Source organism: Nostoc sp. UHCC 0252 (assembly GCF_034931145.1).
Lineage (GTDB): Bacteria > Cyanobacteriota > Cyanobacteriia > Cyanobacteriales > Nostocaceae > Nostoc.
On record NZ_JAYGHE010000016.1, the window covers coordinates 58,475 to 116,145 of the forward strand.

The window sequence follows — 57,671 nt, forward strand, 5'->3', positions numbered from 1 at the left end:
CGATGAGCCGAGTTCCGAAGTCGATGAACCGAGTTCCGAAGTCGATGAATCCAGTTCTAACTCTCCCCTGCTCCCCTGCTCCCCTGCCTCCTCTGCTCCCCCACTCCCCACTCCCCATTCATACAATCCCACTCGCGGAACTGAACGGGGTAACGGCGGATTGTATGCAGTTAATAAACAACTATCGGAGATAAATTGCAGAGCATTAACAAAATTTTCTACGCCGCCTTCGCTAAAATACTGCCATATTTGGTTAACAATACCCAAAGGCACGGTAGACTGAGAAATCAAGTCGGGATCAAAAGCGTCGTCCCCTGGCATTACAATGAGGTTTTTACCATTACGTTGCACTATTTCTTGCACTACTTCTAAGCCATAACTCCAGTAAGAACGTCCTCCTAACAAGCGCAAAATAATTACCTGGGCAAGTTCTAAAACTTGCTCTCCATAAGTATCTATGCTTAACTGTTGCTGCAATTGCAACAGATTGGCGACTCTTAAAGCAGGAAAGTGTGCAGGTAATTTCGTAACCGCAGCTGCCAAAGTTTGAATGTCGGTATCAGCAGCCGTAATCAACACGAAAGGCGCTGGAGTTTGTTCTAGAAAAATTAAACCCTCTGACTGATTCCATCCACCCGATGTGCTACTTATACGATGCATAATGCTGTGTTACCGTTTTAAACTATTGGTTATTACACGATCAAAACAAACTTTTTCCCTGCATTTAGCTCCCTCTTACCAGTAATGATTAAAAATGCTTAGTTCTCCTGATTTGAGCTTTTCTCGAACCTTGCCTATTGTTGTATTTAATCAGCTTGGGGAATTGTTAGGACAGATGGCTCAAACAGTGGGAAATGCCACTCTGGTACTGACAGAAGCTGTCTTGGCGCGGATTTGCACACCTGTGGAGTGGCAAAGACAAAGGTTTACGTTGGTGGTTTCTGAGCAGTTTAGTGTGCTGTTGCTAGGAAATTTTGAAGAAGAGGAGCAGGGGAGCAGGGGAACAGGGGAGCAAGAAATTGATTCAGCGTTGAATGTGAGATTGACATTTAATTTAGAGGCGATCGCTTCCTTTATTCACGAATTGAGAGATTTGTTTGAGTGCGATTCTTCCACTCACCAAAATCTCGAACGCTATTGCCAAATTATTGGCCCTAATGATGCCACACTCCAAAGTCAATTCTCGCTGTTGTTATTAGAATATCTTTTAACTCAGCCAAACCAAGAAATAATAGCACCTCCAAGCCCAATTGCGCCGACGGTTTATATTTGCCAGCCGGTGGAAGATGCCTTAAAAAAACAGATTTCTCAAGAACGGCTGTTGAATCAGGTAACAACGCAGATCCGTAAAAGCCTAGATTTGCCAGTGATTATGGCAACGGCAATTACACAAGTGCGTGAGTTTCTAGAATTAGACCGATTAGTAATTTATAAATTTGAAGGTTCCAAAGTCAAGACTCAACAATACCAGTCTTCTACAGATGAGGATAACGGCAAACGTTCAACTTCTATCTCAGTAGATAATCAACTACTAGAAGATTACCAACACTATGGCGGTTATATTATCTACGAAGCCCGTGCTACAGATGTCATTACCTGCGTGTTGAATTACACAGAAAAAAATTGTTTTAGGCAAACCTCCCAATGTTGGGAAAAATATCGTCAAGGTTTTACCTTGGCTGTGGATGATGTCGAAAAAACTTATGCTTTGGAAGAGTGTTTGTTGAATTTTTTAAGGGAAAGCCAGGTTAGGGCTAAGTTGGCAGCACCAATTATACTTGAGGATAAACTGTGGGGTTTGCTGATTGCTCATCAGTGCAGTGAACCTCGACAGTGGATTGATAGCGAAAAAAACTTGTTGACTTCCATCGCGGAACAATTAGCGATCGCAATTCACCAAGCTGAGTTAATGCAAACCCTCACCCAAGAAAAACAAACTCTCGAACAACGAGTAATTGAACGCACAATCGGACTACGTGATGCCCTCCTCGCCGCCGAAGCTGCTAGCCGCCTCAGAAGTGAATTTCTTGCTACCATCAGTCACGAATTACTCACACCTTTAACCTATGTAATTGGGATGTCGTCTACCTTGTTACGCTGGCCTTTGGGGGAATTGAGTCAACGACAACGCGATTATCTGCAAAAAATCCACGATAGTGGAGAACATTTATTAGGAATGATTAATGACATCCTCGATTTATCGCAAATCGAAGCTGGGAAAACGGCTTTAAATATTTCAGAATTTTCTTTGGTGAATGTTGCCGAAAATGCTATAAAGTCATTGCAAGAAAAGGCAATCAGCGAACAAATTAATCTCAACCTTGATTTGCAAATCGATCCCAGGCGCGATCGCTTCATCGCTGATGCAGAACGAGTAGAACAAATTCTCTGGAATCTGTTAACTAATGCGATTAAATTTACCCCTGAAAGTGGTAGTGTTACCTTGCGCCTTTGGGTGGAAGATGATACAGCTATTTTTCAAGTGGAAGACACCGGGATTGGTATCCGCGAAGAACAGTTACCATTATTATTTGAAAAATTTCAACAACTCGATACACCCTATCGCCGCCGCTACGAAGGTACTGGACTTGGATTAGCTTTAACTAAACAACTTGTAGAACTCCATCGAGGTCGAATTGAAGTAGAATCAACCATCAGTATTGGCTCTATTTTTACCGTGTGGATACCAACTCAGGCAATAAAAGCGCTCAGTGAAAAGTCTGCTGGGTAAGGGTGGCAATATTTACCAAAGAATTGGGTCTAAAGCCCCGTGCTTCACGCAATGCTTTAAAGTAATGAGTAATGAATAATGAGTAATGAGTAATGAGTAATGAGTAATGAGTTATGGATATTTACTTCTTGCTTCTTGCTCATTACTTTTTACTTCTTACTCATTACTTATTAATGAGTGGATGAAAAATGGCATTTATTTCTTACTTATTACTTCTTACTCATTACTTCAGAATCACCGCGCCTTTAGGTCGGTGAGGATGTCAAATTTCTGGCTGTACCCTTAAAAAATGCCCTAGCCTTGGAATAGAATTGCAAGGCTATACAGCACACAAAGCGGGGATTGTCAGATATAAATAATCACAAAACTGGGTTTCTGACAATTTCTATTCTCCCTACTATTTCTATATTCTTTCGCTGGCAATTTTCTGAAGGTATTCGATGCGTTGCTGAATATTTTTGATATATGCTTCCTTACCCATCAGTATTTCTGATTGGGCAAGTTGTTTAACTAAAGTTGCCCCAGATTGCCCCAGTTTACCTTTATCAGTTGTTTTCAATGCTTCTTCGAGCGCTTCATACCACAGTTCATTTTTGGCATAATGATTTACGCTTGCTGGAATGCTAGTAAATTGTTTGTTAGCAAGTGATTCATTATTAATGACGGTAAATTCTGCACGTCTAACAATTAAGTCGTTTTCGCAGTCAATTGCGATTTGCCATAGATATGTTTTACCCGTTGTGAGTTTGGGGTAATCGAGGGGAAGTTCTAACTTGTTAATCCCGACTATTGTCGGTATTTCTTTAACTTTGCCAATTTGTTTAAGGTTGTTAGCTGAATCCAATTCAGCCAATCGGAATCGCACATTTTGGGAATCTGACATATACCAAGCGAACATCGGCCGAGTGGAACTGGTTTTACCAATATATGTCTGAGGTGCAAGCTGTGTAATTGGGATACCGCCATTACTTGGGCATCCACGGGAACCACCCGCACGGGAATTTTCGCTAGCTGGTTTGCGATCGCGTGGTTTAAACTCAGCAAATGCTGGGACTGCTGTCATGAGAAAAACCACACCCACAAGAAAGCTTGTAAGTCTGCGGTTTTTTTGCCAAAATCTGAGATGTTGATGACTCATCATAAATATTGTTGATTGTAGGATTATCTAAAATTTGGTTTTACTGTTTCTTCTATGGTAAAGCAACTAACCTGATTATACCACAGAGTTTACTACATTGTGTAACATTAGCATTGGTGGTAAATCTTACTTAGTTCTAGAGAATCATGCTTTTGTATAGTTTTTTGTACTACTAAAGCAATGCAAAATGTGGGAGCGAAGAACGAAAGCCTTTCCCTGTAGGCTTTAAAAGTTGTTAAGTGACAAGCTTTAGATACAGGGTTCCGGTTTTATTCTTGAAATTACTTGGCTTAGTAGGCAAGAGACAAAAGGATTATATAATATTCAGGTGTACCGAGTTTTTTTTAAATCAAATACAGTGTATTTAAAGTCAATTAAGGTATAAAACCTAAATCTTAAAGCCTGGCGTAAAGCCCGTTTACCTTCTGTTAGCGTAGCGAGGCGTAGCCCATTCAGAATTCTGAGTTCTGAATTCTGAATTCTGAATTCTGAATTCTGAATTATGTTTTAGGAAAGAGCCGATAGAGCCGTTCTTTGTGAAGTTTCCAACTAAGTTCGCAGATAGTCCCACGAGGGAAAAGTGATTCACGTCGAAAGTCTCCTTTTAATTGTTGAGCAAGTATTTTAGAATCCTTTGTACCTTTATTTTCTAGTTTTGATGTAATTCCTGAACCATTATCTTTCACTGATAATTTATATTTATTTAAACTATAAACGCCTGATGCTTCTACACGCTTGACTCCTTGGGCATGTTTGCCAACATTACACAACGCTTCTTCTAAAAAGAGACAAATCCCGCGTTTGTCTTTCATGCTTAAATACTTATCATCAATCGGGTCAAAATTACGCACTTTGACTTTTAATGTTTTAAAGTTTTCAAAGTCTTTACGTTCTAGTGTACTGGAATAAACTTCATATAACAAATCGTGAAGCGGTCGATTCAATTCAATAATTAATCCGCTACCTAAACGCAAAGACTCTTCTGTGGTTAATGCTTCGAGTTTGAGAAACTCGCCAATTTCTCGAATTTCCCGATCGAGCTTTTCAAATTGTCCCAGTAATTGTTCATAAGGGATATCTCTAGCCCGCATGTGCTTTAATGCATAAGCAAGAGTTTGCAGAGGGCCATTATGAATTACAGTAAAAGTGTGTTGAATGGTGTTTTGCCGTTCGTCAATTTGCGATCGCAAAAATTTATCATGGTGGTAAAATGCAAAAGCACTCAAACCTACTCCATTCACAGCTAATATAAGCAAACTCGGTGTTATAGGAATCCATAGACCCCACACCCACAGCATTATATACCCGCAGCTAAATAGACAAAATCCTGCTACACTCACACTCAGTATATTTTTCCAAACAGATTGGGTTAGCCGTCCGATAATAATCGGCAGAACCCCCCAAACCAATATCCAAATGTACTCTTCTATATCTCCCCAACTGTAGATCATTGGGCGATTATCGATTACAGCACTAAGGATGTGACTAATGGCATGAGCATGATAATCTATGCCATAAATTTGACCGTTTAATTTTAAACCGGGGATAGCCGATGTATAAATAATATCACCCGTACTCATGTTGCGGTTGCCAACTAAGACAATGCGATCGCGCAGTAATTTTGCATCCACTTTCTGATTGAGAATATCGCGCAACGACACAACATTAAAAGGTTGATTACGGTTGCGAAAGTTGATTAAAATTGATAGTCCCCCATCATCAACACGAACGTATCCGCCAAAATTCCGAGTAATCCGAGATAATTCAACATCACGAAATCTTATTGTATTCGGGTCTTTTTTTCCAGTTTCTAAGTTAATTCCTTGTACCTTCAAATATTTAGCAACTAACCGTAATGCTAAAGAATATTTATCTTCGTCGATATTATTAGGATTTGGTGTGTATAACAAATAGCGTCGATTTCTGCTATCCTCATCATTAAGTAAATCGACAAATCCAACTCTTGCAGGTGGCATTTTAGGTGGTAAAGTTTCCCCAGGCGGTAAGATTTTTTCAATGCCAATAATATTAGAATTTGCTCGTAATATCTGCGCTAGTTCTTCGCCACCAGGTTGTACAGGAACATTTTTGAAGATATCCAGCCCAATAGCTAGCGGTTTATAAGTTTCCAGCTTGGTGAGTAACTCTGCAATCTTTGTATCTGGGATTGGATATTGTTTAACCCATTCAATATCTTTTTCATCGATACCCACAATCACGACACGTTCATCAGCTTTTTCTAGCGGACGCAGACGTAACATCTGATCGAGAAGCATCCATTCCCAAGATTGCATTCCTCCAGTTATTCTGATCAACATCACCACAACCAGCACTATTATGCCTGGAGGTGCAGCCAGTGACCATAACCCCAATTCTTTCCAAATGCGATTCCAGATTTTTCTTTTCATCTAGCACTCTTCTATCACTCTGGTTAAAGAAAAATCTTAATTAACTTTTAGACAAGAGGCTTAAACTGCTTTAGGAGATTTATTTTCTCACATTATGGCTACAATTATCTCTCTTGCTTGAAAAGTGTTGTTTAGCAAAAAGTACTGCTTTTTCTCTGGAGAGAGTAATGAAAGAGCGATAACTTCCAGATTAATTTTCCGCATATTAGAGACTTCCAAATGAAAAATATCCCATCCCTACGGGACGCTACGCAAACGCTTTAAGGGCAGGGGGAGGGTAAGTTATAATTTATTTTTTGGAGTTCCCTTAATCAATTAAACCTTCTTCACGGGAACGAATTTCGGTAAGGATTCGCATATTCTTGCCGCTTTGCTTGCAGTCTTCAGGATACACCCCCAAAACATCCTGAATCTTTGTCCAGTAAGTGCGAACTACTCGCTCTGATTTATACATGCGATCGGCGATCGCTCTATCTGTCAAACTTTCTTCAAAAGCCAATCGCAACACATCCAACCATTCTGGTTTGAGTTCGATTCCCGTTTTGATATCTTTGGTATGAGTTGCACCCTGAAGGGCTAAATTAACCCGCATTAACATTTCATTTTCGGGTAATCCTTTGTCTGCGATCGCAAACCCTCCTTGATGATTATCAATCTCATGTTTGATGCGAATTAGCGCCTTCACATAACTAGTTTGCACTATGAAATTATAATTAGGATATTCTTGGAGCAAAGTTTGTAACAGCTTAATTCCGGTATCAATTTCTGCTGTCTCTCCTTGCTGATCGGGAATTGATAAATCCATCACAATCAGGTCAAACTGGTGAGATTGAAGTTGAGAAAGCGCCTCTTTTCGACTCTGAGATTTAATAATAGACGCTTCAGGATACTGACGACTCAAGACATCGAGAGTACCGGTCAATATTAATTGATGGTCATCGACAACAAGAATAACTAGTTTTTTTTCCACGGATAAATCTCCTTAAACGTAATGTTTTGTCAAACTTATCTCTACCATATTTTCATCTAAATTCAGTAGAACGATTGGGAAAAACTGAACTATGTTAATAAAATTAAAGTAGGCTCAAATCCTTTTCCCTCCTGCTTTCTGCCCTATTTTGATGATCAATATTCACACCGACTTACTTATAACTTTCTGAAAGAAGCAGGAGGCAGAAGGAACGCGCTTTTTCTGATTACCCCTTTTTAAGAGGGTCGCCGCAGGCGGGGGGATCTTATCCGAACCATATTGAAAGCCTTGCGTAGGCGTAGCCCGTCGTAGACATCGCTTCGTATACAAAAGCTCTAAAATTCAGAAATAGCAAAAGTTTTCCGAGAGTGACACAAGCTGTTTAGTAGCGATCGCCCCTTATGGATGTAAAGAAAGCTTGCGATTTCTTAGGAGAGGGATAAGAGTACTCCAAGTAAAAAAATGCTCAATTGTCATTGCGAGCGAAGCGAAGCAATCGCAAGGGCTGGGATTGCTTCGCTTCGCTCGCAATGACGGGTTTTGGATCATTTATTTTTTGGAACACTCTAACAATCGCACTGATAGTTAGGATGGGGTAAAACTCAAGCTAAAACCTTAGTAAATCAGGTTTCAGGTAAGGTTTTGAGAATTTATGCAATAAATATATTGAATTCGGGTGGTCGTTTCTTGAATTCGGGTAGTCGTTTATTGAATTCGGGTAGTCGTTTCTTGAATTCGGGCGGTCGTTTATTGAATTCGGGTGGTCGTTTATTGAATTCGGGTGGTCGTTTATTGAATTCGGGTGGTCGTTTATTAAATTCAAGCAGTGGTTAAGGTGGGGTAAAACCCAGATTCTTGAACAACTTCAGACTTGTGTGTACACCGTAGCCAATACATACGGGGAGGGTTAGGGTGGGGTGAGGCGGATCGTGATGGGAAGCCAAAGAACTGAATATCACGTCTTGACAAGGGTTTCACGTTAAGTTGACACCAATACATAGCTATGTGCCCCTACAAATTTCTGTACCTCATTATGATTGGGAACCGCTATAACACCAATGCACCCCTGTGATCCCCTACTTATATATGAATATGCTTTTCCGCTCTCATCTATGCAATTAGATAGTTGAAAATAAAACTGTCTGAATGTTTTAATATTACTAATTAGGATACTTTAAGTTTGTTTTGGAAAGTTTCTAATTTTAGCTAACTGGCAATTGAAAGTTATGGAAAATACAGAAAATACATTAGTCGATAAAATCTTCCGTGACAGCGAAGGCAACATTGTTATAGCTGAACCGCCAAATCTACCTCTTATTATTTGGATAGTAACCAGTCTACTTGCTCTAATTTTGACGACTGGCAAAATCAATACACTGTTAGATATACTTGCAAACGGCTCCTTATTTACTTGGGCATGGCTAGAATTATTTCAAGGTGTTAATTATTTCCGTAGAGCGCTCGGTCTATTAGCGTTAATTGGTCTTATTGCATTCAAAGTTATTAATGATAGTGGATTTAGTAGTTAAGCAAAATTATATAGAACTACTGTCTGATTTTTGAATAAGAATTCAGGAGTCAGAATCAAGACGCTTGCGGTTTTAAACGCTGTACTAATCGAAGAAGTAGTACAGTTTTTTGGTGTTTAGGGACAAATACAAAAAGGGGGAAATGTCAGAATTTGCCTGTAAAATAAGTATAAATAGCAGTATACTCAAAATTCGTTACTTCCTTGTCTAATAAGACTGCTACTTTAAGAGAAAATAATTGAGTGCTATTTAACCTTGAGGAGTAAATTTACCATGTCCCATCTGCTAAAAGGCTTCCGGCAGAAATTCTTGCTGAGTATCACTTTTGTAATACTTCTAACTTTGATTAATAGTTTAATATTTCCTGCTGCTACTTGGGCTGCCTCTTCTAGGTTGGGAGTTGATAATGGTTATCTTAGTTCTTGTCCGGCTTCAGATAACTGTGTTGTGAGTCAAAATGCAGATTCTAAACACGCCATCGACCCAATTACTTATCATCGAGATCGAGATGCAGCTAGAGAAATCTTACTAAAAGTTCTTAGCGTTGTCCCACGCACAGAAGTTATAGAACAGACTCCTAATTATATCCATGCTCTTTCTAAAAGCCGCATCTTTAAATTTGTTGATGACGTAGAGTTTTATTTACCTCCCAATGAGTCGGTAATTCATCTGCGTTCGGCATCTCGCGTAGGAGAGTCGGATCTTGGTGTCAACCGCAGGCGTATGGAACAAATTCGTTTAGCTCTCTTGGATTTAAAGATTTGATTTTACTAGGCGTGAGAAGTGCCAATATTATTAAACAAAAAGCCAATTAACCCTTCTATTTCACTGCGATCGCTCTGTACAAGTTCGTAAGTCTGTTGAATAATACAGCAGCAGTTGGCGATCGCGTCTTCATAACCTGCCGCAGATATCGCTCAATTATCAAGCTAAAGTACTATACTTTTTTAGTACATGAGGATTTTGATATGTCGCCCTGGACTAGTCTGATAACTGCTCTGACACTATTGCTCTACTTGGTCATTACAATTAATGTTGGTCGAGCCAGAGCCAAGTATAAAGTACCACCTCCACACATGACAGGAGATGCAGATTTTGAACGAGTGCTGCGTGTTCAGCAAAATACTCTAGAACAATTAGTTTTTTTCTTACCCGCTTTATGGTTGTTCTCTTTCTATGTCAATCCATTATGGGGGGCGGGTATTGGCGCTATCTGGCTTGTTGGCCGAATTGCCTACGCTTGGGGATATTATCAAGCTGCCCAAAAGCGGGCAATTGGTTTTGGCATTAGTTCTATTAGCAGTACGGTGCTGCTTTTGGGTTCGCTCGTTGGCATCATCCTGTCTTTGGTGCAGCCATAAATCATTTGCATTTAGGAGGCGATATTAATCGCGTGTAGTTTTGCGCGACTTTTCAAATAATCGGGCGGACATGATACCATTATGGTCGTGTTGATTGCTGATATCTAACAAACAGCCAGCACGACCATATACCATGTATGCAATCTTGATTTGGAACAGCTTATAACTCTAATACAGCGTTTTCAGGTAAATGAAGTACACAAATAGGGGCACAGCATTGCTGTGCCCTTAAGATTATCTGTACTTAGGAAGTTGCAATCGGCTGTAATAATTCTTGAGCGGATTCCGATTGTTGTTGAAGTCATATTATCGTACTTAGCGATCAATCAATACCAGAGGAAATGGGCTGTAGCACGTGTTTGAGCAACAAATATAGTGGTAGAACCTGGCGTAATGATAAATGTTGCGATTATGAACACAAGCCTACATTTTAAAAATTAGTTATTTTTATTTAAATAATAATTTAAATTTATTTGAAACTTGTCGGGTTGCATTCATTAACAATTTTCCCATATTCTAATTAAATAGAAATTAATCATAGAAAATACTGATGTATTTTGGCAATTTATAAGTAATATTTTACTTATATCTTTTTTAAAGATATTTCTTGTTTAAGATATCTATTATAAATAATGCGTATTAACTCTGTCATATCTGATAATTTACAACTGGCGATTATTCGTCATCCGATCATTGTTAACTCTGAAATTCTGCTTCCAGATGTAATTGCACTAATCAATGAAGTGCCAAGTAATTGTGATGGCTCACCAATCAAAGATACCAATTATTTGATAAACTCAAATAAAGACATAGATAGCATCACATCTCAAGCTACTAGTTGTGTTTTAGTTATAGAAAAATCGCAGTTGCAAGGAATAATTACGCAGCGAGACTTAATTAAACTGACAGCACAAGGCAAGAACTTACAGGAAATCAGCGTTGCAGAAGTGATGACAAAAGAGTTAATCACATTGAAATTAACAGATTTCAAAGATATTTTTACTGCGTTAAATTTGTTGAAAAAACATCGGATTTGCCATCTGCCTATTGTCGGAGAGAAAGGAGAATTTATCGGATTAGTTACTCTTGCTAGTCTGCTGGCAGTTTCGATTCAACAAGCTAGACTCTACAATTATGCACAAGTTAAACTTGCAGAACGCCAAAGAATCGAGGCGGAATTGCGATTAGAGCGTAATTTTATTTCGGCTATTTTGAATTTAGCAGATGCTCTAGTTATTGTACTAGATTCTCAGGGGAAAATTGTTCGTTTTAATCATACTTGCGAACAAGCTACGGGTTACGCATTTGATGAAGTGAAGGGAAGATTTATTTGGGATATAGTGCTATTAACTGACATAAGAGAATGTATTAAAGCTATTTTTCAAAATTTAGCAAATAGAGAATTTCCTGAACGTTACGAAACTTGTTTAGTTACTAAAGATAGCGAACGCCGCTTAATTTCTTGGTCAAACAAGGTTTTACTTAATCAGGATAATCAACTTGAGTATATCGTCTGTACAGGTATTGACATCACTGAGAGTCGAAAAGCACAAGAGGAACTCCAGCAGACTCGCAACTTTTTACAGTCAATGATTAATAATTTACCTGTAGCAGTCTTTGTTAAAGATGCCAAACCAGAAAGTTTTGGCACATTCAAACTTTGGAATCATACCTGCGAACATATTTTGGGCATCACAGCAGAGCAGGCTATTGGCAAAACAGATTATGAATTCTTGTCGAAAGAACAAGCAGACTTTTGCTACCAAAAAGACTTAGAAACTTTTGCTAGCGGTGTACCTGAAGATATTCCTGAAGAAGCTATTGACAGCCCCAGTTTTGGTAAAAGAATTTTACATACAACTAAAATTCCTTTGTATGACAAAGACCAACAACCCGAATATCTGTTGTGTATTTCTGAGGACATTACAGAATACAAACGAGCAGAAAAAAATCTGCAACAAGCAAAAGAGCAATTACAAACTGTTTTAGATGCAGTACCTGGATTTGTTTCCTGGGTAAATTCTGATGGATATTATTTAGGAGTTAATCGCCATTTAGCTGAAAGTTTTAACTTGACTACCGATGCTTTTGTTGGTCAAGAATTGGGCTTTATGGAAAATAGTCCGCAATTTACAGAATTTATGCGTGAATTTTTAACTAGGCAAGGTGTGGCAGATTCTAGGGTGATTGATGCTACAATCGACGGTAAAATATGCAATTACTTGCTAGTCGCTCAAAAATATCAAAATAACACAGCTGCTGTTGCGATAGGAATTGATATTACCAAACGCAAACAAGCTGAAATAGCCTTACAAAGTTTAATAAAAAGTACTGCTTCTACCACTGGACGTGATTTTTTTCCAGCATTAGTTGAGCATATTTCTTCTACTTTAGATGTTCCTCACACTTTGGTAACTGAATTAATTGATGGGCAAGTTCACACTTTAGGATTTTGGTCTGATGGGCAGTTACAATCTAATATTTCCTATGATCCGAAATCAACGCCTTGTGAAATTTTGCTCAAGCAAGGATTTTACTACTGTCCTTCAGAAATTCAGCAACTTTTTCCTCCTGCTAAAAGATGGGTGGCGATGCAAGCCGAAAGTTTTATGGGAGTTATTTTGAGTGATGATTTTGGTCAACCGATTGGCTCACTATATATAGTAGATAAAAAACCCATACCTGACCAACATAAATTTGAAGGAATTCTCAAAGTCTTTGCAGCTAGAGCATCTGCTGAATTGCAACGCCAACGAGCGCAAGAAGCCCTACAAAAACTTAATCAAGATTTAGAACTTAGGGTTAAGCAACGCACTTTAGATTTACAAAAAAGTGAGGCAGAACTCAGGGCTATTTTTAATCAAGCAGCTGTGGGAATTAAACTAGAAACTCTAGATGGTGATTTTATTAAAGTTAATCACAACTTGTGTGAAATTTTAGGCTATAGCCCGGAAGAAATCCTGAAGAAAAACTTTAGAGATATCACACATCCAGAGGATATAAAAACCCATCTCAATAATTTGCAAAAACTAATAACAGGAGAAGTAGAAACATTTTCTATAGAAAAGCGATATTTACATAAAAACGGTGATGTAATTTGGGTAAATTTAACAGTTTCTCTAATTCGAGATCAGATTGGCAAACCCATTTATGTAATTGGGGTAGTTAAAGATATACGTGAAAGAAAACAAGCCGAAGAAAATATTTGTAAAGCTTTAGAGAAGGAAAAAGAACTAAATGAGTTAAAATCTCGTTTTATTTCCATGACTTCCCATGAGTTTAGAACTCCTTTAGCTGTCATTGCTTCTTCTGCTGGAATTTTAAACAGTTTTAGCCATAAATTAGATGAACAAAAAAAGCATAAACATCTCCAGTGTATTCAGACTTACGTTCAACATACTACTCAACTCTTAGATGATATTTTGCTAATTAATAAAGCTGAAGCTGGAAAATTAGCATTTGAGCCAACTTGTATTAAATTGGTAGATTTTTGTCATTCATTAGTGGAGGAAATTCAACTAAGTTCTTCCAGCCATAGCCTAGTCTTCTGTCCCCAGTACTGGGGTAATTCATCAATAGATGATCGTTTTAGAGCTTGGATAGATAAGAAAATTCTGCGACAAATACTGAGCAATTTGCTATCAAATGCTGTCAAATATTCACTAGATGGTAGTAAGGTTAAAATTGATTTATTAATTAAAGATCAAAGCGCAGTTTTTCTAATTCAAGATGAAGGTATTGGTATTTTACCAGAGGAACAGCAGAACTTATTTGAACCATTCTACCGAGCTAGTAATGTTGGTAATACGCCAGGAACTGGATTAGGCTTGGCGATAGTCAAGAAGTGTATAGACCTTCATAGAGGGAGAATTATTCTTGCTAGTCAGGTGGGAATAGGTACAACATTTAGGGTGGAACTACCAGTAATTATAAGCCATGCCCTCAATTGAAAGTATTTAATGTGTTAGTAATCAATAATTTTAGGGAATAATAGCTACGGGATATGATTTAGATTTTAATGTAGTTTAGCAAATTCTCGGCTTGGAGAATATATTATAGAACTACATCTATAGATATAATAATTAAAAACTGATTTATGGCATAATTCATATTCTTATAAAGCTCATTCTTTGAAGGTTATATAAAGCTACTTTACCTAGATTATAATGGTCTATGTTTGGATGTAATATAGGGATTTTTATTTAGATGCGGTACAAAAATATATCACAAGCTGTAGGGACGCTGCACTGCTAGATATTTCGGGTATACCTCATGTAGACGCAAAGCACAATATCATATATAAAAACATATTTGTAAATTTATATTTATTAAATGAACACAATTCTAATCATAGAAGACGAGCCTCAAGTTCGGGAAAATATACAGGAAATTTTACAACTTTCTGATTTTGATACTTTGATAGCTCCAAATGGTCAAGTTGGATTAGAAATTGCCCAACATAAATTACCTGATTTAATTATCTGCGACATTATGATGCCGGAGTTAGATGGTTTTAGTGTATTGTCTGCTCTACGTCAAAACCAAGCAACTATTAATATACCTTTAATATTTGTCACTGCTAAAGCAGAGCGCTCAGATTTTCGTCAGGGTATGGATTTGGGAGCAGATGATTATTTAACGAAACCATTTAGTCCTGAAGAACTACTCAGTGCGATCGCTTCTCGTCTTGAAAAGCACGCTTTGGTTGAGCGCCAAACTCAAGCCAAGCTAGACGAACTCAGAATGAATATTGCTCACTCATTACCTCACGAACTGAATACTCCTTTAAATGGTATTCTTGGTATGTCACAGTTGTTAATGGAAAATTGTGACATCATGCCTAATTCTGAGGAAGTCGAAATTGCAGAATTAATATATACATCGGCAAATCGTTTGAATGCATTAGTTCAAAGATTTTTATTGTATAGCGATTTAGAATTAATAGCTAAAAATCCTGAAAAGATTCGTCAAATTCAAGAAAAAACATATCAATGTTTTGCTAAAAAAACTATTAGTGAAGTTGCTCTCAAAAAAGCTACAGAAAATTGTAGACAAAAAGATTTAAAGCTAGATATCCAAGAATCCACAATACAACTACCAGAAGAAAAATTAATTATCATTATTGAAGAACTGCTTGATAATTCTTTCAAATTCTCTTTACCAAGTAACGAAATTAAAATTATGAGTAAGGTAGAAGGGAATAGATTTAATTTATATGTAATCGATAATGGTAGAGGAATGACAATTGAAGAGATTAATAAAATTGGAGCTTTTATACAGTTTAATCGAAAACTATGGGAGCAACAAGGCTCTGGTTTAGGGCTGGCTATTGTTCAGCATATAGTGAGATTATATGGCGGTGAATTTACAATCGATAGCATTCCTCAGAAAGAGACTGTTATAAGTCTTTGTCTGCCTTGTTAGGGTCTGCTTACATCGTGGCAGAAGGCAGGAGGGCAGATAGCGTGATGGTAATAAAATTACAATTTCAACGAGTGTAGCCCAAGAGTGAAGTGCCCCATCCAATAAAAGCGTTACCAAAGACTAGCCATGCAGCAACCCTTATTGATTTTGTCTTCTCTGTGGCTAGATTGGTTAAATAAAATACTTTTTAACCGCAGAGACAAAAAAGAGACTATTGATAAAGTAAATTTTAAGTAGAGTGTGTTATGGCTTTGCTATTACGTACCGTGTTACATGACGATGCGTTAGGCATTTTGATGAAGTTTTTGATGAGAAATTATCTAAAAAGATGCGCTTAACACACCTTACTATTGTCGCAAGGCTAAAATAGTGTATTACAGAAAAGCAGAAAACATTAATTTAGCTCACCTAATTTCAAGTAGGTTAAAATATATAACTCTTCAGAAGTATTGACATCTTAAGTTTTTCAAGAATTCATCTTGCATATTTTGACAAAACGTTATAAATTAATAGTTTATAGGGGAATAGTCTAACCTATTAGTGTTAAAAAGTAATTCTGCTCAAGTAAATACACTGCGACCAGCTTTAACTTCATACAAACCTTAAACAGCACTGAAGATATGTTTTTGTTTGGTAAAGCAAAGATTATGTAAATGAAACAGAACAATAAATAATCTAAAAATATATCTTGTATGACTGCTTTTAAAAAGCATCTTACTGTTTGCGGTGAAGAATAAAAACTAAAAATTCACCAAAAGAGTAATTGATTATAAGAAAATTAACTACTAATAAAGCTGTATCAACACCAGCAGATTTATTCTTTGTTAGTTAATTTTTTCCAGATTATGTTTGCTATTCAAAGAATTGTTTTTGTTATGCTGAGAATAGCAAAAATTAGAAATGAAGACGCATCTACCACAAATTCACAACCCCTATGGAGTTATTCTGGCGATGCACCTAAATGAATTGGAAACTACTGAAAATTTAAAAGAAGTGGAAGAAGCGTGGCTAACACTAGAAAAATCAATCCTCTACTATCAAGGTCGCCCTGTTGGTACGGTAGCCGCTTATGATTCATCTGTAGAGGCACTGAATTATGACCAGTGTTTTGTTCGGGATTTTGTCTCTTCTGCTTTAATTTTTCTGATTAAAGGTAGAACAGATATTGTTCGCAATTTCTTAGAAGAAACCTTAAAATTACAGCCTAAAGAAAAGGCATTAGATGCCTATAAGCCTGGACGAGGATTAATCCCAGCTAGCTTTAAAGTTGTATCAGACAATGGACAAGAATATCTAGAAGCAGACTTTGGCGAACATGCGATCGCTAGAGTTACACCCGTTGATTCTTGTTTATGGTGGATTATTTTGTTGCGTGCTTATGTAGTCGCCACTGAAGATTTTTCTCTGGCTTATCAACCTGAATTCCAAAATGGTATCAGGTTAATCATGGAAATCTGCTTGGCTAATCGCTTTGATATGTACCCAACGCTATTGGTTCCAGATGGTGCTTGTATGATTGACCGTCGTATGGGCATTTATGGGCATCCTTTAGAACTACAAGTTCTCTTTTACATGGCATTGCGTGCGTCTCGTGAACTACTAATTTGTCAAGGAAATTCTGATATTGTTGAAGCCATTGATAATCGGTTGCCTCTTTTGTGCGCTCATATTCGCCAGCATTATTGGATAGACATTAATCGCCTGAATGAAATTTATCGCTTCAAAAGTGAAGAATATGGCAAAGGCGCTGTGAATTTGTTCAACATATATGTAGATTCTGTTCCTTATTATGAATTAGATAAGTGGCTACCAAAAAAAGGTGGTTATCTAGCGGGTAATATCGGGCCATCGCAGCTAGATACTCGCTTCTTTTCACTCGGCAATTTAATGGCGATTATTTCAGATTTAGCCACCGAAGAACAGTCACAAGCGATTATGAATCTCATTGAGAAACGATGGGATGATTTAGTGGGAGATATGCCGATGAAAATTTGTTTCCCAGCTTTGGAACATGAAGAATACAGAATTGTAACGGGATGTGACCCTAAAAATATCCCCTGGTCGTATCATAATGCTGGTAGTTGGCCAGTTTTGATGTGGATGTTGGCAGCTGCGGCTGTGAAAACTAATCAAATAAGTCTTGCACAAAAGGCTATTGAAACTGCTCAAGGACGGCTCAGTACAGATCAATGGCCAGAATATTACGATGGTAAGAAAGGGCGACTAATTGGCAAACAAGCTCGGAAATATCAAACTTGGACAATTACTGGATTCTTATTAGCAAAAGAACTGATGGCAAACCCCACTTATTTACCATTAATCAGCTTTGGTAAATTATCAGCAGAACAGGTTTCTAGAGCGTGTGAGTTTGAAATTGCCAGTGTAGACTCGTATAATTCGTAATTCGTAATTTGTAAAGAGTTGGGAGTTAGAATACAAAAGCCTTCTGACTCCTGAATCAAGTTTCCATGACAAACCCCCGTCAACTAGCTTTTATCGCCCTGCGAGATGTTCACAAGGGGGCTTATGCCGATGTTGCCCTAGATAGAGTGCTGCAAAAAGTCAGTTTGGCTGATAGCGATCGCCGTTTGCTGACAGAATTGGTTTATGGGAGCGTCAGAAGGCAGCGCACTCTTGATACTCTTATCGATCAACTTGCCAAAAAGAAATCTCACCAACAACCCCCAGACCTCCGCACCATCTTACATTTAGGTTTTTACCAGCTGCGCTATCAAGAGCGTATTCCCGCTTCAGCTGCTGTTAATACCACCGTCCAACTCGCTAAAGAAAACGGTTTTTCTGGACTCACGGGTTTTGTTAACGGTCTATTACGACAATACATTCGCCTTGCAGAGAAGATAAAGGGTGATCCGTTACAACTTCCAGAAAATCCAGTAGAATATTCTGACTTTTCACCGGATTTAGAAAACCTCTCTTCAAACCTCTCCCCTACAAGGGGAGAGGCTTTGAATTCTCCCCCTTCCCTAGCAGGGAAGGGGGCTGGGGGGTTAGGTTTCGCGTTAACTTTTCCAAATAATGTGAAAAGTCAGGTGGAACGCTTGGGTATTTTACACAGCTTTCCTGACTGGATTGTTCAAGTCTGGTTAGAACAACTGGGTTTGACTGAGACAGAACAATTGTGTGAATGGATGAATCAATCACCAACAATTGATTTGCGTATCAACCCGCTTTGTACTTCCATCGAGGAAGTTGAGGTAGCTTTGCAATCTGTTGGTATTTTGGTGAGGCGGATTCCTCATTTACCTCAAGCTTTACGATTTATTGGCAATACTGGGTCAATTCAAAAACTACCTGGTTTTAAAGAAGGTTGGTGGACTGTACAAGATAGTAGCGCCCAATTGGTAGGCCATTTGCTCGACCCCCAACCAGGTGAGGTGGTAATTGATGTCTGTGCCGCACCAGGGGGTAAAACAACCCATATTGCTGAGTTAATGGCAGATAAAGGAAAAATTTGGGCTTGCGATCGCACTTCTTCTCGTCTTCGCAAACTCCAAGAAAATTCTCAACGGCTAAATTTACAATCTATTCAAATTTACACTGGTGACAGCCGCCATTTCAAGCAATTTCAAAACACCGCAGACCGCGTATTATTAGATGCTCCATGTTCTGGATTGGGAACCATGCACCGTCATGCCGATGCTCGTTGGCGACAGACACCAGAATCCGTCCGCGAACTTTCGGTGCTGCAAAAAGAATTGTTAACACATACATCAACTTTTGTCAAACCTGGTGGTGTACTAGTTTATGCCACCTGTACATTGCATCCAGCAGAAAACGAAGAAATAATTTCGACATTTTTGGCTGAGTCACCTAATTGGCAAATTGAGTCTCCAAGAGGCATTGAGCTACCTAATTCTGCATATAGCACGCCTCAAGGTTGGTTTAAAGTCTGGCCCCATAAACAGGACATGGACGGCTTTTTTATGGTGCGCTTAAGAAAAACCAATAATTCCGAGTGAATACTGTTTGGGATTGTACGATTTGATGGTGGCCTGAATCTACCAGAGGAGGCAGCAATGGTTACCCCTTCCAATGTCAAAAACTTAGTTAAAATCCTGATTGGAGCCGCCTGGATTGATGGCAGAATCCAACCAGAAGAACGGCAATATCTCCGTGAGATAGCTCAAGCAAAAGGTTTGGCTAACGATCCAGAAATTAAGCCTTGGCTATACGAATTCGTTCCTGTACAGCCAAAAGAATGCTATGACTGGGTGCGGGAGTATTTGGGCGATCGCCCCAGCCTTGAAGATTGTGAAAATCTGATTGAAGCCATCAGTGGCTTAATTTATAGCGATGGTGAAGTTGCCGTCGAAGAAGCTAGACTCTTGACGGAATTGCAGGATATAACCAAGCCGAATGATTTAAATCAACCGGCTCACACTAAACTTCTCAAAAAAATTCAAAAGCTTTACCGTCGTTGGGTTGACGTACAAAACTAATCATAGTCAAAAGCCTATAGTTAATAACTAATGACTAATGACTAATGACTAATCACTAAATTATGACTTCGGATCACCCAGACCCGGAGTTTCTTCTTTATCAACTTTAGGTACAAAATCAGGACGCTCTTTGCTTTCCCAACCTGCGGGGCGTTTCGAGTTGTACCAAGCTATTGAACCAATGGTTACAGCAGCAATAAAACCAACGACATAGACCAAGGTGAAAGCAAAGGGAAACTGACCACCACCTGTTGCAACTGAATCTGCTGCCTGCATGAATATATGCATGATTATATTCTCCAATGTTAAGTAACACTACTTGACACACTATAGAATGAGCGTATCACTTAACATCCCTCTGGAGTTTAGTTTCAGCAACTTCATATTGCATAGAAAAGAGGATGGGGGGCAGGGAGCAGGGGGCAGGGGGCAGGGAGCAGGGGGCAGGGAGCAAGCGGACAAGGGGTGAGAACTTGAAACAAGTCTTTCCCCAATTCCCAATTCCCACTCTTAATTAATTAGAAGGTCTAAGTCTATCCCGCCAGGATGGTTGTGGTGATGAAGAACCTGAACTATTGTCACCAGAAAAAGCTCGCCGAGTTCTTCGAGGTGGGGGAGAATCAGATTCTACTCTTCTAGAACGCCGCCGGGAAGTAGATGATTCTGAAGAAGAGTTGCTAGAAGTTGATTCTTGGCTGCGATCGCGCCTTCTCCGTCTTGGGGTAGAATTTCCTGATTGCTGTTCTTCTTGAGAATAACTCCTCCTCCTTCTACGTCTCCTAGATGAACCACTCTCCTCAGAATTTCTAGCGCTTTCTCTTTCTGAGTCATCATTAGAAGAAATAGAACGATTCAGTATTTGCTTCGGCTTGATGGACTGGGCTTTGATAGTGCCTTTGCGACCTTCTAACTTGGGTCGTTTGGGAAACTTTTCGACAGGCATCTCCTCTACCGCTTTTTTCATAAATTCGCGCCAGGTGTAAGCCGCGCTGCCACTACTACCGTATGTGGGACGGTTATCATCATTACCTAGCCAAACCCCTGTTACCATCTGGGGAATGTAGCCAATGAACCATAAATCACGGGCTTCGTCGGAGGTGCCGGTCTTGCCAGCAACGGGTCTATTACCTAATTGAGCAGGGGCACCAGTCCCCGCTTCTACTACGTTGCGTAGCATCCAAGTCATGATGGCGGCACTGTCAGCGTCAAGTGCCCGTTTAGACTTGAAGTTCGCTGACCAGATCACCTTGCCCTGACGGTTAAGGATGCGGGTAATACCATGAGGCTCTATGTGCAATCCCTGAGTTGCAAAACTGCCATAAGCGCTGGTCAACTCTAGCAGATTTACTTCATTCGAGCCGAGAGCCAAGGAATAGGTAGGCTTTAGTTCCGATTTTATCCCCATATCATGGGCAAGTTTGATCGTTGGCGTAAATCCCACATCAATTAATGTCTTCACCGCAATAATATTAATGGAGCGGGTGAGGGCATCTCGGATGTTCATTGAACCCCGAAATCTTTCGCTATAGTTTTTCGGTTCGTAGCCGTCTACTACAAAGGGTGCATCTTGGTAGGCATCGTAGGGGCTTTTACCGCTAGCGATCGCAGTGGCATAGACAAACCCTTTAAATGTCGATCCTGGCTGCCTCTGTGCCTGTGTAGCCCGATTAAACTGGTTTTTACTAAAGTCTTTACCCCCGACCATTGCTTTAATTTCACCGTTCCGGGGGTCAATGGCAACCATTGATGCTTGCTTAAAGTTCTCCCAGCGCCCTTGATTTCGCAGCGTTTTGGCAACTGCCTCTTCTGCGACTTTCTGCCAAGCCGGGTTGAGCGTGGTTTCCACTACTAATCCGTCACTTGCCAGCACCTTAGCAGAAACGTACTTCGGCAATTCTTTTTGGATGTAGCTGGTAAAGTAGGGTGATTCTACTTGCACTCGCTTAGGTAAACTGCTTTTGAGGTTTAATGGTTCCTGAAGGGCTGCTTGCCTTTGCTCTGGTGTAATTACTTTATCTTCTTGCATCCGTTGCAATACCAGATTTCTTCGCCGCATTGCCGCTTCTGGGTTTTTGTCTGGGGCGTATAAGCTTGGCGCAGGCGCTAATCCAGCAATCGTTGCCATTTCCGCAAGAGTAAGCTGGTCTGGGGATTTACTAAAGTATACCCAGGCGGCATCTGCCACACCATAAGCTCCACCTCCCAAATAAACCAGATTCAGGTAACGCTCTAGAATCTGATCTTTGGTTAATTCATGCTCCATTTTTTGGGCTAGGCGGACTTCCTTGAGTTTGCGCCAGATTGTCTGTTCTTGTTTCAAAAAGAGAATCCGCGTTAACTGTTGGGTGATGGTACTACCACCTTCTACCACACCTTGCGATCGCAAATTATTCAAACCCGCTCTGACAATCCCTTGCGGATCAACTCCGTTGTGTTGCTGAAATCTTCTATCTTCTGAGGCAATGAAAGCTTTTTTTAAATTATCTGGTATTTGTTCCAGCTTTAGCTGTTCTCTGGTTGCTTCACCTTGTTGTTGTAATATAGTTCCATCAGCAGCTTTGATGGTCAGTGTTTGCTCTCTCAGCACAGCATTTAGCTCGGTCTGATTTGGCAAAGTGCGGTCTATTACACTGATGCCATAGATGAAGGCAACTATCCCACTACCTACACCCAAGCCTGCCCAAAACCATAAGCGACGATAGAGTGGTTTACCGCCAGTTGCCTGATTGGCCTTCATCCTAGATGGTAAAATTTTCATTTGCTCAGTAACTGCCTCGCCTGCGCCAGATGTGCCGGTGGTAAGCTTCTCATTTGTTCCTCCTTGTCCAGAGTCACTCAAATTAGTTGGTCTTCGCTTGAACCAGGAGGTAAGCTTCCCCACGTCAGTTCCTCGCTCAAAGTAGTAACTATAATAACCACCATCAATCAACTTTGGGGTTATGAGACTACCTCTGTGTTAGTATAATATCCTATAAATAATTAACTAAATTCGCCAAAAAATAATGTTTTTTAGATTTAGTGAATTTAGTTTTGTAAAAACACTGCAATTTTACTAATTATTCGGAATATGAAGCTATTGGCATTTGCTGGAAGAGTGCAGCGAAGTATCCGCAATAGCTAGAAAACAGCTTATTTCAGGAGAGTATGATGCCTGGGTTGGACTACGCCTACACTAAGCCCAGAAGAAGCGCTATTGCCCTTGGTAGTAATATCGGCGATTCCCAGACAATCTTAGAAGCAGCGATCGAAACTTTAGCCCAAACACCGGGTATTCTCTTAGAAGCCAGATCCAATTGGTACCAAACCAAAGCTGTAGGGCCGCCACAGCCAGATTACCTAAATGGCTGCGTCACATTGCAGATAGAAATGCTACCACAGCAGTTATTAGAAATTTTGTTAGGGATTGAGCAACAATTTGGGCGGGTGCGTCAAGAACGCTGGGGGCCACGCACCCTAGATTTAGATTTGTTATTATTTGATGACTTTATCGTGGATACACCAAATCTCCAGATTCCCCATCCCCGAATGCGGGATCGGGCCTTTGTGTTAGTGCCATTGGCAGAAATTGCCCCAGATTGGATAGAACCAGTATCCGGGTGTGTTATTAAAGAACTGCTGAAAGAGGTAGACTGTTCTGATGTACATTTATTGATGGGCAATTAAAATTACCATCCTTAAAAGCAAAAGAACGCTGATTTCGCCTCTGTATTCACAGATAATCAGATTTTACTATGCCATTAGGTAGAGAATTACCACAACTACTAAAGCAACGCTTGTTCTATAAAGGACGCAAGTTTGATTTTGAAGTCAATCGCTTGCGTTTGCCTAATAAATCGGAAGGAGAATGGGAATGTATTCGTCACCCTGGTGGCGCTCTAGCTGTGCCGATAACACCAGAGGGTAAACTCGTGCTGGTGCGTCAGTATCGTTTTGCAATTCAGGGACGGATATTAGAATTTCCGGCAGGAACTTTGGAAGTAAATGAAGAACCTTTAGAGACAATACAACGGGAAATTCAAGAAGAAATTGGCTATAGTGCCCAAAAATGGGACAAATTAGGCGAATTTTTTCTAGCACCTGGTTATTCTGATGAGATTATTTATGCTTTTCTGGCGCGAGATTTGGAAAAGTTGGAGACACCACCACCACAAGATGGAGACGAGGATATCGAAACTGTATTTATGACTCCCGAAGAATTAGAGAAAGCTATTCTCGAGGGAGAGCCGGTAGATGCTAAATCAGTTTCTAGCTTTTTTCTGGCGCGTCCGTTTTTAATTTAATACCCTTATGCTGCTAGAGTTAGCGATTGCAGATGCTTACGGTGCAGGTTTTGAATATGCTGATGAGATGATCGTTAACAACGATTTGAGTCGATACGTCAAACATCCGCGTTTTCGGCTCAATCCTGGCAGCTACACTGACGATACCCAGATGAGCATTGCCATTGCTGAGGTGATTGTTGCTCAATCACCGTGGACACCAGAAGTTTTAGCCGATAGTTTCGTTAGAGCCTTCAAACGTGACGAGAGAGAAGGTTACTCTCGAAGCTTTTACCATTTTCTGGGAGAAATTCAGGATGGGGAAGAATTTTTAACGAAAATTAACCCTGATAGTGACAAAAGCGGGGGTGCAATGCGTGCAGCGCCCATTGGCATCTATTCGACACCAGAAAAAGTCATTGAAGCGGCAACAATTCAAGCGGCAATTACTCACAATACACCCGATGGAATCAATGCTGCCGTTGCTGCTGCTTTGATGTCGCATTATTTCATCTATCGACTGGGAGCAAAACGCAAATTAGGGCAATTTCTGAAAGGTTATGTATCTGGAGAGTGGAATAAGCCGTGGGAAGGTAAAGTAAAGTCCAAAGGCTGGATGAGTGTCAGAGCAGCGATTACTGCGGTGATGCGAAATGATAGTATGAGCGAACTTTTACAGGATTGTATCGCTTTTACCGGGGATGTAGATACAGTAGCTGCGATCGCCCTGGCTGCCGGTTCTTGTAGCGAAGAAATTACACAAGACATTCCCGATCATCTTGTTACAGGGTTAGAAAATGGAGCTTACGGTAGAGATTATCTCATAGACTTGGATAAGCAGTTAATGCAGCTTAAAAAAGTCCGCTAACTTTCTGTTGCTTGCATAACTCTACTATCAATCGGCAGTGAGAAATCACGCGACCATTCATTCCAAGAACCAAAATAATTTTTGGCAAAAATTCCTGCTTCTTCAAGGGCTATCAATGTATTAGCAGCCCTTGAACCCTTAAAGCAGTAAATGTATACAATGGACTCTGAAGTAATACCTACAGACTGACAAATTTCGAGAATTTCATTTGGCGAACGGAACGTGGGGATTTCCGATTCAGAATTCATTAGTCGATGCCATTCTAACCATACTGAGTTAGGGATTCTACCTTTGCGAGGACAAAAATCAGGATGGTAGGGAGAAGAACTCAGCCCCAGCCATTCATTGCGATCGCGCACATCTAATTTTATAATTGCTGGATCGTTAATTGCTTGCAACATCCCGGCAGTAGTCACCATCATCTCAGCATTAGGATGCAATCGAAATATACTGCTTTCAGGTAATGGTATTTCATCGGTAGTCGGTAATCCTTCTGTCAGCCACGCTCTATATCCTCCGTGTAAAATAGATACCTGAGTGCAACCCAAATACTTTAGTAAGAAAGCTGCCCGACAAGATTGACCATAACCTTTATTTAAAGCATCTTCATACACAATTAATCGTTCTACACCCGATATTCCCAGCTTGCTCATAATTTCTGCAAAATACTCTTGTAATTTCTTCAATCCTGCTGGGTGGGAATTCTCTAAAAGATAAGTGAAAAAATCTCTAATATTTATGGATGTAGAAATATGAGAAATAGCATAATCTTCAGGACTTCGCGTATCGATAATGACAGCCCGTGATGACTTTTCTGCTAACAGGCACGTGACTTCTTGAGGAGAAATGAGGAGTTTTGTATTCACGCTTTCATGCTTCTGCTATCGTCCTATTAGGCATTATCGCGCTCGATAGATTTGCATTTTGGAATGCAAATCACAGAAGAGTAAATGTTGAATGTTACGGGAAAACTTTTGTACTTGTGTTGCTAATTATTTGTTGAGCATGAAGCATAAATTCTAAATTTTTGCTTTAGTTATAGAATTGCTTATACAAATATCAATACTGAAGAGTGGCAATGTTGAATAGCCCGTTATAGACATCGCTTATCTAACTGCCAAGGTATTATGTAATCGAATACCGTACAGTATACAGTTTGAGGTTTTAGATGAAAGTAGCAGTTTTTAGTACCAAAGTCTACGATCGCAAGTTTTTGTCAGGTGCAAATTCTTCCACGCAACACGAATTAGTATTTTTTGAACCCCGTTTAAATCGGGATACTGCTATTCTCGCCGCCGGATTTCCGGCGGTTTGCGTATTTGTACATGATCAAGTTGATGCCCCAACTTTAGAACTTCTCGCCTCACGGGGTACTCGGCTGGTTGTGCTTCGCTGTGCAGGGTTTAACAATGTAGACTTACAAGCCGCAGCAGATTTAGGAATTACTGTTGTACGTGTTCCTGCTTATTCACCTTATGGAGTAGCAGAACATGCTGTAGGATTGATTTTAAGTCTAAATCGCAAAATTCATCGGGCTTATAACCGTGTCCGAGAAGGCAATTTTTCCCTAGATGGACTACTGGGATTTAATTTACATAATCGCACGGTGGGTATTGTCGGTACTGGCAAAATCGGTCTGATTTTAGGACAGATTATGAAGGGGTTTGGTTGTAACTTACTCGCCTACGACGTTTATCGCAATCCAGAATTGGAAGCACTAGGTGGTAAGTATGTAGAACTACCTGAGCTATTTGCCAACTCTGATATTATCTCTCTGCATTGTCCCTTGACTCCCGAAACGCATCACTTGATTAATCATGAGGCTATAGAACAGATTAAGCCAGGTGTGATGCTAATTAATACTAGCCGAGGAGCGCTGATTGATACCCAAGCAGTGATTGAGGGATTGAAGTCTGGTAAGATTGGCTATCTTGGTGTGGATGTCTACGAACAAGAATCGGAATTGTTCTTTGAGGATTTATCTGGCGAAATTATTCAAGATGATATTTTCCAACGTCTAACAACGTTTCCCAATGTACTCATTACCGGACATCAAGCCTTTTTTACAGCAGAAGCACTCCACAATATTGCAGAAACAACTTTTGCTAATATTGCTGATGTTGAAAATGGTCGTCCTTGTGCTAATGAAATCCGCGCTCAACAGTCAGCTTAGGTAATGATTGGCGATCGCAATGACTTTGGACTAAAATCACTAGTCAATCCTCATCACTAGGCAAATTTTCCATTTCCTCAATAATTAGCGTCTGAAAATCTTCGTCACAATGATTATGCAGATGAACCGTAGCAGCTAAAAGTTCTGCGAGAATTTCAGCTTGTTGGTTAACAGTTAAACTAGGCAACTGTAACTGGTTAACCAAAGTTTGTACTTTTAGGCACTGTGTACTTAATTCAGCAATCAAGGTACTGAGGGTTGAATTCGTGACTGCAAGAGGGCGATCGCTAATCTGCATAATTCATTCCGAACGATAGGCAACACGGAGACTTTGGACTAAAATCACCAGAGATGCGATCGCCATCAACCCTCCCCAAAACCAGTAAGGTAAAAGCAAATATCGCTGCATTTGCGCTGTATCAGAAAGTCCAAGGGGGCCAGCAGACCAACTAAATAGATAATCAAGTTGATGGAAGGTACTCACACAAGCTTGTACACCCAGGAATTGAATGGCAAATCCTTGTGCCCAGCGAGGGGTTTTCAGGGCAATACCCAAGATTATAAAACCCAGTAAGGGTATTGCTACCAGTCCAAACGAGGAACGTACCCAAATTAATGTGGAAAATAGCAAAAAACCCCCTAATATTTTTAAACAGAGGGTTGCTGCTCTAAAACTACGGGAAGCCATAATCAAAGCTGCACCGGCAAGAGGTGGCCCCATTGGCCCTGCGGCTGCCACCATTGCCGGGCCAATAGGCCCCAATGACAAGCGGATGCCATAGGTTGCGACACCAGAACCATTACTAAAAATCTGTAATTTCTGAAACTGTCCCCCTAATAGGATTGCCATTAAGCCGTGACCCATTTCATGAAACCAGGTTGCCAGAATTGTAAATGGGTATAAGATATAATCACCTCCTGGTAGTTGCCACAGTAAAGCAGTTGCGATCGCTGCTGCAACTAGCCAGGTTAGCCCCATGCGTTCAACAACTGGCGGGGCTTCTTTGGTAAGTAAGGGTTCAAAATTCTTGCTTGGTTCCCTCATAAATCACTCTATTTTGGATTTTAGATTTTAGATTTTAGATTTTAGATTTTTTAGAAAATTCAAAATCTAAAATTGACAGTGTATTTTCTCTATCTTAGTGTAGCTAAACTAATAAGCATTGAAATTACATATAGTCAATAGCTAAAATAATTGCTGCACTTGCGTTTATTTATTTTTTAATCAAAGCCAATATCAACAAGCAAGGTGAGAAGCTGCTAGGCGGTAAACAGATCCAAGGTAAACTTTTGAATAAAATCGTGAACCTGTTGTTCCAAGAATTGTGTAAAATATTCTCTTGACCAGATATTAAAACTCTTCATACAAATGAAGGGTTTTAAAATAACCGAAAAGTTTCACTTACCCTGAAGATGATCGGATTATATCTCTTGCCAAAGTACTATAGCGGTTCCCATTTAGATACGGTACAAGATTATATTGCGAGGTAGGGGCACAGCAGTGCCCACTGGTGTCAACTTAACGCGAAATGGGCGGTTAGAAACCGCGTCTACACAAACAAAACCCACGTCCGTGGGTTTCAAGACTTTGATTTTCCGTTAGTCCGCGGAGGCGGACTTTGCCTGTGTAGCTGCGAATTCCATTCGCCAAGGCTTAAGTTGACACGTATGAGCATTGCCGTACCCTTACGGGTGTAACTCACATGAAGAGTGCTGAGTTCCAAGTGCTGAGTGCTGAGTTGAAAGACCACGCCACTTGCGGGTGGGGTATCAACCTTCTCCTAACTGTATGATTCCGCTTGACTTCGGGCGGGGCTAAAACTCAAGTACATAAGTACTGAGTAATTCTTAATTCACTCAGCACTCAGGACTCAGCACTCAGCACTGAGTTTGTAAAGGAGAACCGCTATAAGCACTAATGTCGCTTCGTTTTGTTTCGTTTCCCTGATTTTGGGGTAAAACGGAGGGTGGGAGTGATAAACATTAACACGGCAAAAACATAGTAAAAGTATGCACGGATAGCTAAAACGTGCCTGGACGCAGAGGGTTAAATGCGCTGTCGCACCCCTGTGAAGCGTCAAGAAATAGCTGATTAAATCAAATTTGAAGCGATTTAATCATATATTTTGTAGCAGATACTTGTGGAAAAGCAAATGCTAGATGTAAATATTGTTATGAAAGTTGGCGATCGCGTCCGCGTTAAAGATTCGGTAGTAGTGTATCATCACCCTGAACACCGGAATCAGGCTTTTGACATCAAAGGTACAGAAGGTGATGTAGTAGGTATTGCCACCCAATGGCGAGACAGACCCGTAAGCGCTAATTTGCCGATTGTAGTCCAGTTTAGTAAAAAGTTTAAGGCCCATTTACGTGAAAATGAGTTAGAAGTCATCTAAATCACTTATCGCCGGCGAAACCACTGAAAAATATTCAGTTCGCCGCGCATTCTTTTCAGTTCTTGGCGATTCTGTTCTGCTGTTGTGTAATACCATTCACAATAACGCTGGAACTCTGACCTTGACCGAACTTCATGGTAGAATTGGTGGGTTGTTTGGTAAGCAGCAAAACCCTCTTCAACTTGGGGTTGAGGAGATGGGATAATATAAGGTAAGTTTTTAGACATAAAATTAATAAACTTAGGAGTTAAAAGTTAGGAGTTTAAAATTTAGGGGATTACTACATTTCATAATTAATAACTCATAATTCACAACTCATAACTTTATTAAAGCCAGCCGCGTAAACGATAAACGAAAGAGCCAATGTACTCTTTCAAAGCGGTAGTAAATTGGTGCAAGTTGCCGGTATCAGGTAATAAATTTAGTATAGCGGCTTTAGGAGTAGAACCAAGTTCTTGAAAGTCTCTCTGACTAACTAAAAAGTCAGTGGGTGCAGGAATGACATTAATTCCTTGACGCTGAAAAATGTTAAGCGATCGCGGCATGTGCATTGCCGAAGTAATTAATAATACCTGCTTTATATTACGAGATTCTAAAATTTTTCGGACATTTACAGCATTTTGATAAGTATTTAGAGATTCAGTTTCCTCAACGATCGCGTCAGATGGAATACCAATAGACGTGAGTATTGTTGCCATATCTGCCGATTCTGATGAACCGCTACCACGCCAATCAATGCGCCCGCCGCTAAGAATGATTATAGGTGCTTTTTTTTGGCGATATAGTTGTGCGGCATAAATCACGCGATCGCCAGATTCACTCAAATCAACAGTAGGTCTTGGAAAAAAAGCTGATTTAGTTGCGCCACCCAAAACCACCATTGCTTCTGCAACTGGTACTTGGGCGGATGGGAGATTTTGCCATTCTAGCGATCGCACTAATGATTTAGCGATCCAAGCGTTACTACAAAATAGCAATAAAGTTAGGGAAAAAGCAATTGCGATCGCCGCAGTGCGCGGTCGTTTCCACAACGTGACTAATGCTATCACCAAACTTACACAGGCCAATCCTAGCGGATAAAAAAATAATGGCAGTAATTTGGAAAGATATAAAAACATAGTGGGGAATGGGGAATGGGGAATAGGGAATGGGGCAGGGGGCAGGGAGCAGGGAGCAGGGGAAGAACTATTGATTTATTGATCCATGCCTAATTCCCCATTCCCAATTCCCTATTCCCAAATTACCTTTCCCAAAACTTGAAATTGAAACTACTTCCAGGAGTGCGACGGTAACGCCGGGCGCTTCTTCTTGTTTGCCGTTTGTTAATCCTGTCGTTCGTTGGTTCAATTTCACCCTCTTCTGATTCTTCAACTTGCAGCTGAGTTCTAGTTTCTTCCTTACTTCCCCACCAAGCAGTAATCCAGCCTCCAGCTAAACCGCCTATTCCACCTAGCAAGATGCTCATTGGTGGTGGATACCCCAAATACACAAAGCCAAGCATAAAAAATAACCAGTATTTAAGCCCTGTATCAACACCATCAGAGGAGGCTACATTTGGTGCTTGGGGACTATTATCAGTTACATTGGTGATCCAGCTGAGAATGAAACCGCCCATAATTCCTAAGAAGATGCTCAGGGCTGGTGCGGAGCCGGTCATTATTAATATAAATGTTAAAAATGCCCCAAATAACAACTGAGAAAAAAAGCTGGGAGAAATACTGAAAAAGTCGTTTTTTTTGTCTGCCATATAATAAAAAAGTTTTAACGTGTCGCGGAAGTCCCCACCTTCAATGTACTCATAAGGTGGGGATTGTGAGCGGGGGGTGAGTAGGGCATAGGCGTATTGTTTTTTTGTGTCAACAAAAACAAATACGCTTATGGATGACGAATCCCCAAGATTTTCTGATACAATTGTTTGGTCTTGACCATCAATGCCATAAGCGAAAACCAAGCTAAAAGGTATATGTTGCAAGAAAAAGATTTGGGTCTTGGGAACCAGGACTCCTGCCCTTGGAGGGAATGTCAGACCAACTAGAACTAGGGAGTTCTGGAGGCTATTGCCGATGAATTGGGAAGCTCCGTCCGTCTTACGGCGGAGTAGTTCACCTAATTACTAATTCATAATTCATAATTTTCTATTCAATTATGAATTACGAATTACGAATTACGAATTACGAATTACTTGAGTTGTATCCAAAATCTTTACGTAAGGTTGTTCCTCTTCAGTGAAAGGTTCAGCTTGTTTGATCTGTGAGGTTAATAAATCGGCGGTGGCATCAGCGATATCACCAGTACGGTTGTCGAGACGCTCTTTTAGAACTTCTAGCGGTGCAGTGCATTGGATAATCTGAAGGGGAATTTCGTACTTTGTAGCTTGTGCGATCGCTTCTTGCCGCAAATGCTGTTTATCATACTTGGCATCTAAAATCACCGAAAAACCTTGTTTAGCCAGGATAATCCCCAATTCCAACAGCCTTGTGTAGGTTTTTTCGGTCATCTCAGGCGTATATAAATCATCGCCACCTCTTTCCCACAGAGAAATTCCCCCTAAATGTTTTCGCACCGCATCAGAACGCAGATGAATCGCTCCCTGTTGACGAGCTAAATGCCTTGCTGTGGTACTTTTACCAGAACCCGACAACCCCGACATTAAAATCAGTTCTCCAACCTTTGGTTTAGTATACTCCCAAGCCTGTTTGTAATACTCACTGGCCGTTTTTGTCGCCTCTTCCTTGACTGTCGCGGGTACACTCGGATCGCCTAGCAAAAATGAAGTCACCTTCGCCCTGACATAAGCCTGACGACTTAAATATAAAGGCAGTACCTGTAAACCTTCCCAGTCTCCAGTTTGCTCTATATAGGCATTCAAAAACGCATTACCCAAGTCTTTGCGTTGCCGCGCTTCCAAATCCATCACCGTGAACGCTACATCGTACATGACATCGACAAAGCGAAACGGCTCGTTAAACTCAATGCAATCGAACAGCAAAATTTTATCGTGCCACAAGGCAATATTTCTCAGGTGTAAATCTCCGTGACATTCACGAATACGATCGTTGTGAATTCTGCTAGCAAATAATTCTGGACGTTCCGCAAAAAAGTTATCTGTATATTGCTTTGTTTCTGTAAATTGCGCCTGAGTTTGGGGGCCACCAATATAATTCTCAGTTTGCTGATAATTCTCGTCAAATGCAGCCCGGACATTTGGCACTTCACCAAAACTGCGAATGTAATCATTCGTCTGCGCTTCGGCATGGTATTGAGCTACCACCCGTCCCAAGTCATCTAGGCGTGTCTCATCTAACTTACCCTGTTCAAAAAGTGTACTCAATAGCGACTCTTGAGGAAACTGCCGCATTTTCAGCACGTATTCTACAGCCTCAGTAGTTCCCCCTAACTGGTATTGCTCCCCTACCAGAGTTATAGGCAAAACTTCTAAATATAGTTCACCAGCACCCCTTTGATTTAACCGCAACTCTTCCTGACAAAAATGCTGCCGCTTCTCTAAGGTGGAAAAATCCAAAAAGCCAAAATTCATCGGTTTTTTCAGCTTATAAGCGTAATCCCCAGTCAGCAGCACATAAGAAATGTGAGTTTGAATTAGTTCAATGGGTTCTGTTACCGCATGGGGATAAAATCCAGGCTGCAACATTTGCTGAATTAAGACTGGAAGAGTCGCTTCTGTCATTTCTATTCCTCTGCGCTCTCTGCGCCTCTGCGGTTCAAATACAAAAAAACCAGGAGTTCCCCCCTGGCATCATCAAAAATTATTACACAGTTTACTTAGCTTAAGAAGCTGCTTCAGTTTCAGTTTCAGTCCCGGCATCTTCAGCGCTAATTTGTGGTGGCAAAACGCTCACAACAAGTCGCTCCGATTCAGCTAGAGGTGTTACACCTTCAGGAAAGGCTATATCACTAATACTCAAGCTGTCTCCTATTTGCAGGTTAGAGACATCGATTTCAATTACATCAGGGATGTTTTCTGGCGCACAACTCACTTGCAATTCAGAGATTACGGTGTCTAAGACACCACCTTCTTGTTTAACACCAACAGCATTTCCCACAAAACGTAGGCGTACTTCTACAGTAGTGTCGCCGTGCCCAGCAACCGCGAAAAAGCTGAGATGGTAAGGAGTGCCCTTTGCTGGATGGATCTGAAGTTCCCGCAGCAAGGTTTTGCCGCGCCAGGGTGCATCAGCAATGTTTAATTCAATTAAGGTATTGTTGACTGAAACTCTTTTGAGCAAACGTTCAACAGTTTTAGCATCAATGGTCAAAGAAATGGATTCTGTACCCTTATGACCATACAAATTGGCAGGTATCAATCCAGAACGGCGCAAAGCTCTTGGCTTGCTGCCTTCTGGACGTTTTAGAGATTCGACTGTAATAGCCATAGAAGTTGTCCTTTGTCATTAGTCATTAAATCCTACTACTCAGCACTCAGCACTCAGCACTCAGCACTCACTAGGCACTAAGCAGGGTAGCAGGTGTGCCGTCAGGGTGCAATAAAGCGCGTTTGGGCCCGTGGATGGGGTCTTCTACGATTATTGTTTGATCGCGGCTTGCTCCTAGTGAGACGATCGCGATCGGGACTTCCATTAATTCAGCGAGGAATTTTAGATAGTCCAGTGCTTGCGGTGGCAAGTCTTCCAGGGTGCGGCAGTGGGTTGTTGACACTTTCCATCCTGGTAAGGTTTTGTAGATGGGGCGACATCTAGCAAATTGACGAGAACTTGTGGGGAAGTGTTCGCTGCGTTGACCATCAATGTTGTATGCGACACAAACTTGAATTTCCTCTAATTCATCGAGGACATCTAGTTTGGTCAGCGCCATACAATCCATGCCGTTAATTCGCACAGCATAGCGACCAATGACCGCATCAAACCAGCCACAACGCCGTTTGCGTCCGGTAGTTGTGCCAAATTCAGCACCGCGATCGCACAACAATTCACCCAACTCTCCATCCAATTCTGTGGGAAATGGCCCCTCTCCCACCCGCGTTGTATAGGCTTTCGACACGCCAATTACCCGGTCAATCATTGTCGGCCCTACCCCTGTACCAACGCAAGCCCCACCCGCCACAGGGTTAGAGGAGGTGACGTAAGGATAAGTTCCATGATCTAAGTCAAGAAGCGTACCTTGTGCGCCTTCAAACAAAATATTGCGCCGTCGCCCAATCGCATCGGATATTTTTAACGATGTATCAATTACGTAAGGGCGCAACCGTTCTGCATATCCCAAATACTCTTCAATCACCTCTTGTGCATCTAGAGGTGGCAAGTTGTAAAGCTTTTCTAAAATGACGTTTTTATAATTAATCGTCCACTCCAACTGCTCGCGTAGCTCATCCGGGTTCATCAAGTCTAAAACCCGAATACCTGTACGTTCAGATTTATCAGCATAAGTCGGCCCAATGCCCCGACCTGTTGTGCCGATCTTATGGCTTCCCCGTCGTTCTTCCGATGCCTGGTCAATCAACCGATGATAAGGCATCGTTACGTGGGCTGTCTCAGATATCAGCAGGTGGTCAGTGGAAATATTTAGTTCTTTTAATTGGTCGAGTTCTGCGATCAAAATCTGTGGATCGATTACTGTTCCACAACCGATAATGCAATCGGTATTTGGATACAAAATACCAGAGGGAATCAAGTGTAACTTAAAGGTTTGACCTTTAACTACAATCGTGTGTCCAGCATTGACACCCCCTTGGTAACGTACCACAACATCTGCGGAACGACTGAGTAAGTCAGTTATTTTACCTTTTCCTTCATCGCCCCATTGGGCACCTATGACAATGACGTTAGCCAAGATATATTAAGAAGTAAAGTTTCCACAAACTATAATTATTAACATATTGGTGTAACCATGTCAAGCTTATTGCAGAATAACTAAAGCTATCTTCAATAGACCTCTTGCATAAATGCTTAAATTGTGATGTTGAGCGGGGCTAAACAGAGTAGTGAGATTCTTCTCTCCACTGCGTTCCGTTCAGAATGACATTCTTGATTTTTTGACTTTTGCAAGAGGTCTAATGAAAGGAATTATGCAAAACTACACACGGTAGGGGCAATTCATGAATTGCTCCTACGGAAAATCAAGGTTCGGGCTATTTTTGTGTAAGTTATTACATCTGTAAGGGCAATACCATGCGGGGAGCCTCTTTGTCTCTACAAGAATTGCCCCCTGCCTACGGTTAATTGGTGGTTAATTACAAAGCCAAACATAGAATGATGGAGACGTTGTATCGCAACATCTCTGCAAATGTTATGGCTAGGCAAATTATCTGATTCCAACTGCATTGATCGCATGAATGTCCAAAATGAATTTATATTAAAAACTAACGGATTTATTTGTAAGTATTATGTATAAATCATTATCTCAAAAAATCTAAATATTTACAACTATAAAAAATTGTATTTTATTATCAGTGTTATTAAAAATCTTAAAATATTCTCAGTATTTGTTTTTAATTTTTAATCTTAAATTATGGAGGTCATCTGGGGCAGAAAGGGCGATCGCATGATCAAAAAATGGTATCGAGTCCAAAAGCTAAAAATATTATCCATCCTAGCATTGGCAGTTATATTTACTAATGCGGTAGTCTTTTATGGCAACACTGTTAAGCTGATTTATAACCAGCAATGGGTAATATCCTCTTATGAAGTTATTACCCAAGTTGAAAGTATTAAATCTATACTCAAAGATACTGAAACGGCACAACGCAATTACCTAATTACGGCAGATGCAGATGATCTCAAAAGTTATCTTGCAGCCAATCAGCAAACTAATCACAATATTCAGATTCTCAGTAAATTAACTGCTGATAAGCATCAAAAGCAGCAGTGGATTTCTTTGTTAGAGCCGAAAATTACCAGTAGGCTCAACATTCTGCAACAAGAAATTTTCCTCAGACAAAACCAGGGATTGGAAGCAGTTCGGCAGCAAATCTTATCTGATAAAAACAAGCAAAGTAGCAAAGAAATCCAACAGCTTATTCACAACTCTTTAGAGGGAGAGCAAAATTTATTACAACAGGGGATGCAGCAGTCCCAAGCAAGTTCTCAAAAGGCGATAGTAACCTTTTTTATCGCTGCGATTGTGGATTTGGTACTGGTGGCGCTGCTGTATGATTTGTTATGGCGTTATATCAGGCAACTCCAACAGACGGAACTGGCTTTACGCCAAAGCGAAAACCGTTTACGAGCCATGATAGATGCAGAACCAGAATGCATTAAGTTAATTGCCGGGGATGGAACCCTTTTAGAAATTAATGCAGAAGGGTTGGCAATGATGGAAGTGGAAAGTGCTGATGCATTAATTGGTAAACCAATTGCTGCGGTAATTTTACCAGAGTATAGAGTACTTTTTGCCGACTTTCATAAAAATATCTGCCAAGGTAACAAGGGGACTTTGGAATTTGAAATTGTGGGATTTAAAGGTACTCGTCGCTACATAGAAACTCATGCTGTACCACTGCGTAACGAATCTGATGGCACGTTTATGCATCTGGCGCTGATGCGAGATATAACCCAGCAAAAACAGGCCGAACAGAAAATCCGTGAACAAGGGTTGCTGCTGGATATCTCAACTGAAGGAATTTTGGTGCGAAACATCCACAACCAAATCTTGTTTTGGAATCAAGGTGCTGAACGTCTGTACGGCTGGAAGGCTGAGGAAGTTGTGGGTAAGAATGTTTTGCAACTTTTGTATAAAGATTCACCACAGCTAGAAGATGCTTATTTGAAGGTGATGAATACAGGTGAGTGGCGAGGTGAGTTGGATCAACTGACAAAAGAAGGTAAAGTAATTATCGTTGAAAGTCGGTGGATACTGATCCGAGATGATCATGGACAACCCAAATCCATTTTGAGTGTGAACACCGAGATTACGCAGCAGAAACAACTGGAAGCTCAACTTCTGCGATCGCAACGTTTAGAGAGTATCGGTACATTAGCTGGCGGTATCGTCCACGATCTCAACAATATACTATCCCCAATTTTAATGTCAGTTCAACTCTTGCAAAAGAAATTGCCCGATTCGCAGAGTCAGCAAATACTGCAAACTTTAGAAAATAATGTTAAACGCGGCGCTAATTTGCTCAAGCAAGTATTGTCTTTTGCACGGGGTATTGAAGGCAAACGGACAATTGTGCAAATTCAGCCTTTGATGACAGAAATTGAGCAAATTATCGCTCAAACATTCCCCGAATCCATTATTTGCCAGATAGATATCCCCAAAAATTTGTGGTACGTCCGTGGAGATATAACTCAACTACATCAGGTACTGATAAATTTAGTAGTTAATGCCCGCGATGCCATGCCCAGTGGCGGTATATTGAGGATTACGGCAGAAAATCTGGTGATTGGCGAACATTCTGCACAGATCAATATTGATGCTAAAGTGGGTTCTTATGTTGCGATCGTAGTGACAGATACTGGTATGGGGATGTCGTCGGAAGTCCAGCAACGAATTTTTGAACCATTTTTTACAACCAAAGAGGTAGGCAAAGGTACAGGTTTAGGACTTTCTACGGCGCTGGGTATTATTAAGAATCACGGTGGTTTTGTCAATGTTTACAGTCAGGTAGGCAGAGGAACTCAATTTACAGTATATTTACCTGCCTCAACATTCAGAGATACGCATTTGCTGTCTCCAGAACTGGAATCAGTTACAGGAGATGGCTAATTTATTTTGGTAATGAAAGTATTACAGACTAGAAAAAATCCTATTAACCAAAACTCTTTGCCAACGTTGGAAATTGGTTACTAGAAATAAAAAATATCAGTTAATATGATACGCCGTTATCACTATTGTCTTGTCTGGACTATATATGGACTCGACTCTTGGGTATTCGTTATGAATCCACCATACTTTTATTCTATTAGCCTGTGCAGGTGCGCTACCAGAGATTGAATACCCTGCCTGAGTCATTAAGGTTTCAAAAGTATTTGAGTCGAAAACCGTACAATTAAAAGCTGTTAGTCCCTGTATTTAATGTCTGTTTAGGGTCATAGCTACCCTGGTAAGTCGTAAAAATCCTATATCCTGGTAATACTAACGCAATTCCAGTGTAACTGTGAATTTTACCGGGATATTTATAGGGAATATCATCTGGTACGCTCCCACCAATGCGAAAACTAAAACCCAATAGCCATATATATAAACCAGGTAGTAGTAAATCCATGCTATACGCAATAGCTCTCATTGCCTCATTTTCTTTGAAAGAAGCAGAATTTCTAGCTATAGCGAATTTTTTGGAGATATTTTTCAGGTTTGTGTTTTGTAACATGGTCTTAATTTCAATCCCCAATAGGGATTTTAGTGAGTTTCAAGCGTTTCAATCCCTATCAGGGATGAGGTGTTTTGCAACGATCCGTGCAAAACTATACCTATAGCGATCGCATGTTTCAATCCCTATCAGGGATGAGGTGTTTTGCAACTCTTAAGTACCGACGGCTCAACAGCATGGAATATTTGTTTCAATCCCTATCAGGGATGAGGTGTTTTGCAACAGCTGACCTTTGAAAGCTTTGCTGTATTTGGGTTTTAAAGTTTAGTTGCGCGGATGTGTACATAATAGCAAAGTTTTCAAGCTCTTGTAAGAGTAGAAAGTCTTTAAAATACTTATACTGCAAGGTGCGCGACAGTTAATCGAATAAGGCTCAAAATTCAAAATTCAAAATTAATGATCCCCATCAATAAATTTAGGGGTTGTATCATGAGTCGTTTTCGGTCATAGTTACCTCTCAAGCTTGCTAATTGTAGCGTAGCACTAGTAAGAATTTAGCTTGCTATTCAAAGGCTCAATATATGCTTCTAGAGTATCTTTAACTTTAGAAGGTTGACGAATTGGAGCGATCGCAGAATAATCCGGTTTTACTGTCCAGTCGTAATGGCGAAGCAGTGTAGAAAGCACGATTTTCATTTCCATCTGGGCAAATTCCATGCCTAAACAACTGTGCGAACCATAACCAAAACCCATTAGTGCTAAAGGATGTTTCTTATCTTCTTCACGAGGCGGTGCAAAGCGATCGGGGTCAAAGCGATCGGGATCGGTATACAGTTCTGGTAGACGGTGAGTCAACATCGGCGAGATAGTCACAAACCAACCAGCAGGAATGCGATAACCCGCATACTCAATATCCTTGAGAACTCCACGATTGTAGGCATACACTGGCGGATAGAGCCGTTCTACTTCTTTTAGTACGTTGGTTAACTGCGGAAGTTGTTTGAGATGGGATAGGTTAAGGGAATTATTTCCTACAACTGCTAATTGTTCTTCACGCAATCGCTCTCGCCATTCTGGATGATTACCTAGTTCAAATATTACCCAACTGAGCAAGGAGGCTGTTGTCTCGTGTCCAGCAAATAGCAATAGCAATGCCTCGTTGATTATCTGTGCTTCGCTCAATTTATTGCCGTCTTCATCAACAGCTGCTAGCAGCAATCCCAAAACATCTTTTGATTCTTCTAAGTTACCTTGCTCGATACGTTGGGCGATCGCTTCATCCAAGAAAGCCACTAACTTAGCCCTAGCGTTTTGACCGCGACCATATAAAGTAAAGGGAACATTCAATTTGAATATCGCCATACTGCTCTCTAGCAGTTGTGTAAACCACTGACTAGTTTGCTCAACTTCGCTCTTGTTCTGACTTCCCAAGAACAGGCGAGTTGCAACCATCAGGGTAAGCTGGCGGAAACTAGAATTTAAGGGAATCGTTCTCTGTCCCCAATCTTTGAGGAAATCTTGCACAATATTTTGGATGGTGTCGAAATATGTTGCGATCGCTTTTCCGTGAAATGCTGGATACATTAAGCGACGAGTTAGGCGATGTTCTTCCCCATCTTGTAATAAAATATTGTTGCCAAATGTTGATTCTAAGAAATACCACCCGATCCGCGACGACATATTTTCCGCCTGTTCCACCAGCACCAGGCGATTAGCATCAGGGCCAATTAAATAAGCACGTTTACGCCCCATGATGCTCGTCTTAAAAACTGAACCATGCTGCTGGAATCTTCGCCATAGATACAGTTCTAAATCCCGAAATATTTCCAAAGTCTCCCCCAAGATGGGCAAGCCATAGCTACCAGGCATTTCTTCGGCGGATTTTAGCTGTCGCATATTTGAGTACCTCCAGCAGTAATTAGCTACAGTTTAATTGTAAAGCGCAGTTAGGTTTTGCAAATCTAAATTACCAATTTTGGTAGAGTTTTTCTGCGTAGAACATAATCTCTTCATTTGGCAATCTAATTTTTGCTTTTTGCCGAGGATACAAGCTCTCAACTGCACCTGTATCTTGTTCAATAACTGTGGCTGCTGCTTGTAAAACTGAGTTTTTAAATAGGAATTTTATCAAAGGATTGACGAATTTGGCATACATCAAAATAAACGTCTTAGTTATTTTTTCTGTTTCCGGGTAAAGAATATGAATTTGAGCAATATCACCAATAGGTGCTTTCGCAAAAAAAGCTGTAGTTGAAGGAAAAGCATATTCAAGTCTGTTAGTAAGAGTTTTAGGGAAGATTCCTAAAATAGGATTTTTAATAATTTCTCCTAACGTGTTATTGGCTCTCGTCATTTCTTGTTTGACTGTAGCGTAGTATCCTTTTTCTTCAAAATTACTTACATTACAAGATGTAATTTTAAATAGTTCTTTATGAGTACCATTTTGGTGATTATAGTCATAGTTAACCATCAGATTAGTCAAAAAATCACCCTGAATGCTTTTGTCCCCAGTTACTCCGATGAATTCGTAATTATCGACAATTTTTTGATGCAAATCTGGAATAGGCAATCTTGGTTCAAATCCGGCATACGTCCAGATGCAATCATTGCTAATAATTAGCTCTAATGGTTTAGTAATTGGTTGAGTGTCTTTTTTATCTCCTTGCTGTAGTCTGCCTTGTCCATCAAATTCTAGTGCATGGAAAGGGCAAGTAATAGTATCTCTTTCTTGACAAACCCAGCCATCTGATAATGGCGCTTGCATGTGTGGGCAGATGTTATCAAGGGCAAATACTTCGCCTTTTTGGTTTTGCCAAATGACATAATCTTGTCCATTTAATGTGATTTTATTAGGTTTATTCAATCCTAATATAGATTTGTGCGCGATTAACCAAGGTGCACCTGGTAAAATTGATTCCATTTTGCCTCCAAGATATTGATAATTTGTTTATTTAAAATTCAGCAGATTAGTTAGCAAAACGTCACACAATATTGAAAGTTAAAAGTTGTGTGTCATCCGTCTGACATCTTATTTTTGAATGTAAATTGGGATAATTAAAGCCTTGTCTGCAATAGACGAACTAATACAACCGCGCATTTACTCGGCTAATTTTGGCTACTGCATTGCTGAATTATGTAAACAACTAACTAATTTTTTAGTTAGTATTAATTTAATAAATTTTATCTTCTATGTCAACTACTAACCAATTTTTTAGTTAATATATTTTCGTTATGATCATGGAGCAACGTGGGTCGTTCAACGCAGTCAAAATTCTCATCTAAAAAGCCGCGCCAGGTGCGCGATGCAGAAGCGACGAAAAAGCAGATTCTCGATGCGGCGGAAGCGGAGTTTGCTAGAAATGGACTTCAAGGGGCGCGGACAGAGGCGATCGCTAGAGGTGCAGGTGTTACTAAAGCGATGATTTACTACTACTTCCAGAGCAAGGAAGGACTATATCAAGCGGTTCTGCAACGTCCGGCGGTGGAGATGCACGAAGGGTTTGAGCAGCTAAATCTAGATCAGTTCCCACCAGAGGAGGCGTTGAAGTTGCTTGTCAAAGGAGCGATCGCTTATGAAGCTGCTCACCCGCACCGGGGAATGCTTTGGTTTCAAGAAGCAAACCAAAATCAGGGAAAGTATTTCAAACAGGGGAATTGGCAAGAGAATTTTAGCTATCTCATCAAGATTTTAGATCGGGGGATGGCTGAAGGTTGTTTCCGTCAGATTGATCCATTTCTCACCACTCTGCATATTATTGGGGTTTGTAATTTATACTTCAACGCTTATGAAAACATTAAGCATACTAGACCTGATTTGCAACTGCTGAGTTCAGAAATGATTGAGCAGCATACTCAAGCAGCAGTTAATTTTATTTTGGCTGGTATGCGACGTACTAAAGATTAGAGATTAGATTTGGAATTTTGATTATGAATGCGAACTTTTTAAAGGGTAAAAAATATTCTGTTTTGCATCAAATGCATATCCTTGAATATAAGATTTATTAAAATTAGGAATTTTGCTTTTTAAATCGACATAGCCTGACCAACCTGAATTTTGATATTTTAAACCATAAAACTTTGAAATATCTTGTCTCACCTGTCCTATAGATAGGATATCAACTACTATCAAAGCATTAGATTCATTAGGGTAAGCTAATATTACAGAGTCTGCTACTCTCGTTTGTAGTTTAGCCCATCCACTAATATTAAAAAAACCATTTTGGTCTTCTTGTATAGAATCAATATAGCCCCATTCTCCCTGACTATATATTTTTATATCTTTAACTATTCCAGGTTTTACAACATTTAATTGATTTAAATTTTTAAATTTTGTAATTACTAAATTTAAGTTTAAAGAATATTTAGGCTCAACACTGGGTAACACCAGCATAATGCAGTCATTTTTTTGATAGATATTAACTAACTGAATACAACTCTTACTATAGTTGTAATTGTACTGCCATTCTTGTAATTCATGTAAAATTTTAGTTGGATAGTTTTTGCTAATATAAAATGCAGTTATTATCCCTAAAGAATAAAAACTTAAATTCTTAAACATCTGATTATTTTTATTTTTATAGTCTAGCAAATATAAAATAATTACTATTATTGATAATGGTAGATACACTAAGTGAGTAATATAATCAACTCTTATTGCATGGCTATTTGCAGAATTTGACATTGGTAATCTAGTAATAGTATTTATTATTCCTAGTGCAATTGTGTAAAATCCAATAGCAAACCATACTATAATTTCTTCTTTAAGAAATTTGAAATTTAAGATTAACAATAAAGTGAAACTAATCAATAAAATTAATCCTATCAATATATCTAATTCATAAGCTTCTCCTAAAATATTGCCCAAAAATGCCGAAAAATAACTTATGATATCTTGCCAAGAAGATTTAACTATTTCACTTGGTTTTGTATGAGAGGATGGTTGAACATAATTTATAAAATAACAAATAGTTGAAATTGCAAAAAATCCTATAAATAAACATAAAGATTTAAATTTTTCTTTTAAACTTAGTTTGTTATTAAAAACAATAAAAATTAGTGAAACAAACCATGTAACAATGCCTCCAGAAAAAGAATACTGTGCTACTATGCAAAAAAATGAATATAGGTAGATTTTTAGATTTTGATTTATATTTAATCTAAAAATTAATGCATTTACTATTAAACAAGCATCAGGGATAAGTCTATGTATAGTTATACCTCTTAACCATCTACTAAAAGAAGACGGTGATAATAACAAAAGCTCATAAATTGTTAGTAGAAATATATTTTTATAAAAACTTTTATTTGTTAATAATAACAAGAAATAAATGATAACTGACATGAGGAAAGCAAAAAGTAATCCTATTATCATTTCTGCTTTCACATTCCATTCTTTTAAAATCGCTGCTAGAATAACAAATATTAAATTTGGGATTAACTTTCTACTTTCATTATGTTGGCTATAAAGTAAGGTAAAAGATAATTGATTGTTGAAAAAACTTTCTATTTGTTTACCGGGTACTTTCCATTGGTCTAATATTGGAATGTTTACACCATATAGATATATAATTAATATCCATATTCCATATATTGATAGTGGCAATAAAAATACTAAGTTACGTTTTTTCAAAATTGAACTTTTGATAGTATTGATCATATAAATAATTTTAATTTTTCTAAAATTTGCTAACTGCATAGAGCGGCTATAGGATTAATGCCTGATTCCTGAACAAAATTTCAGATAAAATCCTTATAAAACCAGCTTTTCAGCCTCAGTGTATTTTCAGACATCAAGTCTGAGTTTTATATATGGGTCATTATCATGAATAACCAAGCCAAGTAAATCACATACTATTGATAGAAGTCAAGTATACGGCTTATGTATTGAAAAATTAGACAACGTATAGGTTAAGAAAAGAAGAAAAGGATAATCAATAAAAAGCAAAAGTTAAGAGACGCTTCAGAGATAAAAACAGTAAGTGAGTCAGCACAGGAATTTTTAGTAGGTAATGAATGCTGCCTAAAACTTTTGCTCCCTCGTGCCTTACAAATTGTCAGCTTGGATATTAGTTTTTAATCCCTCTTCTGACTTATATTAAGTTCGGGTGACTACTTATAATAAAACTTCTGAATGTAGGTTGGGTTGAACGACAGTGAAACCCAACATGAGCAAAGATCAAGCGTTGGGTTTCGTTCCTCAACCCAACCTACAGATGTTATAAGTATTTAACCGAACCTGATATTATTTGAAATGTTTCCAGACTTTATTTATCTAGCAAAAACTGCATAGGCACAGCCCGTTGTAAGCATCGCATTCCAAGAAAAACCTGCTATTATTAATTTTATCAGCAGATATGCGCTCGCATTACGAATTCCGCGCAGCACCGTTAGCCTTCAACTTCGGATAAGCAATGCGTTTGTGATGAAATTGCTGCCAAACATCTACAAATATCTGGGCAATTTTTGACATTTCTTCTCGCGTTAGTCCTGAATCTACAAGTTGATTGTCTTGCCATTTGGCACGCAGAATATTATTCAGCATTGCTAAAGCTTGTTCAGTGGAGACATCTTTGAGCGATGGCTTCTCTCCCACAGATTTAGCCGATGCTTGCAGCGATCGCAGCGCCGCTTCGCAAGAATCTGCTAACATGACAATTCCGGTTTCCCGTGATTGGGGAATTGGCCCATCGTAGCGAAAATCTGCGTCGTCTACTATTAAACTTGGATCTTCCTGAGCCATTTGCTGGGCTTGGTGATGGAAATAGGCAATTAGCATCGTTCCCTGATGCTCTGGAATAAAAGCTTGAATTGCTGTCGGCAAAAGGTGTTTACGTGCCATCACCAACCCTTCATTTACGTGCTTTTTGATAATTTCTGCACTCTTCCAAGGATCTTTAATCTCTGTATCATGTTTATTCGGCCCCCCCATTTGATTTTCAATAAAGCCAAGTGGATCGTGCATTTTACCAATATCGTGATACAATGTTCCAGCCCTGACCAATTCAACATTGCATCCTAGTTCTTTGGCGGCAGCTTCGGCAAGGGTGGCCACAAATAGCGTGTGTTGAAAAGTTCCGGGAGTCTCTGTGGCGAGTCGTTTTAATAAAGGGCGGTTAGGGTTCGCCAACTCTGCTAAACGGATGGGAGTGACTAAATCAAAAACTTTTTCTAGATAAGGACTCAACCCTAAAGCTATAACGCTCCAGCATAAGCCAGATAAAGCAAATAACGCGGCTTCTTGGAGGACAATATACCAGGTTGAACCAAATACTTGGCCAATTAAAATTTTAACAAGAAGGTAAATACCGCCCTGAGTTAGAGCGATCGCAACCCCTAATAAAGCCAATTCTTCACGCGATCGCAATCGTTGTGCTACGTAACTACCTAATATTGCCCCACCAGCACCAGCTAAAAGGGCAGCCTTGCTCATATCTAAACTAATAGCTAATATCGGCGACAGCAATCCAACAACTGTCAACCCCAAAGTGGGGCCGTAAAAGCTTCCCAACAATAAACCAAGGGCGCTCCAGGTAGTATAAGGCACTCCCATTGTCACCAAACCTGGCACACTTAGAGTTAGCAATAACACCAGAATGCGATCGCGTTGTCGCAATTCGTAATCAATATGTCGTTCTACCCAGACAAAAACGCCAATGGCGATCGCAATCACGCCTGCTAACTTCACCAACCCTTGCCATTTTACCTCTCGGCGAACCAGGTGATAATGCTCCAGCACCTGAAAGTTCCATGCAGTAATTTGCACTCCTCTTTTGACAATTACCTCACCATGCCTTATCTTTACCATCACGGGTGGTACTCCAGCAGCAGCCTTTTGAGCATTTTCTCTGGTTTGTTCCTCATCATTTTGCAGATTCGGCTTAAGTACGGCTAACAACAGGTTCTTTGCCAAAGGTTCGGCGGATTCTGGTACAAAGGTCTGCAATTGTAAACTCACCGCATCCTGTAAGATATTTTTTGGCAGTCCCTGTGGGATGCCTTGGGTGAGAATCCGCTCTGCACTCTGATGGATTCCCATTTGTGTTTTTTCCCACTCCCCATCTGACAAATCCAAAAGCAGGGATTCTTCGTATACTCTTTCTGGGGTAGTAGTCTCTAACTGTAAAAGTTTGGCGGTGGCTTGAGTATATCTTTTACGTGCTTGGGAAATTTGGGCAATCAGTAAAGACAAGTTTTTCTCAGAAGTTGTGACGCGGTAAGATTCTAGTTCTGCAACTGCTTGAGAAAAATCAGCTGCCCTTGTCTTCTGTGGCGTTGTGCGCGGTTGGCGTTCAGTTGATGATGGAGGTGACGAGGCGGCGGTTTGTCCTATTTTTTTCTGCTGATTTTTACTATTTTCTAGAGCTACTAGTACCGCTTGCCATTCTGATTCAGGGCAAGAGCGGAGATAACGTTGGGTAGAGATAGACAAAACTAAGGAATCAAAAAAAGGAAAAGCTCCAGCAACAGCGCGAATTTCGTTGCCATCATCCAGAAGTTGTTGCAAATTTTCGTTGATTTGTTCGTTCATTCGCGCATCGAGCATCAACACTTGTAAGGAGCTTCTGCTGACGGTTTTGCGCTCGGCTTCTGTTTTTTTCTGATCTTCGATTCTCGTTGTATAAGGTGCTGTAATCGTTTGGGGTGCGGGATATCCTACTTGAAGTTGAGTTTGGTTGTAGAATTTTTGTCCAATAACACCTGTAAGCGATAGGATAGCGATCGCTAAAATTACCCAGGAACGCTGTTCATGCACCCAATCTAAACAGATTGTATAAATACTACTCTTACTTTTGACAGTTGCCTTTGACTGGAGCGCTCTTTCTTCTTTTCGGCGATGCCTACGGCGGGCTACGCCTTCCTTTTTCTCATTGGTTTTTGATAAAAATAAGATTACGTTCTTCAGGGCAGTCCTTAGAAGTTCTTCTCTATGGCTTTTGCTTTTAGGATTTCTCATTAACTTTCCCTTACGGCGTAGTCCTTTGTACTGTCGCCGCCAGTGAGTCAATTGCTGGGTTAAGAACTGCAAAAATTCCTGCATTTTCATTATTTCTGCCTGTAATTGCCTACTTTGATAGCTCAAAAAAAGACAATCATCAGAGAAGTTTGATCTGCTACTATTGCAACTAGGCCGGCGCAAGCTAATTCGTAATTCGTAATTATTGTTAACGCGACCGAATCACACGAGGAGCTGCGTAAACTGAAAGTAAAGCCATGTCACATCCCTTGTCTGTTAACTCCTTGGGATTTAGGGCGATATCATACACTCCTGACCATACTGCCACAAATGCATCGGTCAATTCTAACATTTGGGAAAAGCTAGTTAGTCCCCATACTGGAGAATTGCTTTGCAAGAGTGAGACTTGCCAATTTACAGGAATTGAGCCTATACCGTTATATGCTCCCGATAAAGCACCAGTAATTGCACCTGTAGCCTGTCTTACAAATGTAGAATTACCATCGTGAGTAGCCCGCAAAACTGCAAGGCGAAAGTCTTCTAAGGTACTCAAAAAGCAGTAAAATGCCATAGCAATAGTGTTACTGAGTTTTTCTTCTCTAGCAAACTCAGCTTGCGCCTTTGATAATCCCGTCCCTTGCTCTAATAAATTCTGGACTTTTAATAATTTTTTCGGTATTGATGTCGGCGTTTCACCGAGAAAAGCAATTGTTTGGGGAATGAGGGTAAGAGGGTTAAGTTTTTCAGTTAGGGCAAGAGCGATCGCATAAGCTACCGCTAATGTTCCATCCCTTACTACTGGGTCATCTTCCCAGATTTTGAGTACGCGCAGCAAGTTTTGCCGCAGCTTAATCGGATTTTCGTGAAAAAAAAGTGCTACTGGTAATGTGGCAATAATTATTTTTATTGATATATCATCAGCTGCTGCTAAATGAAGCGATTCTTGTTGCTGACGCGCTATCCAATCATCTAAATCTAATCTACCCAACGAAATTAAACTCTCAGTTCCCAGAATCGCCATTCTGCCCAAATCTGGGTAATTCTGAGACTGAATACCAGCAGGGGCTAAACTTCCGCCCAGAAATGCTCCGAGGAAAGTACCTCTAAACCGACTTACAGGAGAGTAACGCATACAATTTTGGATTTTGGGTCGCACCTTTGGTGCGCTTCCAGCGTAACTTAGATTTTGGATTGAATAATTTAACCCAAAATCCAAAATATCAAATCTAAAATTGAGTTATTTTTAATCTTTTCTTAAATGATTTACTAAAGCTTGTAAACCCAACAAGTAACTTTGAACACCAAAACCACTTATTTGCCCGATCGCAACTGGGGCGATGTATGAATGATGGCGAAAATCTTCCCGGCGGTATATATTACTCAGATGTACTTCGACTGTGGGCAAATTAACAGCCGCGATCGCATCTCGCAATGCCACACTTGTGTGAGTATACGCCCCTGCATTAATCAAAATCCCCTGATGTTGTCCTAGTGCCTCATGAATAGTATCTACTAAAATTCCTTCATGATTTGACTGCAAAGGAAAAACCTTCGCCTGTAACTTTAATCCTTCTTCCTCTAACAGGCGATTAATTTCAGCTAGCGTCAACGAACCATAAATTCCTGGTTCTCGCTGTCCTAGCAAATTTAAGTTTGGCCCATGCAGCACCAGAATGCTTAAGGATTGTGATGTCGAGTTCAGCACTTTGGGTTTAATGGCGACGACGCGAGCGATCGTTCACAGGAATCGGAATCAGTTCCGGTTCCGGTTCAGCCTCTGGCCCTAACAGACTTTCAATTAGCCTGCGAGCTAATTCCTTAAGCTTTTCCAGCACCTTTTCTATATAGTCCATGAACTGACGGCTCCTGAGATACTACCTCAATTTTTGATTAACAGGTACGCAGAAATTGGCATATTTTCGCACCTCTGGCTTCCAACCGGGCTGATACACAATCCCGTGTTTGGGACATAAGCCACTTCTAAAATTTGGCGTTGTGTTTTCCCTTACTTTTTAGAGTATCACACTTGCACCTACTGAACTGCATCCTATCAAGGATGGATATCATGGGTCAAGAGTTAAGCATCGGACTTTAGACTCTTGACTTGCAATTAACCTTCTGCCTTCTTTTTCTTCGCAGCCGTCGTTGATTTAGCAGTTGACTTAGATTTGGAACTCGCTGATTTAGTTGTTTTGCGAGTCGATTTCGCGGTCGATGCCTTAGCTGCCAACAGGTTCAGCGCTTCAGCCAGGGTTATATCCTCTACCGTTTGACCTTCTGGAATACTTACATTAGTTTTGCCATGCTTGATGTAAGGCCCATAAGGCCCATCGTAAATATTAATTGTTTCTTCATCATCTGGATGTGTACCCAATTCCCGTAAGGCTGCCTTGGACTTGCTGTTGGTGGAACTGCGTCCCTTTTTCGGTTCGGACAATAATTCCAATGCACGCTCTAGGGTAATTGTCAATACATTGTCAGCAGCTTTCAATGAACGGTAGTCTTTCCCTTCCTTACCCTGGTCATGAACCACATAAGGGCCAAAGCGCCCTAAACTTGCTTGGATTTTGGCTCCGGTGACTGGATGAACTCCCAATGTCCGGGGTAGTGCCAACAGACCAACAGCCATTTCCAGAGTAACGGTTTCTGGGGTGACACCCTTGAGTAGAGAAGCTTGTTTGGGTTTGGGGTTTTCGTCGGTTTTATCACCCAATTGGACATAAGGCCCATAAGCACCAATTTTCACATAAATCGGTTCGCCAGTTTCGGGATGCCTACCTACCTGGTCAGGGCCTGTGATTTTTTGTCGCAGCAATACTTCTACCTGTTTGGGGTCGAGGTCGGCTGGTGTCAGGTCTTTGGGGATTGAGGCGGTGATAACTCCCTCACCATTTTCGACTTCAATGTAGGGGCCATATTTCCCAATGCGGACTTTGGCATCTAGATTCTCTAGTTCTACAGTCCTAGCTTTGGTGGCATCAATTTGACTTTCCCTTTCTCTTACCAGGGTTTCCAGCCCTTTTTCTCCGAGATAGAATTGCTGCAAGTAGGGTAGCCATTTCGCTTCACCTGTAGAAATGTCATCAAGGGTTTGCTCCATCTTCGAGGTAAAACTAGGATCAACGATGTCTGGGAAATGTTTTTCCAGTAAATCGGTGACGGCGAAAGCGGTGAAGGTGGGAATAAGAGCGTTACTCACCAAATGGGCATAACCTTTGTCGATGATTGTGCCAATGATACTGGCGTAAGTACTGGGACGACCGATACCTTCACTTTCTAAGGTTTTCACCAAAGAAGCTTCGGTGTATCTAGCTGGCGGCTGAGTTTCGTGTCCAACTGCTTCTAAGTCTGTACAACTTGGATGATCTCCTACTTTCAGATTCGGCAAAATTACTTCTTGGTCTTCCAGTGCTGCTTCTGGGTCATCTGAGCCTTCGACGTAGGCGCGTAAGTATCCAGGAAATTCAATCCGTTTGCCAGAAGAACGGAATCCCGCATCCTCGACTTGTAATTGCACGCTAATTTGAGTTTGGCGGGAATCGGCCATTTGACAGGCAACAGTCCGCTTCCAAATCAAATCGTAAACGGCAAGTTCTCGACCGCCCAAACCAGTTTCTTGAGGGGTGCGGAAGGTGCTACCTGCTGGACGAATTGCTTCGTGTGCCTCTTGTGCGCCTTTAGATTTGGTAGTGTATTGCCGGGGTTGAGGACTGAGATATTGTTGACCGTAAAGTTTTTCTACAGAACTTCGAGCAGCTGCGATCGCTTGATCTGACAAATGCACCGAATCTGTCCGCATATAGGTAATATACCCTTGTTCGTACAAATTCTGGGCAACCCGCATTGTGTCACGGGCTGAGAGGCGCAATTTCCGGTTAGATTCTTGTTGCAGCGTCGAGGTGGTAAACGGTGGCGACGGCTTGCGCGTCACTGGGCGTTCTTCCATCTCGGTAACACTCCAGGTTTTCCCAGTTAGGCGTTCCTTGAGGGCTACCGCTTGGTCTTCGTTGAGTAACAAGACATTGCGACCTGCGATAATTTGTCCAGTCGTTGCGTCAAAATCACTGCCGTTAGCAATTTTGGTTCCTGCTAATGTTACCAACTGGGCTGCAAAAGGAGTTTTTTCCTTTGACAAACTGGCTTTCAAATCCCAGTACGTACCCTCATGGAAAGCCCGGCGTTGGCGTTCCCTAGTAACTAAAAGCCGCACAGCCACAGATTGCACCCGCCCAGCAGATAATCCCCAGGCGATCTTTTTCCACAGCAGGGGAGACAGGGTATAGCCCACAAGTCGATCTAAAATCCGCCGCGTTTCTTGGGCGCGAACCAACTGCTCATCAATTTGGCGGCAGTCTTTTAGAGCTTTTTTGATTGCCTCTTGGGTAATTTCGTGAAATACCATCCGCTTAGTCGGAACTTTTGGCTTCAGCAATTGGAATAAATGCCAACTAATGCTTTCACCTTCCCGGTCTTCGTCCGTTGCCAGAATTAGTTCATCTACATCTTTAAGGGCTTCTTTAAGCTGGGTGACAATTTTCTTTTTGTCTTTTGGGACAACATATACCGGTTCAAAGTCGGCGTCCACATTTACCCCTAGCTGCGCCCATGTTTCCCCCTTGACGGCAGCAGGAATTTCACTAGCCGACTGGGGTAAGTCACGCACATGACCCATAGACGCTTCCACCCGATAGCCTGCTGGCAGGTAGTTGCGAATGGTACGAGCTTTGGTTGGAGATTCGACGATGACGAGGGTTGACATGGAAATTTTAATAAAAAGAAGAGCTACTAAGCTAAACAGTCAAATTGAGGTAATTTTTGCAAATTGTCAAGATAAAAGGTCGCGCTTAGGGCGGTGATTTAATCCTCACATAAACTGTCTGCTTGGGAGAAAATCCCCTGAACTTATGGCCCAGTCTGTCCCAAAGGATAGAAGAGGCTACGCTGGGTGTGAATTTCCAGCTATTTCAATCTTTAACTTATCTAACGCATAATTGGCGACTACAGTTTTAAAATTTGGGAATTGGGAATGGGGAATAGAAGCAGGGGGAGCAGGGGAAGCAGGGGAAGAATAAATATTGAATTGACCTATGCATAATGCCCCAATCCTTAAGAGCTTGTGCCAAAATTAAACCAAACTAGAGAGTAAAAGCGAAGTAGGGTTTGTACCCATGTCAGGAAAGCAAAACCATGCAACCGATTCGACAAGGTGATGTAATTTTACTGCCTGTACAGCAAATTGAAGGACAAAAAATACCTCACTTAACTTTGGCAGAAGGCGAAGTCACGGGGCACAAGCATCGCATTACTGAGGGAAACGCCGAATTATACGAGAAAGATAGCACACTTTATTTACGTGTGTTTTCAGAGTCGGCATTACTAGCTCATGAAGAGCATAAAGCTATTTCTATTCCCCAAGGTGACTGGATGGTGAAAATTCAACGGGAATATGAGCCTGAAGGTTGGCGTTATGTCGCTGATTGAAAATTTAACGCCTGAAGAAGAGGCTTTGATTCCAGTGTATCGGGAAAAGTGGCAGAAAATTGCGCTTTCGACCGAGCGGATTGATCGTGAAAAAGCTGCGGAAGTTGTCAAAGCTGCATATACAGCTATCAATAAACAAGATCCGGAAATTATTTTTTGTGAAAGTCCTTATGCTGGTTTAAAAATTATTTATCAACACCTACCTAATTTAAGTTTTAATAATCTAGAGTTTCTAAGTTTAAATGATAAGCTTTGCGGTTATATTACGGCAAGTTTAACTAATAAAGATAGAGAATTTTCATATCAAATAAATACTCAGATTTTTGAAAAGTTAACTGTTATTGAACCAAGCTTTAGTCCACGAGAATATGTATTAGAAGATAAATTCCCAAATCAGCCTAAATTCAATATATATTTAGGAGATCGTCTCTGGTTAAATTTACAAAAGTTGGCGAATCGTTGTTGTCGTGTGGATTTTTACATTTCTGTATTAAATTATTCTTACAGCAAAAAAAGATGGGAAACTTTACAGTCTTTATCAAGGTTTTGTGGTTGGATTTCTCCATTTGAAAAATTTTGTATAGTATGCGATCGCCCCCTTCACCTGCGCTTCGACAATCAAAATCGCCTCCACGCTGAAGGCGAACCCGCTATTGAATTTACTGATGGATATAGCCTCTACTCCTACCACGGTGTAACCTTGCCTGAACAATACGGTAAAATCCACCCGCAGCAATGGCAATCTCAATGGCTTTTAACAGAAGAAAATGCCGAACTACGCCGAGTACTAATTCAAGGTATTGGTTATGCCAGAATTTGCCAAGAATTACAAGCTATTGAATTAGATTTTTGGAAAGAATACACGCTATTAAAAATAGATAATGATGTAGATGAAGAACCAATTTACTTATTAAAAATGACTTGCTCCAGTACAGGGTTTATTCACGCCTTGCGAGTCCCACCAAATATGAAATCAGCGCGTGAGGCAATTCGCTGGGTAAATTGGGGCGTAAATCCAGAAGAATTTGCTGTGCAAACATAATTGCTTAAAGGACTTCCCCATTTAGAAATCGTTCAAATAGGTAAAAATTCTTAATTAGTAAAAATGATTTACACGCTAACACCTGAGCAAGAGGCTTTGGTCGAATCTTTTGGGCAAGGGCTTCTAAGCGATCGCTCTAATTCATATTTCTATTCTGCAACGCCCACTTTAGTACTCAAAATAATTACTCGTCATCCGTTGATGAAATCTAAATTGCTCAATTATAAATAATAAATCAATCTAGAAATCATACAATTTTTCTCGAAAACTTTATTTCAATATAGTCTGATGTCTAAAGTTAGTAAAATGCTGATTTTACATTCCCGTTTTTATTAATTTGGCAAAAGTAGTTAGACCATCCTGTTATTACCGGATTTAGTTGGCTGATTAACGCCACTTGTGGCGCTGCTTTATGGTCGTCGATGATACTTGCTACTCGGGCGTAATGTATCTTTTGCTTTTCCTTGCTTGGGGTGATGATTGTCTTGAAACCTTGTTTTGAGTCGTATTTACTCACCTTCCACTGTCTTATGTTAAAACCAAGGAAGTTAAAACCTGGTTTTTCTGACCCATACTCATTTAGGGTGTGGGTTAGACGTGTTTTGTCAGGTTTCAATTCAAGACCCATGTCTATTAACCATTCAGAGATTATCTCCCTGCATCTTTGGACAACGGTTATGTCTTTATGGAGAATCACAAAGTCATCGGCGTATCGGACTAAGGTTAGGCTTTTGCATTTTACTTGCCAGCTTACTTGCCCTTTACCTGTTGATTTTTTCATATCTAAGGTTTTGGCAAATTTCTTAATTCGTTCTTCCATCCCGTGAAGGGCAATATTTGCCAGTAATGGAGAAATGACCCCGCCCTGTGGCGTACCCTCAGATGTTGGAAACAACTGCTTACCGTCCATCACCCCCGCTTTTAACCATGCTCTAATTTGTCGGCGTATGGTGGGAGATGTATTTAATTTTCTTAGCAGTGCTTCATGGTCGATGCGGTCGAAGCATTTTGCGATGTCGGCATCAAGCACATATTTACTTTTCTGATTAATCGTATTAAATATGGCTTCAATTGCATCGTGACATGAGCGCCCAGGTCTGAACCCGTATGAGTTAGGTTCAAATCGCGCTTCCCATTCAGGCTCCAATGCCAGTTTGAACAGCGCTTGCAAGGCTCGGTCGTTCATTACGAGAATTCCCAGAGGTCGTTTCTCATCCGTTCCTGGCTTGGGAATCCAAACCCGTCTTGTCGGTTTTACCTTTGAGTTGGGTTTTAATTTGGCAACCAGTTCTAAACGTGCTTCTGGGGATAGTGACTTAACACCGTCCACTCCTGCCGTCTTTTTACCTTGGTTATCTTGTGTTACCCGACGAACCGATAAACACTTTGCTGCCCAGGAATTCATCAGCGTCTTTTGGAGTCTGCGAAATGCTTTGACATCACCACGACGAGATGCTTTGTAAATTCGTTTTTGCAACTTAAAAACACGTCTTTCTAACTTACGCCAGTTGATGTGTTTCCATTCCACCATCGATTCATTGTCCCTTACCTTCTTGATTCGGTTGGTCTTCAGAGGAATAAAACCGTTTTTAGTTTGTCAACTTGAGAATGTAAAGATGTTTTTATAGTACCAATCACAAGATCATCGTTATTAGTTTGACCATGTTTGGTTAATCAAAACAGGTTTCTGTTGAGGCATCAACTGTTTGCCAAATTTGGCGTAGAGAGCCGGAATAACTAATAAAGTCAAAGCTGTAGATGTAAATAAACCGCCCAAAACTACAATTGCCAAGGGTTGTAGAATTTCGTTGCCGGCTCCACTGGCGATCGCCAAAGGCAGCATCCCTAGCGCAGAAGTGAGTGCAGTCATCAGAATGGCATTAACTCGTTCTAGAGAACCGTTGATAATTACATCTTTGAGGGGCATTCCCTGAGCAAACTTATTGTTGTAGTTGTCTACCAACAACAAGCCATTGCGGACGGCAACGCCAAATAGGGTAATGAATCCAATTAAAGAAGCGATCGAAATCACGCCGCCACTCAAAGCAATGGAGATAATACCACCCACTAAAGCCAAAGGCAGATTGAGCATGATGGCGATTGTCGCGGAAAGTGATTTAACGGAGAAGAACATCAACACAGCAATCACAATCGCTGCCAAGATACTAAATACCAGGAGATTATTAGTAGCACGTTGCTCCGATTCAAACTGTCCGCCGTACTGGATGAAGTAGCCATTAGGGAGTTTGATTTTCTGTTTAATTTGGGATTGAATATCGCTGACAACACTTCCCAAATCGCGATCGGCAACGTTTGCCGAAACGACAATCAGCCGTGACACATCTTCCCGATTCACAACATTCGCTCCCATACCGTAGTCTACTTTGGCTACAGCACCCAGCTGGATAGTTTGACCAGTTGGGGTAGTAATGGGAATAGCGCGAATGGCATTTAAACTATTGCGGGCTTTCTCTGTCAAGGAGATAGAAATATCAATAAGCTGCTGATTTTCTGCCACTTGCGACACTACACGACCATTTAAAGCAGTTTCCACCACGTTTGACAACTGCTCCATACTCAATCCATAGGTTGCGGCAGCCGCGCGATCATAATGGATTTGTACCTGACGAATGGGTAGTTGGGGTTCAAGCTGCAAATCTACAACGCCAGCGATGGGCTGAATCACATCTCGCACTTGTTCGCCAATCTTTCGCAGTTCTGTTAAATCCGGGCCAAAGATTTTCACAGCGATCGCACTTCTCACCCCCGACAGCACTTCATCCATGCGGTGAGAAATAAATCCACCAATGTTAGATGCTACACCAGGCAGTTTATTAAACTCTTGCCGCAATTGTTTAATACTGCCTTCGCGGTCTTGGAGGGCGCGATCGCTCAGTTCTACATCCACATGAGCCATACTCACTCCCGCCCCATCTGCATCCCCTGGAGTGCGTCCTGCCCGTACTTGCACCCACTCATACAAAGGATTATCTTTAAGCGCACTAGACAGTGCTATCCCAGCCCGATTGGTCATATCGAGGGAAACACCCGGAAATAAAACCATTGAATTGACCAATGATTTCTCCTGAAATTCGGGCAGAAACACTCGTCCGAGGGAGGGAATGATCGCAAAAGCAGCAACCAAGGTTGCAAGTGCTACACCCAGAATAATTTGGGGCGATCGCAACGATAGATTTAACAATGGACGATATAACCGTTCTGCCCAACGGGAAATGAATGTACCTTCTT

The 57,671-nt window shown here is 40.6% G+C and carries 43 protein-coding genes and 2 pseudogenes (1 of these 45 cut by a window edge); 19 read left to right on the forward strand and 26 right to left on the reverse strand.

Translation table 11 applies throughout. The features are described 5' to 3' along the window. Positions 1–660 (reverse strand): annotated as a pseudogene (locus VB732_RS12565) (cobaltochelatase subunit CobN); the annotation flags it as partial. Positions 661–754: 94 nt separating this feature from the next. On the opposite strand from VB732_RS12565, the gene VB732_RS12570 reads away from it, so the two are divergent. Continuing rightward, the gene (locus VB732_RS12570) at positions 755–2,731 is read left to right on the forward strand and encodes a GAF domain-containing sensor histidine kinase (RefSeq protein WP_323231166.1); all 1,977 of its coding nucleotides are present in this window, start codon (positions 755–757) and stop codon (positions 2,729–2,731) included. A 403-nt stretch (positions 2,732–3,134) separates the two neighbouring features. On the opposite strand, the gene VB732_RS12575 is transcribed toward VB732_RS12570, so the two are convergent. The 3 genes from VB732_RS12575 to VB732_RS12585 form a co-directional block, all read right to left on the reverse strand. Next, positions 3,135–3,872 (reverse strand): DUF928 domain-containing protein, encoded by a 738-nt coding sequence (locus tag VB732_RS12575; RefSeq protein ID WP_323231167.1) that lies wholly within the window; start codon positions 3,870–3,872, stop codon positions 3,135–3,137. 497 nt (positions 3,873–4,369) lie between these two features. Continuing rightward, complete coding sequence (locus VB732_RS12580) at positions 4,370–6,277, reverse strand: CHASE2 domain-containing protein (protein ID WP_323231168.1); 1,908 nt, start codon at positions 6,275–6,277, stop codon at positions 4,370–4,372. 307 nt (positions 6,278–6,584) lie between these two features. Further along, on the reverse strand, positions 6,585–7,247 hold the full coding sequence (locus tag VB732_RS12585) for a response regulator transcription factor (protein WP_323231169.1): 663 nt from the start codon (positions 7,245–7,247) through the stop codon (positions 6,585–6,587). 1,226 nt (positions 7,248–8,473) lie between these two features. Between VB732_RS12585 and VB732_RS12590 the strand changes: the two genes are divergently transcribed. From VB732_RS12590 to VB732_RS12625, 8 genes are all read left to right on the forward strand, one after another. Continuing rightward, on the forward strand, positions 8,474–8,776 hold the full coding sequence (locus VB732_RS12590) for a hypothetical protein (RefSeq protein WP_323231170.1): 303 nt from the start codon (positions 8,474–8,476) through the stop codon (positions 8,774–8,776). A 273-nt stretch (positions 8,777–9,049) separates the two neighbouring features. Continuing rightward, positions 9,050–9,541, forward strand: a complete 492-nt coding sequence (locus VB732_RS12595; RefSeq protein WP_323231171.1) for a DUF1499 domain-containing protein — start codon at positions 9,050–9,052, stop codon at positions 9,539–9,541. A gap of 95 nt (positions 9,542–9,636) precedes the next feature. Further along, entirely contained in the window at positions 9,637–10,137 is a 501-nt protein-coding gene (locus VB732_RS12600) for an MAPEG family protein (RefSeq protein ID WP_323231172.1), read from the forward strand. Between the two features lie 632 nt (positions 10,138–10,769). Next, complete coding sequence (locus tag VB732_RS12605; RefSeq protein ID WP_323231173.1) at positions 10,770–14,087, forward strand: PAS domain S-box protein; 3,318 nt, start codon at positions 10,770–10,772, stop codon at positions 14,085–14,087. 382 nt (positions 14,088–14,469) lie between these two features. Then, entirely contained in the window at positions 14,470–15,561 is a 1,092-nt protein-coding gene (locus VB732_RS12610; RefSeq protein ID WP_323231174.1) for a response regulator, read from the forward strand. A gap of 951 nt (positions 15,562–16,512) precedes the next feature. Then, positions 16,513–17,964, forward strand: a complete 1,452-nt coding sequence (locus tag VB732_RS12615; protein WP_323231213.1) for a glycoside hydrolase 100 family protein — start codon at positions 16,513–16,515, stop codon at positions 17,962–17,964. A gap of 65 nt (positions 17,965–18,029) precedes the next feature. Continuing rightward, positions 18,030–19,541, forward strand: coding sequence for a 16S rRNA (cytosine(967)-C(5))-methyltransferase RsmB (rsmB, locus tag VB732_RS12620; RefSeq protein ID WP_323231175.1), 1,512 nt, complete (start codon positions 18,030–18,032; stop codon positions 19,539–19,541). A 57-nt stretch (positions 19,542–19,598) separates the two neighbouring features. Next, entirely contained in the window at positions 19,599–20,021 is a 423-nt protein-coding gene (locus VB732_RS12625) for a TerB family tellurite resistance protein (RefSeq protein WP_323231176.1), read from the forward strand. A gap of 60 nt (positions 20,022–20,081) precedes the next feature. Here VB732_RS12625 and psb35 read toward each other — a convergent pair whose 3' ends face one another. Further along, the gene (gene psb35, locus VB732_RS12630) at positions 20,082–20,309 is read right to left on the reverse strand and encodes a photosystem II assembly protein Psb35 (RefSeq protein ID WP_323231177.1); all 228 of its coding nucleotides are present in this window, start codon (positions 20,307–20,309) and stop codon (positions 20,082–20,084) included. Between the two features lie 226 nt (positions 20,310–20,535). After that, positions 20,536–22,779: a transglycosylase domain-containing protein gene (locus VB732_RS12635; RefSeq protein ID WP_416235743.1), complete on the reverse strand. Its 2,244-nt coding sequence runs from the start codon at positions 22,777–22,779 to the stop codon at positions 20,536–20,538. A 386-nt stretch (positions 22,780–23,165) separates the two neighbouring features. Between VB732_RS12635 and folK the strand changes: the two genes are divergently transcribed. The 3 genes from folK (at position 23,166) to VB732_RS12650 (ending at position 25,148) form a co-directional block, all read left to right on the forward strand. Continuing rightward, positions 23,166–23,684 (forward strand): 2-amino-4-hydroxy-6-hydroxymethyldihydropteridine diphosphokinase, encoded by a 519-nt coding sequence (folK, locus tag VB732_RS12640; RefSeq protein ID WP_416235742.1) that lies wholly within the window; start codon positions 23,166–23,168, stop codon positions 23,682–23,684. 68 nt (positions 23,685–23,752) lie between these two features. Then, on the forward strand, positions 23,753–24,301 hold the full coding sequence (locus VB732_RS12645) for an NUDIX hydrolase (RefSeq protein ID WP_323231180.1): 549 nt from the start codon (positions 23,753–23,755) through the stop codon (positions 24,299–24,301). Positions 24,302–24,308: 7 nt separating this feature from the next. Next, the gene (locus tag VB732_RS12650) at positions 24,309–25,148 is read left to right on the forward strand and encodes an ADP-ribosylglycohydrolase family protein (RefSeq protein ID WP_323231181.1); all 840 of its coding nucleotides are present in this window, start codon (positions 24,309–24,311) and stop codon (positions 25,146–25,148) included. Here VB732_RS12650 and VB732_RS12655 read toward each other — a convergent pair. Beyond that, positions 25,145–26,014 carry a sulfurtransferase gene (locus VB732_RS12655; RefSeq protein WP_323231182.1) on the reverse strand — a complete coding sequence of 290 codons (870 nt, stop codon included), beginning with the start codon at positions 26,012–26,014 and terminating at the stop codon, positions 25,145–25,147. The genes VB732_RS12650 and VB732_RS12655 overlap by 4 nt on opposite strands. A gap of 302 nt (positions 26,015–26,316) precedes the next feature. Here VB732_RS12655 and VB732_RS12660 point away from each other — a divergent pair, with 302 nt between their 5' ends. After that, positions 26,317–27,321 (forward strand): 2-hydroxyacid dehydrogenase, encoded by a 1,005-nt coding sequence (locus VB732_RS12660; protein WP_323231183.1) that lies wholly within the window; start codon positions 26,317–26,319, stop codon positions 27,319–27,321. A 43-nt stretch (positions 27,322–27,364) separates the two neighbouring features. Here the strand turns inward: VB732_RS12660 and VB732_RS12665 are convergent, their stop codons facing one another. Next, positions 27,365–27,619 (reverse strand): hypothetical protein, encoded by a 255-nt coding sequence (locus tag VB732_RS12665; protein WP_323231184.1) that lies wholly within the window; start codon positions 27,617–27,619, stop codon positions 27,365–27,367. Between the two features lie 3 nt (positions 27,620–27,622). After that, on the reverse strand, positions 27,623–28,366 hold the full coding sequence (locus VB732_RS12670) for a M50 family metallopeptidase (RefSeq protein WP_323231185.1): 744 nt from the start codon (positions 28,364–28,366) through the stop codon (positions 27,623–27,625). A 1,129-nt stretch (positions 28,367–29,495) separates the two neighbouring features. On the opposite strand from VB732_RS12670, the gene VB732_RS12675 reads away from it, so the two are divergent. Continuing rightward, a complete protein-coding gene (locus tag VB732_RS12675) occupies positions 29,496–29,717 on the forward strand; it encodes a ferredoxin-thioredoxin reductase variable chain (protein WP_193946031.1) in 222 nt (73 codons plus the stop codon). A 5-nt stretch (positions 29,718–29,722) separates the two neighbouring features. On the opposite strand, the gene VB732_RS12680 is transcribed toward VB732_RS12675, so the two are convergent. From VB732_RS12680 to VB732_RS12705, 6 genes are all read right to left on the reverse strand, one after another. After that, complete coding sequence (locus tag VB732_RS12680) at positions 29,723–29,944, reverse strand: hypothetical protein (protein ID WP_323231187.1); 222 nt, start codon at positions 29,942–29,944, stop codon at positions 29,723–29,725. 99 nt (positions 29,945–30,043) lie between these two features. Continuing rightward, the gene (locus VB732_RS12685) at positions 30,044–30,835 is read right to left on the reverse strand and encodes a YdcF family protein (protein WP_323231188.1); all 792 of its coding nucleotides are present in this window, start codon (positions 30,833–30,835) and stop codon (positions 30,044–30,046) included. A gap of 122 nt (positions 30,836–30,957) precedes the next feature. Then, positions 30,958–31,464: a hypothetical protein gene (locus VB732_RS12690; RefSeq protein WP_323231189.1), complete on the reverse strand. Its 507-nt coding sequence runs from the start codon at positions 31,462–31,464 to the stop codon at positions 30,958–30,960. A 417-nt stretch (positions 31,465–31,881) separates the two neighbouring features. Beyond that, a complete protein-coding gene (locus VB732_RS12695) occupies positions 31,882–33,405 on the reverse strand; it encodes an AAA family ATPase (protein ID WP_323231190.1) in 1,524 nt (507 codons plus the stop codon). Positions 33,406–33,505: 100 nt separating this feature from the next. Next, on the reverse strand, positions 33,506–34,111 hold the full coding sequence (locus tag VB732_RS12700; RefSeq protein ID WP_323231191.1) for a 50S ribosomal protein L25/general stress protein Ctc: 606 nt from the start codon (positions 34,109–34,111) through the stop codon (positions 33,506–33,508). 70 nt (positions 34,112–34,181) lie between these two features. Then, positions 34,182–35,525: an adenylosuccinate synthase gene (locus VB732_RS12705; RefSeq protein ID WP_323231192.1), complete on the reverse strand. Its 1,344-nt coding sequence runs from the start codon at positions 35,523–35,525 to the stop codon at positions 34,182–34,184. Positions 35,526–36,203: 678 nt separating this feature from the next. On the opposite strand from VB732_RS12705, the gene VB732_RS12710 reads away from it, so the two are divergent. Next, entirely contained in the window at positions 36,204–38,402 is a 2,199-nt protein-coding gene (locus VB732_RS12710) for a PAS domain S-box protein (protein ID WP_323231193.1), read from the forward strand. Positions 38,403–38,685: 283 nt separating this feature from the next. On the opposite strand, the gene VB732_RS12715 is transcribed toward VB732_RS12710, so the two are convergent. The 3 genes from VB732_RS12715 to VB732_RS12725 all read right to left on the reverse strand — a co-directional run bounded on the left by VB732_RS12715 (position 38,686) and on the right by VB732_RS12725 (position 41,866). Next, on the reverse strand, positions 38,686–39,006 hold the full coding sequence (locus VB732_RS12715; RefSeq protein ID WP_323231194.1) for a hypothetical protein: 321 nt from the start codon (positions 39,004–39,006) through the stop codon (positions 38,686–38,688). Positions 39,007–39,489: 483 nt separating this feature from the next. Then, complete coding sequence (locus VB732_RS12720) at positions 39,490–40,842, reverse strand: cytochrome P450 (protein WP_323231195.1); 1,353 nt, start codon at positions 40,840–40,842, stop codon at positions 39,490–39,492. A 70-nt stretch (positions 40,843–40,912) separates the two neighbouring features. Continuing rightward, positions 40,913–41,866 carry a Rieske 2Fe-2S domain-containing protein gene (locus VB732_RS12725; RefSeq protein ID WP_323231196.1) on the reverse strand — a complete coding sequence of 318 codons (954 nt, stop codon included), beginning with the start codon at positions 41,864–41,866 and terminating at the stop codon, positions 40,913–40,915. Between the two features lie 327 nt (positions 41,867–42,193). On the opposite strand from VB732_RS12725, the gene VB732_RS12730 reads away from it, so the two are divergent. Then, complete coding sequence (locus tag VB732_RS12730; protein WP_323231197.1) at positions 42,194–42,850, forward strand: TetR/AcrR family transcriptional regulator; 657 nt, start codon at positions 42,194–42,196, stop codon at positions 42,848–42,850. A gap of 21 nt (positions 42,851–42,871) precedes the next feature. Here VB732_RS12730 and VB732_RS12735 read toward each other — a convergent pair whose 3' ends face one another. From VB732_RS12735 to topA, 6 genes are all read right to left on the reverse strand, one after another. Then, a complete protein-coding gene (locus VB732_RS12735) occupies positions 42,872–44,641 on the reverse strand; it encodes a hypothetical protein (protein WP_323231198.1) in 1,770 nt (589 codons plus the stop codon). A gap of 669 nt (positions 44,642–45,310) precedes the next feature. After that, on the reverse strand, positions 45,311–47,989 hold the full coding sequence (locus VB732_RS12740) for an HD family phosphohydrolase (RefSeq protein ID WP_323231199.1): 2,679 nt from the start codon (positions 47,987–47,989) through the stop codon (positions 45,311–45,313). A gap of 118 nt (positions 47,990–48,107) precedes the next feature. After that, a complete protein-coding gene (locus tag VB732_RS12745) occupies positions 48,108–49,031 on the reverse strand; it encodes an ADP-ribosylglycohydrolase family protein (protein WP_323231200.1) in 924 nt (307 codons plus the stop codon). A gap of 111 nt (positions 49,032–49,142) precedes the next feature. Next, positions 49,143–49,604, reverse strand: a complete 462-nt coding sequence (gene aroQ, locus VB732_RS12750; RefSeq protein ID WP_323231201.1) for a type II 3-dehydroquinate dehydratase — start codon at positions 49,602–49,604, stop codon at positions 49,143–49,145. 7 nt (positions 49,605–49,611) lie between these two features. Next, entirely contained in the window at positions 49,612–49,752 is a 141-nt protein-coding gene (locus tag VB732_RS12755) for a hypothetical protein (RefSeq protein ID WP_012410890.1), read from the reverse strand. Between the two features lie 257 nt (positions 49,753–50,009). Continuing rightward, entirely contained in the window at positions 50,010–52,658 is a 2,649-nt protein-coding gene (gene topA / locus VB732_RS12760) for a type I DNA topoisomerase (RefSeq protein WP_323231202.1), read from the reverse strand. 428 nt (positions 52,659–53,086) lie between these two features. Between topA and VB732_RS12765 the strand changes: the two genes are divergently transcribed. From VB732_RS12765 to VB732_RS12775, 3 genes are all read left to right on the forward strand, one after another. After that, a complete protein-coding gene (locus tag VB732_RS12765) occupies positions 53,087–53,380 on the forward strand; it encodes a hypothetical protein (protein ID WP_190913620.1) in 294 nt (97 codons plus the stop codon). After that, on the forward strand, positions 53,367–54,422 hold the full coding sequence (locus tag VB732_RS12770; RefSeq protein ID WP_323231203.1) for a DUF6745 domain-containing protein: 1,056 nt from the start codon (positions 53,367–53,369) through the stop codon (positions 54,420–54,422). Before VB732_RS12765 ends, VB732_RS12770 begins: the two co-directional genes overlap by 14 nt. 63 nt (positions 54,423–54,485) lie before the next feature. Then, positions 54,486–54,653: a hypothetical protein gene (locus VB732_RS12775; protein ID WP_323231204.1), complete on the forward strand. Its 168-nt coding sequence runs from the start codon at positions 54,486–54,488 to the stop codon at positions 54,651–54,653. A gap of 103 nt (positions 54,654–54,756) precedes the next feature. Here the strand turns inward: VB732_RS12775 and ltrA are convergent. Both ltrA and VB732_RS12785 read right to left on the reverse strand, forming a co-directional pair. Continuing rightward, positions 54,757–55,953 (reverse strand): annotated as a pseudogene (gene ltrA, locus VB732_RS12780) (group II intron reverse transcriptase/maturase); the annotation flags it as partial. Positions 55,954–56,073: 120 nt separating this feature from the next. Next, positions 56,074–57,671 carry the 3' portion of an efflux RND transporter permease subunit gene (locus tag VB732_RS12785; RefSeq protein WP_323231206.1) on the reverse strand. It continues 1,531 nt past the right edge of the window, so 1,598 of the gene's 3,129 nt are visible here — the last part of the coding sequence; its start codon lies off the right edge, out of view; it ends in the stop codon at positions 56,074–56,076.

Bases quoted from the DNA above. Each gene is read 5' to 3' on its own strand.
- topA (WP_323231202.1), bottom strand. From the start codon at position 52,658: ATGTCAACCCTCGTCATCGTCGAATCTCCAACCAAAGCTCGTACCATT.
- VB732_RS12685 (WP_323231188.1), bottom strand. From the start codon at position 30,835: ATGTTTTTATATCTTTCCAAATTACTGCCATTATTTTTTTATCCGCTA.
- VB732_RS12675 (WP_193946031.1), top strand. From the start codon at position 29,496: ATGAAAGTTGGCGATCGCGTCCGCGTTAAAGATTCGGTAGTAGTGTAT.
- VB732_RS12665 (WP_323231184.1), bottom strand. From the start codon at position 27,619: ATGCAGATTAGCGATCGCCCTCTTGCAGTCACGAATTCAACCCTCAGT.
- psb35 (WP_323231177.1), bottom strand. From the start codon at position 20,309: ATGCATATATTCATGCAGGCAGCAGATTCAGTTGCAACAGGTGGTGGT.
- VB732_RS12660 (WP_323231183.1), top strand. From the start codon at position 26,317: ATGAAAGTAGCAGTTTTTAGTACCAAAGTCTACGATCGCAAGTTTTTG.
- VB732_RS12690 (WP_323231189.1), bottom strand. From the start codon at position 31,464: ATGGCAGACAAAAAAAACGACTTTTTCAGTATTTCTCCCAGCTTTTTT.
- rsmB (WP_323231175.1), top strand. From the start codon at position 18,030: ATGACAAACCCCCGTCAACTAGCTTTTATCGCCCTGCGAGATGTTCAC.
- VB732_RS12615 (WP_323231213.1), top strand. From the start codon at position 16,513: ATGCACCTAAATGAATTGGAAACTACTGAAAATTTAAAAGAAGTGGAA.
- VB732_RS12575 (WP_323231167.1), bottom strand. From the start codon at position 3,872: ATGATGAGTCATCAACATCTCAGATTTTGGCAAAAAAACCGCAGACTT.
- VB732_RS12590 (WP_323231170.1), top strand. From the start codon at position 8,474: ATGGAAAATACAGAAAATACATTAGTCGATAAAATCTTCCGTGACAGC.
- VB732_RS12765 (WP_190913620.1), top strand. From the start codon at position 53,087: ATGCAACCGATTCGACAAGGTGATGTAATTTTACTGCCTGTACAGCAA.
- VB732_RS12755 (WP_012410890.1), bottom strand. From the start codon at position 49,752: ATGGACTATATAGAAAAGGTGCTGGAAAAGCTTAAGGAATTAGCTCGC.
- folK (WP_416235742.1), top strand. From the start codon at position 23,166: ATGATGCCTGGGTTGGACTACGCCTACACTAAGCCCAGAAGAAGCGCT.
- VB732_RS12725 (WP_323231196.1), bottom strand. From the start codon at position 41,866: ATGGAATCAATTTTACCAGGTGCACCTTGGTTAATCGCGCACAAATCT.
- VB732_RS12710 (WP_323231193.1), top strand. From the start codon at position 36,204: ATGGAGGTCATCTGGGGCAGAAAGGGCGATCGCATGATCAAAAAATGG.
- VB732_RS12735 (WP_323231198.1), bottom strand. From the start codon at position 44,641: ATGCAGTTAGCAAATTTTAGAAAAATTAAAATTATTTATATGATCAAT.
- VB732_RS12700 (WP_323231191.1), bottom strand. From the start codon at position 34,111: ATGGCTATTACAGTCGAATCTCTAAAACGTCCAGAAGGCAGCAAGCCA.
- VB732_RS12580 (WP_323231168.1), bottom strand. From the start codon at position 6,277: ATGAAAAGAAAAATCTGGAATCGCATTTGGAAAGAATTGGGGTTATGG.
- VB732_RS12775 (WP_323231204.1), top strand. From the start codon at position 54,486: ATGATTTACACGCTAACACCTGAGCAAGAGGCTTTGGTCGAATCTTTT.
- VB732_RS12610 (WP_323231174.1), top strand. From the start codon at position 14,470: ATGAACACAATTCTAATCATAGAAGACGAGCCTCAAGTTCGGGAAAAT.
- VB732_RS12745 (WP_323231200.1), bottom strand. From the start codon at position 49,031: ATGCGTTACTCTCCTGTAAGTCGGTTTAGAGGTACTTTCCTCGGAGCA.
- VB732_RS12740 (WP_323231199.1), bottom strand. From the start codon at position 47,989: ATGAAAATGCAGGAATTTTTGCAGTTCTTAACCCAGCAATTGACTCAC.
- VB732_RS12645 (WP_323231180.1), top strand. From the start codon at position 23,753: ATGCCATTAGGTAGAGAATTACCACAACTACTAAAGCAACGCTTGTTC.
- VB732_RS12595 (WP_323231171.1), top strand. From the start codon at position 9,050: ATGTCCCATCTGCTAAAAGGCTTCCGGCAGAAATTCTTGCTGAGTATC.
- VB732_RS12635 (WP_416235743.1), bottom strand. From the start codon at position 22,779: ATGAAAATTTTACCATCTAGGATGAAGGCCAATCAGGCAACTGGCGGT.
- VB732_RS12650 (WP_323231181.1), top strand. From the start codon at position 24,309: ATGCTGCTAGAGTTAGCGATTGCAGATGCTTACGGTGCAGGTTTTGAA.
- VB732_RS12670 (WP_323231185.1), bottom strand. From the start codon at position 28,366: ATGAGGGAACCAAGCAAGAATTTTGAACCCTTACTTACCAAAGAAGCC.
- VB732_RS12605 (WP_323231173.1), top strand. From the start codon at position 10,770: ATGCGTATTAACTCTGTCATATCTGATAATTTACAACTGGCGATTATT.
- VB732_RS12625 (WP_323231176.1), top strand. From the start codon at position 19,599: ATGGTTACCCCTTCCAATGTCAAAAACTTAGTTAAAATCCTGATTGGA.
- VB732_RS12570 (WP_323231166.1), top strand. From the start codon at position 755: ATGCTTAGTTCTCCTGATTTGAGCTTTTCTCGAACCTTGCCTATTGTT.
- VB732_RS12720 (WP_323231195.1), bottom strand. From the start codon at position 40,842: ATGCGACAGCTAAAATCCGCCGAAGAAATGCCTGGTAGCTATGGCTTG.
- VB732_RS12770 (WP_323231203.1), top strand. From the start codon at position 53,367: ATGTCGCTGATTGAAAATTTAACGCCTGAAGAAGAGGCTTTGATTCCA.
- VB732_RS12695 (WP_323231190.1), bottom strand. From the start codon at position 33,405: ATGACAGAAGCGACTCTTCCAGTCTTAATTCAGCAAATGTTGCAGCCT.
- VB732_RS12680 (WP_323231187.1), bottom strand. From the start codon at position 29,944: ATGTCTAAAAACTTACCTTATATTATCCCATCTCCTCAACCCCAAGTT.
- VB732_RS12715 (WP_323231194.1), bottom strand. From the start codon at position 39,006: ATGTTACAAAACACAAACCTGAAAAATATCTCCAAAAAATTCGCTATA.